This is a genomic window from Mycobacterium sp. B14F4 (assembly GCF_039871645.1).
Lineage (GTDB): Bacteria > Actinomycetota > Actinomycetes > Mycobacteriales > Mycobacteriaceae > Mycobacterium.
In genome coordinates, this window is sequence record NZ_JBDPMF010000011.1 from 113,378 (window position 1) to 162,322 (window position 48,945).

The 48,945-nt window shown below is 66.7% G+C and carries 45 protein-coding genes, 1 tRNA gene, 2 pseudogenes and 1 other annotated feature (1 of these 49 running past the window's edge); of the genes and pseudogenes, 34 read left to right on the forward strand and 14 right to left on the reverse strand.

Going from position 1 to position 48,945, the window contains the following annotated elements; genetic code table 11:
* The 3 genes from ABGB19_RS24035 to ABGB19_RS24045 all read right to left on the reverse strand — a co-directional run.
* Positions 1-1,048, reverse strand: partial view of a histidine kinase gene (locus tag ABGB19_RS24035; RefSeq protein WP_347688501.1) — the 5' portion only. The gene continues 263 nt to the left of window position 1, outside the view; only the first 1,048 of its 1,311 coding nucleotides appear in the window; its start codon is at positions 1,046-1,048; its stop codon lies off the left edge, out of view.
* Between the two features lie 77 nt (positions 1,049-1,125).
* The gene (locus ABGB19_RS24040; protein ID WP_347688502.1) at positions 1,126-1,539 is read right to left on the reverse strand and encodes a VOC family protein; all 414 of its coding nucleotides are present in this window, start codon (positions 1,537-1,539) and stop codon (positions 1,126-1,128) included.
* Between the two features lie 20 nt (positions 1,540-1,559).
* A complete protein-coding gene (locus tag ABGB19_RS24045) occupies positions 1,560-2,831 on the reverse strand; it encodes a DUF4032 domain-containing protein (RefSeq protein WP_347688503.1) in 1,272 nt (423 codons plus the stop codon).
* Between the two features lie 48 nt (positions 2,832-2,879).
* Between ABGB19_RS24045 and ABGB19_RS24050 the strand changes: the two genes are divergently transcribed.
* Together ABGB19_RS24050 and ABGB19_RS24055 are read left to right on the forward strand one after the other, a co-directional pair.
* Positions 2,880-3,764 carry an LLM class flavin-dependent oxidoreductase gene (locus tag ABGB19_RS24050; protein WP_347688548.1) on the forward strand — a complete coding sequence of 295 codons (885 nt, stop codon included), beginning with the start codon at positions 2,880-2,882 and terminating at the stop codon, positions 3,762-3,764.
* A gap of 69 nt (positions 3,765-3,833) precedes the next feature.
* Positions 3,834-4,055, forward strand: coding sequence for a hypothetical protein (locus ABGB19_RS24055; protein ID WP_347688504.1), 222 nt, complete (start codon positions 3,834-3,836; stop codon positions 4,053-4,055).
* 64 nt (positions 4,056-4,119) lie between these two features.
* Here the strand turns inward: ABGB19_RS24055 and ABGB19_RS24060 are convergent, their stop codons facing one another.
* From ABGB19_RS24060 to ABGB19_RS24075, 4 genes are read right to left on the reverse strand one after another with little or no spacing between them, the layout of a single operon-like run.
* The gene (locus ABGB19_RS24060; RefSeq protein ID WP_347688505.1) at positions 4,120-4,968 is read right to left on the reverse strand and encodes an oxidoreductase; all 849 of its coding nucleotides are present in this window, start codon (positions 4,966-4,968) and stop codon (positions 4,120-4,122) included.
* 1 nt (position 4,969) lies between these two features.
* Positions 4,970-6,223: a hypothetical protein gene (locus ABGB19_RS24065; protein ID WP_347688506.1), complete on the reverse strand. Its 1,254-nt coding sequence runs from the start codon at positions 6,221-6,223 to the stop codon at positions 4,970-4,972.
* Positions 6,220-7,410 (reverse strand): sulfotransferase, encoded by a 1,191-nt coding sequence (locus ABGB19_RS24070; protein WP_347688507.1) that lies wholly within the window; start codon positions 7,408-7,410, stop codon positions 6,220-6,222. Before ABGB19_RS24070 ends, ABGB19_RS24065 begins: the two co-directional genes overlap by 4 nt.
* A 4-nt stretch (positions 7,411-7,414) precedes the next feature.
* Positions 7,415-7,858 carry a nuclear transport factor 2 family protein gene (locus ABGB19_RS24075; protein ID WP_347688508.1) on the reverse strand — a complete coding sequence of 148 codons (444 nt, stop codon included), beginning with the start codon at positions 7,856-7,858 and terminating at the stop codon, positions 7,415-7,417.
* Positions 7,859-7,924: 66 nt separating this feature from the next.
* On the opposite strand from ABGB19_RS24075, the gene ABGB19_RS24080 reads away from it, so the two are divergent.
* Positions 7,925-8,815 carry an SDR family NAD(P)-dependent oxidoreductase gene (locus ABGB19_RS24080; protein ID WP_347688509.1) on the forward strand — a complete coding sequence of 297 codons (891 nt, stop codon included), beginning with the start codon at positions 7,925-7,927 and terminating at the stop codon, positions 8,813-8,815.
* 54 nt (positions 8,816-8,869) lie between these two features.
* Here ABGB19_RS24080 and ABGB19_RS24085 read toward each other — a convergent pair whose 3' ends face one another.
* A complete protein-coding gene (locus ABGB19_RS24085; protein WP_347688510.1) occupies positions 8,870-9,058 on the reverse strand; it encodes a hypothetical protein in 189 nt (62 codons plus the stop codon).
* A gap of 837 nt (positions 9,059-9,895) precedes the next feature.
* Between ABGB19_RS24085 and ABGB19_RS24090 the strand changes: the two genes are divergently transcribed.
* The 6 genes and pseudogenes from ABGB19_RS24090 (at position 9,896) to ABGB19_RS24115 (ending at position 20,243) form a co-directional block, all read left to right on the forward strand.
* On the forward strand, positions 9,896-12,616 hold the full coding sequence (locus ABGB19_RS24090) for a YncE family protein (protein ID WP_347688511.1): 2,721 nt from the start codon (positions 9,896-9,898) through the stop codon (positions 12,614-12,616).
* A gap of 286 nt (positions 12,617-12,902) precedes the next feature.
* Positions 12,903-14,006: a right-handed parallel beta-helix repeat-containing protein gene (locus tag ABGB19_RS24095; protein WP_347688512.1), complete on the forward strand. Its 1,104-nt coding sequence runs from the start codon at positions 12,903-12,905 to the stop codon at positions 14,004-14,006.
* A gap of 270 nt (positions 14,007-14,276) precedes the next feature.
* Positions 14,277-15,974 carry a CocE/NonD family hydrolase gene (locus ABGB19_RS24100; RefSeq protein ID WP_347688513.1) on the forward strand — a complete coding sequence of 566 codons (1,698 nt, stop codon included), beginning with the start codon at positions 14,277-14,279 and terminating at the stop codon, positions 15,972-15,974.
* 411 nt (positions 15,975-16,385) lie between these two features.
* Positions 16,386-17,645 (forward strand): annotated as a pseudogene (locus ABGB19_RS24105) (IS3 family transposase).
* Positions 16,684-16,815 (forward strand) — a sequence feature (AL1L pseudoknot). It overlaps the preceding pseudogene by 132 nt.
* 820 nt (positions 17,646-18,465) lie before the next feature.
* A pseudogene (locus tag ABGB19_RS24110) lies at positions 18,466-19,726 on the forward strand (IS3 family transposase).
* Positions 19,727-19,964: 238 nt separating this feature from the next.
* Complete coding sequence (locus ABGB19_RS24115; RefSeq protein ID WP_347688514.1) at positions 19,965-20,243, forward strand: WGxxGxxG family protein; 279 nt, start codon at positions 19,965-19,967, stop codon at positions 20,241-20,243.
* 285 nt (positions 20,244-20,528) lie between these two features.
* Here ABGB19_RS24115 and ABGB19_RS24120 read toward each other — a convergent pair whose 3' ends face one another.
* Together ABGB19_RS24120 and ABGB19_RS24125 are read right to left on the reverse strand one after the other, a co-directional pair.
* On the reverse strand, positions 20,529-20,870 hold the full coding sequence (locus ABGB19_RS24120) for a hypothetical protein (protein WP_347688515.1): 342 nt from the start codon (positions 20,868-20,870) through the stop codon (positions 20,529-20,531).
* A 57-nt stretch (positions 20,871-20,927) separates the two neighbouring features.
* Positions 20,928-21,003: transfer RNA gene (locus ABGB19_RS24125), tRNA-Arg, on the reverse strand.
* 103 nt (positions 21,004-21,106) lie between these two features.
* Between ABGB19_RS24125 and argS the strand changes: the two genes are divergently transcribed.
* The 6 genes from argS (at position 21,107) to rho (ending at position 29,812) form a co-directional block, all read left to right on the forward strand.
* Complete coding sequence (gene argS / locus ABGB19_RS24130; protein ID WP_347688516.1) at positions 21,107-22,759, forward strand: arginine--tRNA ligase; 1,653 nt, start codon at positions 21,107-21,109, stop codon at positions 22,757-22,759.
* 80 nt (positions 22,760-22,839) lie between these two features.
* On the forward strand, positions 22,840-24,174 hold the full coding sequence (gene lysA, locus ABGB19_RS24135; protein ID WP_347688549.1) for a diaminopimelate decarboxylase: 1,335 nt from the start codon (positions 22,840-22,842) through the stop codon (positions 24,172-24,174).
* A 2-nt stretch (positions 24,175-24,176) separates the two neighbouring features.
* Positions 24,177-25,502 carry a homoserine dehydrogenase gene (locus ABGB19_RS24140; RefSeq protein ID WP_347688517.1) on the forward strand — a complete coding sequence of 442 codons (1,326 nt, stop codon included), beginning with the start codon at positions 24,177-24,179 and terminating at the stop codon, positions 25,500-25,502.
* Positions 25,499-26,581, forward strand: coding sequence for a threonine synthase (gene thrC, locus ABGB19_RS24145; protein WP_347688518.1), 1,083 nt, complete (start codon positions 25,499-25,501; stop codon positions 26,579-26,581). The genes ABGB19_RS24140 and thrC overlap by 4 nt, the downstream gene beginning before the upstream one ends.
* Before the next feature lie 21 nt (positions 26,582-26,602).
* On the forward strand, positions 26,603-27,547 hold the full coding sequence (thrB, locus tag ABGB19_RS24150; RefSeq protein WP_347688519.1) for a homoserine kinase: 945 nt from the start codon (positions 26,603-26,605) through the stop codon (positions 27,545-27,547).
* A 297-nt stretch (positions 27,548-27,844) separates the two neighbouring features.
* The gene (gene rho, locus ABGB19_RS24155) at positions 27,845-29,812 is read left to right on the forward strand and encodes a transcription termination factor Rho (protein WP_347688520.1); all 1,968 of its coding nucleotides are present in this window, start codon (positions 27,845-27,847) and stop codon (positions 29,810-29,812) included.
* A 10-nt stretch (positions 29,813-29,822) separates the two neighbouring features.
* Here the strand turns inward: rho and ABGB19_RS24160 are convergent, their stop codons facing one another.
* On the reverse strand, positions 29,823-30,257 hold the full coding sequence (locus ABGB19_RS24160) for a MarR family transcriptional regulator (protein ID WP_347688521.1): 435 nt from the start codon (positions 30,255-30,257) through the stop codon (positions 29,823-29,825).
* A gap of 71 nt (positions 30,258-30,328) precedes the next feature.
* On the opposite strand from ABGB19_RS24160, the gene ABGB19_RS24165 reads away from it, so the two are divergent.
* Positions 30,329-30,937 carry a maleylpyruvate isomerase family mycothiol-dependent enzyme gene (locus ABGB19_RS24165; RefSeq protein ID WP_347688522.1) on the forward strand — a complete coding sequence of 203 codons (609 nt, stop codon included), beginning with the start codon at positions 30,329-30,331 and terminating at the stop codon, positions 30,935-30,937.
* Here ABGB19_RS24165 and ABGB19_RS24170 read toward each other — a convergent pair.
* Positions 30,934-31,539, reverse strand: coding sequence for a TetR/AcrR family transcriptional regulator (locus tag ABGB19_RS24170; RefSeq protein WP_347688550.1), 606 nt, complete (start codon positions 31,537-31,539; stop codon positions 30,934-30,936). The two genes, ABGB19_RS24165 and ABGB19_RS24170, sit on opposite strands and share 4 nt — an antisense overlap.
* A 110-nt stretch (positions 31,540-31,649) precedes the next feature.
* Between ABGB19_RS24170 and fadD1 the strand changes: the two genes are divergently transcribed.
* The 17 genes from fadD1 (at position 31,650) to ABGB19_RS24255 (ending at position 46,756) form a co-directional block, all read left to right on the forward strand.
* Positions 31,650-33,224, forward strand: a complete 1,575-nt coding sequence (fadD1, locus tag ABGB19_RS24175) for a fatty-acid--CoA ligase FadD1 (protein WP_347688523.1) — start codon at positions 31,650-31,652, stop codon at positions 33,222-33,224.
* A gap of 19 nt (positions 33,225-33,243) precedes the next feature.
* On the forward strand, positions 33,244-33,816 hold the full coding sequence (locus tag ABGB19_RS24180; protein ID WP_347688524.1) for a hypothetical protein: 573 nt from the start codon (positions 33,244-33,246) through the stop codon (positions 33,814-33,816).
* A gap of 161 nt (positions 33,817-33,977) precedes the next feature.
* Complete coding sequence (gene rpmE / locus ABGB19_RS24185; protein ID WP_347688525.1) at positions 33,978-34,229, forward strand: 50S ribosomal protein L31; 252 nt, start codon at positions 33,978-33,980, stop codon at positions 34,227-34,229.
* Positions 34,230-34,316: 87 nt separating this feature from the next.
* Positions 34,317-35,390 (forward strand): peptide chain release factor 1, encoded by a 1,074-nt coding sequence (gene prfA / locus ABGB19_RS24190; RefSeq protein WP_347688526.1) that lies wholly within the window; start codon positions 34,317-34,319, stop codon positions 35,388-35,390.
* Positions 35,387-36,223, forward strand: coding sequence for a peptide chain release factor N(5)-glutamine methyltransferase (prmC, locus tag ABGB19_RS24195; protein WP_347688527.1), 837 nt, complete (start codon positions 35,387-35,389; stop codon positions 36,221-36,223). The genes prfA and prmC overlap by 4 nt, the downstream gene beginning before the upstream one ends.
* Positions 36,220-36,873, forward strand: coding sequence for an L-threonylcarbamoyladenylate synthase (locus ABGB19_RS24200; RefSeq protein WP_347688528.1), 654 nt, complete (start codon positions 36,220-36,222; stop codon positions 36,871-36,873). The genes prmC and ABGB19_RS24200 overlap by 4 nt, the downstream gene beginning before the upstream one ends.
* Before the next feature lie 2 nt (positions 36,874-36,875).
* Positions 36,876-38,093 (forward strand): MraY family glycosyltransferase, encoded by a 1,218-nt coding sequence (locus tag ABGB19_RS24205; protein ID WP_347688529.1) that lies wholly within the window; start codon positions 36,876-36,878, stop codon positions 38,091-38,093.
* Positions 38,094-38,331: 238 nt separating this feature from the next.
* Positions 38,332-38,784, forward strand: coding sequence for an ATP synthase subunit I (locus ABGB19_RS24210; protein WP_347688530.1), 453 nt, complete (start codon positions 38,332-38,334; stop codon positions 38,782-38,784).
* Entirely contained in the window at positions 38,784-39,539 is a 756-nt protein-coding gene (atpB, locus tag ABGB19_RS24215) for a F0F1 ATP synthase subunit A (RefSeq protein WP_347688531.1), read from the forward strand. Before ABGB19_RS24210 ends, atpB begins: the two co-directional genes overlap by 1 nt.
* Positions 39,540-39,604: 65 nt before the next feature.
* Entirely contained in the window at positions 39,605-39,850 is a 246-nt protein-coding gene (locus ABGB19_RS24220; protein WP_069407341.1) for a F0F1 ATP synthase subunit C, read from the forward strand.
* Between the two features lie 8 nt (positions 39,851-39,858).
* Positions 39,859-40,377 carry a F0F1 ATP synthase subunit B gene (locus ABGB19_RS24225; RefSeq protein WP_347688532.1) on the forward strand — a complete coding sequence of 173 codons (519 nt, stop codon included), beginning with the start codon at positions 39,859-39,861 and terminating at the stop codon, positions 40,375-40,377.
* 5 nt (positions 40,378-40,382) lie between these two features.
* Positions 40,383-41,714: a F0F1 ATP synthase subunit B/delta gene (locus ABGB19_RS24230; protein ID WP_347688533.1), complete on the forward strand. Its 1,332-nt coding sequence runs from the start codon at positions 40,383-40,385 to the stop codon at positions 41,712-41,714.
* A gap of 48 nt (positions 41,715-41,762) precedes the next feature.
* Positions 41,763-43,409, forward strand: coding sequence for a F0F1 ATP synthase subunit alpha (gene atpA / locus ABGB19_RS24235; RefSeq protein WP_347688534.1), 1,647 nt, complete (start codon positions 41,763-41,765; stop codon positions 43,407-43,409).
* A 13-nt stretch (positions 43,410-43,422) separates the two neighbouring features.
* Positions 43,423-44,346, forward strand: coding sequence for a F0F1 ATP synthase subunit gamma (locus ABGB19_RS24240; RefSeq protein WP_347688535.1), 924 nt, complete (start codon positions 43,423-43,425; stop codon positions 44,344-44,346).
* A gap of 21 nt (positions 44,347-44,367) precedes the next feature.
* Entirely contained in the window at positions 44,368-45,930 is a 1,563-nt protein-coding gene (atpD, locus tag ABGB19_RS24245; RefSeq protein ID WP_347688536.1) for a F0F1 ATP synthase subunit beta, read from the forward strand.
* 2 nt (positions 45,931-45,932) lie between these two features.
* Positions 45,933-46,298, forward strand: coding sequence for a F0F1 ATP synthase subunit epsilon (locus ABGB19_RS24250; protein WP_347688537.1), 366 nt, complete (start codon positions 45,933-45,935; stop codon positions 46,296-46,298).
* Positions 46,299-46,309: 11 nt separating this feature from the next.
* The gene (locus ABGB19_RS24255) at positions 46,310-46,756 is read left to right on the forward strand and encodes a DUF2550 domain-containing protein (RefSeq protein WP_347688538.1); all 447 of its coding nucleotides are present in this window, start codon (positions 46,310-46,312) and stop codon (positions 46,754-46,756) included.
* On the opposite strand, the gene ABGB19_RS24260 is transcribed toward ABGB19_RS24255, so the two are convergent.
* Entirely contained in the window at positions 46,750-47,331 is a 582-nt protein-coding gene (locus ABGB19_RS24260; protein WP_347688539.1) for a cob(I)yrinic acid a,c-diamide adenosyltransferase, read from the reverse strand. The genes ABGB19_RS24255 and ABGB19_RS24260 overlap by 7 nt on opposite strands.
* A gap of 70 nt (positions 47,332-47,401) precedes the next feature.
* On the opposite strand from ABGB19_RS24260, the gene murA reads away from it, so the two are divergent.
* Positions 47,402-48,655, forward strand: a complete 1,254-nt coding sequence (gene murA / locus ABGB19_RS24265; protein ID WP_347688540.1) for a UDP-N-acetylglucosamine 1-carboxyvinyltransferase — start codon at positions 47,402-47,404, stop codon at positions 48,653-48,655.
* 66 nt (positions 48,656-48,721) lie between these two features.
* Here murA and ABGB19_RS24270 read toward each other — a convergent pair.
* Positions 48,722-48,945: hypothetical protein (locus tag ABGB19_RS24270; RefSeq protein WP_347688541.1), on the reverse strand; the 224-nt coding region annotated here is incomplete at its 5' end.

Consider the following 48,945-nt stretch of genomic DNA (forward strand, 5'->3'; position numbering starts at 1 on the left):
CCACGAAATACGCGCACGCCTCCACCTCGTCGGGCAGCCGGCGCGGCAGGTGGATGTTCAGCGTGGTCGGCACGGGAGAGCGCTGCACAACCGACGACAGCGCCGCATCCAGGCCGCGGTCGGACAGGATCGTCGGTGCGATGCCCCGCACCACGTTGCGCAGTTCGACCAGCGCGGCCTTGGCGTCGTCGTGCGCTTCGGCGATCAGCGTCTTGGCGGCGGGCAGGTCGCTGTCGAGCTTCGTCTGCGCCAGGCCGATGGTCATCGCCAGCGACACCAGTCGCGGCTGAACGCTGTCGTGCAGGTCGCGCTCGATGCGGTGACGCTCGGTCTGCGCCGATGACACCGCCCCTTGACGGGCGTCGGCGAGCGCGCTGACCTGGTGCTGCAGGGCCGCCGTCGACGACGGGGAGAGCAGCCAGCGGTCGATCGACGCGTCGAGCGCCGGGGCGAGCACCAGGATCGCGACCGCTGCGGCCAACGCTACGACGGCCAACAGCCAGGCCAGCGGCACGGGCAGGAACGACAGCCCCGCGTCATCGTCGCTCTGCTGGATCGCGACCGCGGCCGCCGGCCCGAGGAAGGTGAAGACCAGCAGTCCGAAGGCGATTCCGACCGCCAGCATGTCGTAGGCCATCCGCAGATAGTGGTGCGCCACGACCTTCCAGAACCGCGCCCCGCTGATGTCCAGCCAGAGTTGGTGCAGCCAGCGCAAAAAGCCGGTGTAGTGCGACAACCGCCGCGGCGGCACGGGGATTCCCATGCCGAAGACGGCTTCGCTGCGCACGCGCTCGACCCAGTCGACACCGCGCATCAGGTAGACGAACACCACCGCCGCCACCGCGAAGCCGATACCGCTGGGGATCGAGGAGACGCCGATGATCAGGATGGTCAGCGGGACCCAGAACCACGCCAGCGCGATCGCGGCGCCGACGATCATCGAGGCGGTGGGCACCACGCCGACGGCGCGGGTGCGCGGCGGCACGACGTTTGTCCCGTCGGCGGGCGCTGCCACGGTGTCGGGACCGGTGTCGGTGACTGCAACCATGTCATCAACCTATGGACATCGCGGGTTCGGCGACACACCGTTTCCCCGAGAATCGGGTGGGGGATAACCCCCACATGTCACTTGGGCGCGGTCAACTCCAGCGCGATGTTGTCCGGGTCGCGGAACTCGAGGATGTAGGCGGGTCCGATGTCCTTGACCGGCTCGTGCTCGATCCCGATACCGTCCAGATGGGTTGCCGCGGCGTCTAATTCGTCCTTGCTGCCGAGCCGGAAGGCCAAGTGGTCCAGGCCCGTGCGGTCTTCGTCGAAACGGTCGGAGGCGACCGGGCGAAGGCCCACCAGCGCACCGCCCAGGTCGTAGATGACGCCGCCGTAGAGGAAGCCGAGCGCCTCCCGGGTCGCTTCGTCGGCGCCCTCGGGCATCTCGATGAAGACGTCCCAGCCGAACACGGCCTCGTAGAACTGCCGCGACCGCTCGATGTCGGTGACGGTGAGGCGGACGTGCGCGACGGACGTGGTGTTGATCGCCATCTCCCCATGCTGCCAGCGGCTCACCGATCGTCGCGTCCGATCGCGGGCATCGGCGCCGTCGGGGTCTCGGCGATCGCCATCTTGGCCGCCGAGTCGGTGGGTATCACCCCGTCGGCCAGCGCGGCCAGCGCCGCCTCGGTGCCGACGTCGCGGCCGGCCCGTTCGCTCATCAGCCATCGGATCTCGAGCATGTCGCAGTAGGCCTGGATCGCGGTTCCGGTGCTGTCGATCGCCGAGTGCGCGCGGTGCATCCCCGGCGTCGCCACCTCCATCACCCACAGTCGGGCCGCGGTCTGCTCGTCGACATCGTGGCCGGTCTCGCGGCACAACTGGCCCTGATAGGTGTGCAGATCGCCGAGCAGGATCCGGGCCTGCCCCTCGCCGACGTCGAGTCCGGTTAGGTCGCGAAGGTGCTGCGCGTGGTAGCGGCGGTCGCCGACCGCGACGTGCAGCCGCAGCTCCTCGGAGTCGGCGCGCAGCGGGCGCAGCGCGATCTCGTCGACCGCGAAGCCGAGGTCGTTGAGCCGGCGGATGGTGCCCTCGACGTGGTAGCGGTCGGCGAGCCCGAACACCGGCTGCGCGTGCAGGATGTCCCAAAGCTGTTGGTAGCGAACGCGAATGTCGAGGGCTTCGTCGATGACGGTGTCCTCGAGTTCGGAGCGGCCCAGCTGCTCGATGAGGTCGACCATGCCGGCGGCGACGTTCTCGACCAGGATGTCGATGTCGTGTTCGCGCTGGCCGTCGGACAGCGACGGGTGCACCTCGCTGGTCTCGGCGTCCACCAGGGAGGCCTGAAGGATCTGGCCGTCGCGGCTGAACAACGTGTTCGCCAGCGAGCAGTCGCCCCAGAACACGCCGTGGCGGTGGAGCTCCACCATCAGGTTGGCCATCGCGTCGAACAGCCGGGCGCGGTGTTTGGGCTGATCCGGGGGTAGGCGCTTGAACAGCCGCCGGTACTGCCATGACCCGTCGAGGAAGCGGGTCACCAGGATCGCGGTGTCGAACTGCGGCTGGCGCACCAGGCCCGCGGGCCGCACGGCGGGCAGGCCCATGTCCTCGAGGGCACGCAGCACCGAGAACTCGCGGTCCGCGATGCGCGGAGGCATGTCCTTGAGCGCCCACAGCGCGCCGTCGGCCTCGGCGAACTTGACCAGATGCCGGCTCGGGCCGACCGCGACGTCGCGCAGCGGCACGTCGGGAACCGTCCAGTCCGAGAGCGGACGTTCCCACGGCAGCGCCACCAGATCCGGCGTCGGTGCCCGCAGCCGGATGTCGGGGACGCGCGTGGGCATGTCATCGATGCTGCCACTCGTGCCAGAATCGCCGTCGTGCAAATCGGGATGACCATGCCGGTGATGGAGCCGGATCTGGACGCGGCCACGCTCGAGGCGTGGGCCCGCGCCATCGACGACGGACCGTTCTCCTCGCTGTGCTGGGGTGAGCGGATCGCGTTCGACAACCCGGACTCGCTGACGCTGCTGGGCGCCCTGGCCGCGTGGACCGACCGGGTGCGGTTGGTGACGACGGTCGTGGTGCCGCAACTGCACGACCCCGTCATGCTCGCCAAGGGCCTCGCCACCGGCGACATGCTCAGCGGTGGCCGGTTGACCGTCGGCATCGGGGTCGGGGGCCGCGACGAGGACTACCGCGCCGTGTCCGCCGACACCTCGGCGCAGACCATGCGCGGCATGGCCGAACGGGTCGCGGTCATGAAACGGATCTGGGCGGGGGAGAAGGTCACCGAGTCGGTCGTACCGGTGGGGCCGCCGCCTGTCCAGGCCGGCGGGCCGCAGCTGCTGGTCGGCACGATAGGGGCTAAAACCGTTCGTAGCGCAGCGGATTGGGCCCACGGGCTGGCCGGTATCACGCTCGACCTGGATGTCGACAAGCAGCGTGAGCTCTTCGAAGTCGCACGCGCGGCGTGGGCGCAGGAGGGCAAGCCGGCGCCCCACCTGGCGACGTCGTTCTGGTTCGCCATCGGCGACGGCGACGATGCGCGTGCACAGGTGCACCGGCATCTGCGCCGTTACATGAACTGGATCCCCGGCGACGTGGTCGACGCGATGGCACCGACGACGGGATGGGCCGGCGGCGAGGAGGACCTTCTCGACGTGTTGCGTCGATTCGAGGCCATCGGTACCGACGAGGTTCATCTCATCCCCACCAGCGCCGATGTCGATCAACTGCGCAGAGTCGCCGACGTCGTCAAGGAATTCGCACCGTAACCGGGAAGCCGTGCGCGTCACGCTGCGTTGACCAGAAGCGGCAGGATAGTCAGCCGAGAGGAGATCACGATGAACGCGCTGCGAAGGATCGCCGCCGGGACCTTGGTCGCCGGCGCGCTCGGGTTCGGATCGGTCGGACTCGGTGCCGGGCAGGCCGTGGCCGATGACGACTGGTGGTGGTGGGAGCCACCCCCGCCGGGGCACCTCGTCCCGTCGCCGGGGCACATCGCGCAGCTGCCGTTCGTGCCACCGCCAGGCCATTGGGACAAGCCGTGGAAGTGGGGCCGTTAGCTCACCCGCACCGCTGAATCGCAGCGACGCGTACGGCTGCCCACCGGAACCCGGCCGCCTCGCATCAAGTACCTGACGCGGCGTCCTTCGGAAAGTTCACGTCCTTGGTGACCGCTTCCCATTCGTCGATGGATGCCGAGAACGCGGCCAGTTTGTCCCGGACCGCCTTGAGCACGTCGCGGCCGAGCAGCAGGCGCAGCGGGGGCTCGTCGAGGGTGCTGACCATCAGCACCGCCTCGGCGACCTTGCGAGGATCGCCGGGGAGATGGTTGGCGAACTCCTTGATCAGGGTCTTGCGCGCGCCGACGTTCTCGTCGTAGTCGGTGATCGGCGTCGTCGACTCCCACATCGAGCGCGCCGCCCAGTCGGTGCGGAATGCGCCGGGTTCTATCGCGGTGACCCGGATCCCGAACGGCTTGACCTCCTGGGCGAGCGCCTCGGTCAACGCTTCGAGCGCGAACTTCGTCGATGAGTAGTACGCGTTCGGTGGGTTGGCCACCAGCCCCGTCATCGACGAGACGTTGATGATGTGCCCGGACTGGCGGGCGCGCATCTGCGGCAACACGACCTTGATGGTGTCGACGACGCCGAAGTAGTTGGTGTCGAACAACGCGCGGACCTTGTCGTCCTCACCCTCCTCGACGGCGGAGAGGTAGCCGTGTCCGGCGTTGTTGACCAACACGTCGATGCCGCCGAACGCGTCGTCCGCCGCCAGCACCGCGGCGGAGATCTGGGTTTTGTCGGTCACGTCGAGCGCGACCACCTCCGCCCGGTCGCCGAAGTGCTCGGCGAAGTCGGCGACCGTCTCCGTGCGGCGGGCGGTCACCACCACGGAGTGCCCGGCTTGCAGTGCCGCCCAGGCGATTTCGCGCCCGATTCCCGTCGAGCAGCCGGTGATCAGCCAGCGGGCCATGTCAGACCGTCCCTTCCGGTAGCCGGCGCAGGTAGGCGGCACGTCGGTTCGCGAGTTCGGTGGCGCGCTCGCCCGCGGAGACCCGGCGCAGCGTGGGCACCTCCTTCTCGAGGTCGTCGAGCGCGACGACCCGGCCGCGCGCACCGAGGTCGGGCCGGGGCCCGTCGTCGCCGAACTCGGCCATCCGCAGGGTCAGGATGCCTTCGGTGAGGCCGTCGGAGTCGATCCAGTTCGCGACGCCCGGGTCGGTGGGGGAGATGACGTAGGTGTAGGTGCCGTCCTCGTTGGGCGCCGACTGGGCCTTGTTGAGGCTGCCGGTGCGGTCGACGATGTCGAGCGTGGTGCCCCAGATGTTGCTCAGCGGGACGGTGAAGTACTCGGCGCCGCCGTCACTGACATCGACGACGAACGCCTCGCCCGGACGCAGGTCGAACCGGCCCATCACGTAAACCTGGTTGCGCATCGCGCCGACGCGGTCCGCCGACCACGCGAGGTTGAAGTGGTTCGGCGGCATCTTGTAGATGCCGTGGCTGAGCTTTCCGGTGAAGTTCGCGAAGTGGGCCATCATGGCCGCGGTGGCGTCGGCCTGCTCGTCGAGGGCCCTGGCCTGCGTCGAGGGCGAATCGCCGAGCCGTTGCACCGCAAGGTGATTGGGGTCGTCACGGTCCCAGTGCAGCAGCACGTCGCGGATGTAGAACTCGTGTGCCTCGCCGGTGGTCTGCACGTGGTTGGGCCGACCGGCGGCGGGGTCGGAGTCGACGGTGATGGTGAACGACCGGTCGGAGTCGACCTCCATGGTGCGCCCGTTGAGCACGGCGACGGTGCCCATGTTGGCGTCCCACAGCGTGAAGTAGTTCTCCGTCATCCGGTTCTCGCCGACGCGGCCGCGGATCTCGTAGCGTTCGTCGCCGGAGATCGGGATGACGCGGTAGACACTGTCGGGATTGTCGATGCCCCATCGTGATCCGGGGATCGCGCGGCCGGCCACCGGATGGCCGAGCCGGGTGATGCACGTGACCTGGGGTCGCAGCTTGTCCTGGTTCGACGACCACATCGCGGCGGAGAACATCACCTCGGCGAAGGCGTCGTCGAACCGGTCGCGCATCACCTCCGACGCCTTGGCCCGCCCGAGCCATGTCTCGGCGACGCTGCGGTAGGCGGCCTTGACCGTGGGGTGGTTGGTCAGGTCGAGTGCGGCCAGTTCCTGCTCGTGCTGCGGCGCGGTAGCGACGGGATCGCCGGTGAAGCCTGTCATCGTGTCCTCTCCGAAGGGATTGGCCCGCAGCGGAACCGGGCGTTGTAGGCGGTGAACCGCTCGTCGATCGCCTCGTCGCTCAGGCCGTAGTCCGCCGCGGCGTACGGCGGCCGGGCGGGCTCGCGTGGCCGGTCGGCCAGCCAGCGGCACATCGCGGCTTCCGCGTCGGCGCTCAGCGGCACGCCGATCGCGTCGTACACGCGCGCCACCTGGCCGATCGGGTCGGCGACGGCGTCGGCGAACTCGATGTCGGTGCAGCGCACCGACTCGTCGGACCACCGGGTCCTGGCGGCCATCGCACGGTCGTTGGCCCACCCCATGCGCTCGAGCCATTCGGCGCCGACGCGGTGGCGGTCCACGTGGTCGGCGTGCATCGCGTGCAGGGTCGCGTTGAGGCTCGCCCCCGAAGGGATCGTGTCCTTCGGGTCACGGTGCATGTGCACGATGTGCAGGTCGCCGAACCGGTCCCGCAACGTGTCCAGATAGCCCAAGTGCGCAGGCGATTTGAGCACCCAACGGTGTGCGGTCCGACCGCGGTTGCGCTTCTGCCACTGCAGGAATTGCAGCATGCGGTGCAGGTACTCGTAGGCAGGCGCGAAATCCTGCCCGTCGAGCCACGACCGGTACGCCGGCACGTGCGCCCCCGACTCGGGCACATGCGACAGGAACGCGTCGGAGAGGAAGACGATCTCCTCTTCGGGTTCGCGCGCGTACATCGGGTGGATCGAGAACAACTCCGGCGCGAGCTCGCGCGACGTCGCCTCACGCTTTTCGCTGACGGCGATCCGCGGGTCCTCGCGGTCGGCGAAGTCGTACCCCAAGTGCGGCGCCACCTCGACCACTTCCCAGCCGTAGGCGCAGTGGAACCGCTCGTCGGCGGCCAGCAGGCGCTGCAGCAGCGTCGTGCCGCTGCGCATCATGCCGACCACCACGATCGGCGCGACGATGGTCTCCTCTGCGATCTCCGGATGGCGCCGGATCCACTCCTGGGCGCGCAACCGCATCCGCAGGCTGTGGACCAGGCCCGAGCGCAGGATGTGCACACCGATGTCGTTGAGCTCGGCGGCGGCGTAGCTGTCGGCGAGCACCGCCAGTGGTTCTTCGAACGGCAGCGGGCCCCAGTCGTGGAGGCCCTCCTTCTTCTGCGCGGCGGCGACGAGCCTGGCCGCGGCGAAGGGGTGGGTCACGCGCTCAGAACTTCAGGTGGTGGCTGGTATCGCCGACCTGGTCGACGAACATGATCCTGGTGTCGAACCACCAGACCCCGTCGATGCGGTGGAAGGTGTCGCGGTAGCGGCCGGTCACGATGACCTGCAGCGGCAGCTCGGGCGTCGCCTGCGTCACGCAGTAGTACGCGCTGCCGTGCGCGGTGCCTGCGGCCTCGTCGACGTGAACCAGCACGTTGGTGGTGAAGTGCTTGGTCTTCGGTGTGCCGTCGTCGTGCAATCGGGTGGCCATCTCGTACATCTGCCGGACCCGCCTCGTGCCTTCGAACACCGTCTCGGGGGGGCCGTCGGCCATGCCGCAGATGCGGCCGTGCGCGAACAGCGCGGCGACGCCGTCGAGGTCGCCGGCATCGATCCGCTCGGCGTACGTGTACACCAGATTCTCGATCTCGCGGGCGGCGTCGCTCACGGGCGGTAGACAACCAGTCGCGATGTGTCATGTCAACGGCTTCTCGGCGTCGTTACTCTTTCGACCGTGACTTCGACGTGGTCGCCGAGCCGGCTCGGCAACTTGAGCGGCAAGCGGATCATCGTCACCGGCGCCACCAACGGTGTGGGCCTGGCGACGGCGCGGGCGCTGGCCCGGGCGCAGGCCCACGTGATCCTGGCGGTGCGCAACCTCGAGCTGGGCGCGCAGCGGGCGGCCGAGATCGGCGGCGACACCTCGATCGTCAAGCTCGACCTGGCCGACCAGGCGTCGGTGCGGGCGTTCCCGGACCTCCTCGACGGCGACGTCGACATCCTGATCAACAACGCCGGCCTGGTGGCGCAGCGCCGCAGCGAGACCGTCGACGGTTTCGAGAGCACGCTCGGCACGAACTTCCTCGGTCCGTTCGCGTTGACCAATCTGCTGTTCGAGCGGGTGCGCTCGAAGATCATCAATGTCGGCTCCGACGCCCACAAGTCGGCGACGTTCGCGTTCGACGATCCGCATCTGCGGGTCCGCAAGTGGTCGGCGTTCCCGGCCTACGGCCGCTCGAAGCTCGCGGTGATGCTGTGGGGCCTGGAACTCGACCGGCGGCTGCGCGAGGCCGGTTCGCCGGTCACCACCTATCTCACCCACCCCGGGTGGGTGGCGTCCAATCTGTCGAACGTGTCCGACAAGGTGGTGATGACGGCGTTCCACTCGGTGGTCAAGGCGGCGGCGGGCGTGCTCGCCAATGATCTGGACGCGGGAGCGGCTCCGACGCTGTACTGCATCACCGAGCCGATCCCGCCGGGAAGCTACGTCGGCATCGACAGCCGCTTCGGTCTCAAGGGCGGTCCGACGCTGAGCGGGCGCGCCGCGGTGGCCTGCGACTACGAGGACGCCGGACGGCTCTGGGAGCTCGCCGAGCAGGAGACCGGCACCAGCCTGCCGGTGTGACCTCGAAGCGAATCGATCGGTGCCGATCTGGCCCGTGATGGCGTCCGGCGGCGATCACGTCCAGTTCTGGTACTCCGTACAGATGCAGTGGTGATTGCCGTAGGACATGTCGCGGCACGCGCCATGGCCTTGCTCGGCCTCTTCGCGAGCCTTCGCGTGATTTCTCGGATCGAGATGCACATCTAGGTCATGGTGCTCCTTCGGATGGCCGCAGGTTTTGCAGTACGTCATCGCTTCGGTCATCGTGTGTCCTTTTAACGTTGGTGTGACCGGACGTTACTGCGCGCCGTGGGCCGCCGTCAGATCCCTGAGCCCTTCCTTCTAGTGCCATCGGTCACCAATCGAGGACGATCCCTCGGGCGGCAGCCTTCACTCGACGCATACGGATTACACGCGCTTCGCGTGCACCGATGGGGTCTGTTCCCGCGGGCGGTGGCTCGATTCGAGCGCCCGTCCGGAATCGATCATGAAATGCGCGGATACGGTGCGATCGCGCCGTGCGATCAAACAACCAAGAATTTGCCGCAAGCGCGGTTCGTCGTGGAGACAAACGGGTACCGTTCGTTTTGACGGAGACGTAAGTGAGGAGGTGGGGATGCGCCATCTCCTCAGCAATCGCGGGACGCCACAGCATGTCGCCGCACGGCGTCGCTTTCCCCTCCGCCTCGTGCGGGCAAATGCCCCGCATAGGGACTCACAAATTCGTGTCACTGCTCTCTTTCTTGCGGCGTATTTGCGGGGTCGGGCGCAAAAACAGCCTCCAAGGAGGGCATCGGTCTCATAATCCTTCGGTAGGGGGTAAGCCGGATGTCGTACGCCGGATACATCGGACGGGTCGGGGTACTGGCTGTCGCGCTTGGAGTGGGCGCGACGGTTGGTATTGCCCCCGGCCTCGTTTTCGCGGAGCCGACGGATTCAGGTGTGTCGAACACCGACTCGCCGTCGACGTCATCGACCGACTCCGCTTCAACGGGCGGCGCGGAGTCGTCTACGCCTACCGGCGCCGTACCGATTCCAAGCGGATCGAGCGCCGTGTCGGGAACGCCGTCGACACCAGACCCGCCCCCCGACGAGCACCCGATGACCGTGGCGCCGTCGGACGACTCAGCGCCACCCGACGACACGGACGGCGACACCGGCGATAGCATCGATGTCGATCCGTCGATCCCGTCCGATGACGAGGTGACTCAGCCGGCCGTACCGACCGACTCCCTGCGGACCGATGCACAACCGCCCAGCGGGGATCCGGCCTCAGACTCGACATTGCAGTGGTCGTCAGGCGACGGACCTGAGATCCCGGCGAGCGACAACACGATCGGCATCGTGGTCGAACCCAAACCCGCCCCTCCGTCCCCGCCGGGTGAGCCCACCGTCGTGGACGCGGCGCTAACCGCGAGCACCACCGACTCGACCGTCACTCTTGGCCCGCCATCAGTGACGTCCGTAGCCGACGTCGACCCGAGCCCGAGTCAGCCTCAGACGGCGCCCGCGTATTTCTATGGTGTGCTGGCTCCGCTGAATCTCGTAATGACGGCAGTCACTCACCTGCTGGCGTGGGTGGGCGCGTTCGCCGGCGTTGTGCCTGCTGGCCCAGTGGAATCCCCGCTCCTTCTTCTGCTGATGGGCTGGATGCGTCGGGAAAGCCAGCAATCGCTGGTGCGCGAGATACCCCTGACAAACTACGCGGCTCTGACAACCAGCCTGACGCTCGACCCTCTCTCTACCATCGACGGAGGTCAACCGTCATCCGAGCTTGAGGGTGTCGGCACAACCGACCCGGTAACCGGTGAGGTGTCGGGGTCGCTGAACACGAGTGGATTGCCGTTGACCTACGAGCTGATTCAGGGCCCGTCGGAGGGCGGGTCCGTGTCAGTTGAAACCGACGGCAGGTTCCATTACACGCCTGGAGGCGCAGCTCGGCTGGCTGCTGCGCAGACGATGGGTGTGGATCTGGATTCCTTCACGGTGGCGGTCAGCGACGGTCTGGTAACGACAACGACGGTAGTGCGGGTCCCGGTGTCACCGGCGAACCTGGAGCTGTCAAGCGAGGCCGGGCAGACCGGTTACAACCCTGGCGGAGTCGCGATCGTGGGCGACCGCGCCTATGTCGCGAATCAAAGCTCGAACTCCGTGTCGGTGATCGACATCGCGACATCGACCCCAATCCTGCTCGCCACCATCCCCGTCGGTTCTCATCCCACCGGCGTAGCCGCCGCGAATGTGGATGGAACCAAGCTCTATGTGACGAACACTTGGTCTAACTCCGTGTCGGTGATTGACACGGCGGCCCCCACGCCGACGGTGATCGCGACGATCGCGGTCGGCGCGGGTCCGACGGGAGTCGTCGTCAGCCCGTTCGGATCACGCGTCTATGTAGTCAACACATTCGCCGGGACGGTGTCGGTGATCGACACCGCTGTTGACCAGGTGACCGCCACGGTGCGGGTGGGTTACCGGCCGGGGGCGGCCGGGCTGAGCGCGGACGGAACATGGCTCTACGTCACGAATAGCGGAGCGAGGTCCGTGTCGGTGATCGATACCACCACGCCCACCCCCACTGTTACGGCTACGGTCACCGTTGGTGCAGGGCCGTCTTCCATCGCGGTCGGTGGCAACCGGCTTTTCGTCACCAACAGGTATTCCAACACCGTGTCGGTAATCGACACTGCGTCATCAGAGCCGAGACTGGCAGCGACGATCTCGGTCGGCCCCAGTCCCACTTCCATAGTCCTCAGTGCTGACGGCACAATGGCCTTCGTTGCGAACAGCAACGACACAGTGTCGGTGATCGACGTTGAAAGCAACACAGTCCTCCGAAGTGTCGACATAGACACGCGGGCAGAATGGGGTACGCACTCTCTGGCTCTAAGCCCCGACGGTGCGCGGTTGTACGTCACTGACGGTCGCGATCGAGCCTTGCGTTCCATGTCGCTTGTCACCGGCACGTCGATCACAACCGGTCGGTCTGCCCTTGAGATCCCGGGAGCGAACGGCTATAGCGTCAATGCCACTTGGTACTTCCCCAACAAAGATGAACCCCCCACGGGTCTAATTTTCCTGCAGCACGGCTTCTTCCGCTCGAGCGCCAATGTGTCGGCGCTGGCTCGACAACTCGCCGACAGCACCAATAGCATCGTGGTCACACCCAACCTCAGTTCCAATTACTTCGACCGTTACAACATCTGGGGTAGCGCCATACAGCGGGCGGTCGCCTTGATGTTTGCCGGCGATCGCTCTGCATTGACGGCGAGCGCTTCAACCGCCGCGAACCGCGCGGTCACATTGCCCGACCAGTACGTGCTGGCCGGCCATTCCGCCGGCGGCACTGTCGTCTCGGGCGCCGCAGGATACATCGCGGACGCTGGCGGGACCGATCATTTGAAGGCCGTCATACTGTTCGACACCGTCGACACCGGTGAGGGTCGGGAAGGGCTTGCCAAGCTGAGCGGCGTTAACACGGTGCCGGTCTACATGATTGCGGCGCCGCCATGCTCCTGCAATTACGCTGGCAGACATGCGTATAGCATCCTGAGCTCACCGCCGAGTGAATTCGTCGCCGTCATGTTGGACGGCGGCGGCCACCTCGACGCCGAAGGCGTGACCACTAGCTGGTATGCCGAAATGTTCTGCGGCACAACATCGGCTAACAACGCTGGCGCAGTCCAACAGATCACGGCGAGCTGGATCAATGATGTGTTCACCGGGTCGTCGAACGGCATCACTGGTCCGCTCGGAACGGTCGTGTCTCTTGACAACGCAACCGCCCGAGTGATCGGTGTCAGCAATATGCAAGTCGCCTGACATAGCGGTGTCCGCAATTGTCATCCTCGTAAGAGGTTGTGTCGTTGATGATTTCGCTTGGTGCTTGAAGAACACAGCAAGGTTGTCAAAGCCTAACGAAATGATCAAGACAGGGTGATTCGTACTGCGGCGAATGATAGAAAGTCTTCCATCAAGATCACCGCGGAGCACGTACCGACCGGCATTTCACTCGACGATCGGCGAACGCAGGCTTGTCGCCCACCCGTTCACAGAGCGCAGGATATTTGAGCCGGGCATCGTGGATATCGCAGTCAAGAGGAGTCCGATGAGGAAGCCAGTGGCGGTAGTGGCCGCTGTTTGGAGCTTGGTCGGCGCGTTAATGTGGGACACGGCCCCACCCGCCAGTGCTGCGGACAGTACTCTTGCGCTGCAGTCGAAGTTAAACGCGCTCAAGCCTGGAGACACGCTCACGCTCGACCCCGGAGCGACCTACGACTACAGCAACGTGCTTTCCGTTAGGGTGTCGGGAGTTCGAATAAACGGCAACGGGGCAACGTTGAAGGCCAACAACCCAACCCTTGCTGCACTGCAGATACTCGCCAACAACGTGACGGTGAACAACCTGAACTTGACGGGTCAAGTGGGCGCCATGCGGCAGGACGGCCCGAATCAGTCGCGGCTGGTGTTCGGTGGCACCGGAGTCGTTATCAGCGACGTGAACATCACTGGCGGTGCTTCCGCGGGCGTGTATGTTGCAAACGGAAGCAACTTCCGCCTCGACCGCGTCACGGTTCGCGATACGGCAGCCGACGGCGTCCAGATAACCGCCGGCTCCAGCAACGGGCAAGTCAACAACGTCACAGTGGACAGGTCAGGTGATGACGCCATCGCTGTCGTCTCCTACCTCTGGGGATACCCGCCCGCGGCGCCCTGCAGCGACATCGTCATCAACTCGCCGGTTGTCAGCAGGCCCGGGCAACGCGGCGTCGTCGTCGTGGGGGCGCATAACGTCTCCATCAGTAATCCGACTGTGAGCAGCACGCCGCTGTCCGGAATCTTCATCGGTTCGCAAGGTTGGCCGTTCTTCACCGCGGCGACCAGCGGCGTTCGGGTCACTGGCGGCAAGATCATTCAAGGCAACAATGGCGGGGGTGTTCCCACCGGCGCGGTCACGATCCTGAGCCAGAATTACTTCGCGAACGTTTCTGACGTCACGGTGTCAGGCTTGACCATCACCGACACGCCGAAGTCTGCGGTGGCCAACATCGGCGTGGCTGCGTTCTGGGCTGGGCCTCCGACCAAGGTGGTACTCCGCGACATCGCCATCACCCAGCAGCCTGAGACGTCCGCGGTGTGGGCGAACGTCGCGCGGAGCAATTACACGACGTCGGGATTCACCATGAACGGTAGGCCTCTGACTGTGCCCTGAGTCGAATCGCAGGGCGATGGTCGACCTAGCCCGACCCGCGACGGCACGGATCGACTTGGCCTAGGGTCTGTACTTGCCATTTTCTCGCATGCTGATCTCGGCGCGCTTGTAAACTTTGCCGGGACCTGCTGACGGAGGGGGTGTCATGGCGGAGGCGTCGCGGGATCAACACGGCGGTTCGGTACCGAGAATCCAATTGCTGTGCAACGGTAATTCACTCGGGCGTGAGCATCGGCTGCCCGCTGCTCGGCGACGTGTTGCAGGGTGATCATGACTGAATTGCGGCAGCACACCGATGCCGGAAGAGTTTCGCGCCTACAGCGGCTCGGCGATGTCGCGCTGAGTCGGCTGCTGAGGTTGCCCCCGGTTAGAACCGAATACACCGTCCGTCGGGGTCTCAGGGTGCCGATGCGCGATGGCGTGGAACTGCTCGCCGACCACTACGCGCCAGACACCGACCGGCCAGCCGGGACAATCTTGATGCGGAGCCCCTACGGCCGGGGCATGCTCTCGTCGCTGCTTTTTGGGCAGTTGTATGCCTCACGCGGCTATCACATCGTGGTGCAAAGTGTGCGCGGCACCTTTGGTTCGGGCGGCACGCTCTCGCCGATGACCTACGAGAAGGACGACGGTCTAGACACTGCCGCCTGGTTGCGCGGACAGCCGTGGTACACGGGCGGTTTCGCGATGCTGGGAGTGTCGTACGGCGCCATGGCGGGTTGGGCACTAATGGATGACCCGCCGCCCGACGTGACGGCCGTGATTGCGATTGTCGGACCCCATGACGCGAGTCGAATTTCTTGGGACACCGGTGCATTCGCGCTCGCGGACACCCTGGGGTGGTCGCACCAGGTTGCTTACCAGGAAAAAGTCGGCCGCTGGCAGAAGCTATTGGCAGTGAGTCGCACCAACGACGCGCTGGACAGCGCACTGTCGGAATTCCCGCTGGGCGATGCCGCCCGAAAGCTGCTGGGCGACAGCGCTCCCTGGTACCGCGAATGGATCGAGCACCGCGATAAGGCTGATCCGTACTGGACGCCGACGCGATTCGACGGAGCCCTGGAAAAGATCACTGTCCCAGTGCTCCTGATCACGGGATGGCAAGACGCATTCCTGACCCAGACGCTCGACCAGTACACACGGCTACGCGAGCGGGGCGTAAACGTGGCCTTGACCGTGGGGTCATGGAGCCACCTCTCGATGCTGACGACCGCCATCGGGGATGTCTCGCTGGAGACCCTGAATTGGCTTGATCGACACGTCGCAGGGCGCGCAGGCACCTCTGTGCGCAGCCCGGTCCGCGCATCGATCACCAACGACACCTGGGTCGAACTGCCTCACTGGCCACCGCAGACGGAGGATCAGTATTGGTACCTGGGTTGTGGCGGAAGCCTCGTTAGTTTCGAGTCCGGATACTCGGGTGCGGCGTCGAAGTTTCGCTTTGACCCGGGCTCGCCGACGCCGGCGCCCGGCGGCCCGTTCCTGTCGTCCGCAGGCGGGTATCAGGACGACACCGATCTCGCTCGCCGTGACGACGTCTTGAGCTTCATCACTGAGCCGCTTCCCGCGGACGTCTATCTAATGGGTAGTCCGACCGTCGACCTCATACATTCCGCGGACAACCCGCACGCCGATGTCTTCGTACGCGTCAGCGAGGTGAACTCGCGCGGTAAGTCGCGAAACGTCACCGACGGTTTCCGGCGGCTGACGGCATCCGCCGCCGCGGCTCCCGTGCGCATCGAATTGGACTCGGTTGCGCACCGCTTCCGTATTGGATCAAGGATCCGTCTGGTCATCGCCGGCGGCGCACATCCTCGATTCAGCCGCAACACCGGCACGGCTGAATCACCCTGGGACGCCGAGCGCTTCACCGCCGTGACGCACACTGTGCATCACGGTGAGGGCCTTCACTCGCGGCTGACCATGCCGACAACCGACGGTCGGCCCTCGTCGACTGCCGTCTCGTGACCCGGGTTGAGATGTCCGCGATTTGCGGACAGTGGCTTCGGGGCATCCGACGCCATCGATGAGATGTTTGCTCGTATGATGCCGCCGAATTGAGCGGGTGGGCGCGGGCACGATTCAAATCAGCAACCAGTAGAAGGCTGGCCGAGTGGGTCCTTCCTGATGAGGTAGCCGGCCATCAGGATAGCCAGCGCGGCGATCCGGGCGCGGGAGCACCGGGAGCACATTGAAGGCGGGCGATGCGCGGCTGGCCCGCTTGCGCCGTGGGAACACTGTTCCCGCCCTCAGCTCTCACGCGATCACGCGTCTGGCACGAGTGAAGTCTCCAAGCGTCGGAAGGGCCAATGGGCCCTCACGGACTGAACCGCCGTGGAAATGTTGGAGGCTCCTGACCTTGGAAACGAGGATGCAGGTATGCCGAAGGAACAGTCTGCCGGGAAGCCCACGACACGTCGCTATAGCCCCGAGGAGAAGGCCGCTGCGGTGCGGATGGTGCGGGCCCTGCGCGCCGAGCTGGGCACCACGCAGGGCACCGTGCCGCGGGTGGCCCGCCAGCTCGGCTACGGCGTGGAGTCGGTACGCACTTGGGTACGCCAGGCCGACATCGACGAAGGCGTGACTCCCGGGTGACGACCGCCGAATCGCGGCGGCTTAAGGAGCTCGAGCAGGCGAACCGAGAACTCAAGCGCGCCAACGGAATACTGAAACGAGCGGCCAGTTTCTTCGGGGCGGAGCTCGACCGCCAACACAAGAAATAGTCGACGTCATCGACACTTAACGCGACGAGTTCGGGGTCGAGCCCATCTGCACCGTCCTGCGCAGCGCAGGGGTGTCGGTGGCCCCGAGCACCTACTACGACACTAAGACGCGTCCGCCCTCGGCGCGGGCCCGTCGCGACGCCGAGCTGGGGCCGCAGCTGCGGAAGATCTGGGAGGACAACTACCGCGTCTACCGGGTCCGCAAGCTGTGGAAAGCCGCACGTCGGGCCGGGCACGACGTCGGCCGTGACCAGGTCTCCCGCCTGATGCGCAGCCTCGGGATAAAGGGAGTTCGGCGCGGCAAACAGGTCAAGAACACCAAAGCTGATCCGGCGGCGGCGCGGCATCCCGATCTGGTCAATCGCCGGTTCAGCGCGTCGGCACCCAACCAGTTGTGGGTCACCGACCTGACTTATGTGCCGACCTGGGCCGGGGTGGCCTACGTCTGTTTCATCGTCGATGCGTTCTCCCGGATGATCGTCGGGTGGCGGGTGGCGTCGAACATGCGCACCACGATGCTCCTTGACGCACTGGAGATGGCCCGCTGGTCGCGCGGAAACACGTTGCCGGGACTGACATGTCATTCGGATGCGGGCGCACAGTTCACCTCGGTGCGCTACGGTGAACGCCTCGCCGAGATCGGCGCACTGCCCTCGATCGGATCCGTCGGCGACAGCTTCGACAACGCCTTGGCGGAGACGGTCAACGGCTACTACAAGTCCGAGCTGATCTACGGGCCGGCCGGCAACGGGCTGTGGAAGACCGTCGAGGACGTCGAGTTGGCCACCTTGAGCTGGGTGTACTGGCACAACACCGCGCGCCTGCACAACTACCTGCACGACGTTCCGCCGACCGATTCGAGGCCACCTTCTACGATGCTCAACGGATCGATCAGCCCATGGTCGGAATCCAATAGATCGAGCCTCCGGCAGAACCAGGGCGATTCATTGAGCCGTGTGCGGTCAAAGTCGCAAGCACGGTTCTGAGGGGGACCGCCGCCGCAATGCGGCGGTCCTACCCGACTCCTTCGATGGAGCAACTGGCGTCAGACACCAGCAGCTTCGAGAGAGTCCCGCCCTTCTCGGCGGAGCCACACGGGCGGAGAATTTCGATGAGCGTCAGTGGGGAATATCAGTGAGCGCGCTCGGCCCTGATGCTCGGGGGCGCCGGGGTGGACAACGCCACGGAACTGACCGCGCCCGTGCCGGCCACGACGACCACCGTCGGCCAGGAAGTCGAACAGGACGACAGCGGTGACAACGGCCTTTGGGCCTCGCCGGCCTGCTCGGGCTGCTGGGCTTGAAGGGGCGCAAAGCGTGCCGACTACCCGGCGAATCGCGGCGGTGGGACGATTACGAACTCACGCACCTAAACGACTACCCGTCCCAACGACCGAGCCCCCTGGGGGTCAGTGATCTCCCGGAGGTCTTCGCCGTGCGTCCCGTGCGCCACAGTCTTCAGAGCCGCCGCGACAGTCGTCGTCGGCGACGCGAACCCGAGACGCCACTCGTCTATACGGCCTCGCAAAGTCTTTCCTGAGTCGAAGTCAGGATGTCGACCCGATCACGGGTATTCGATTGATTCAGCCAACGACTTACGAGGTTCGGCCCGCCACCAGGAGAAACGGCGGCGGGCCGAAGGGGTTCTGCTCTGACACACCAACCCCGCTCGAAATCTTACGGGGTTGAACCGCCCCGGCATGTCCGGAGACTCCACTTCGTGGGAAGGATGGGGTCATGTCAGGTGGTTCGTCGAGGAGGTATCCGCCGGAGTTGCGGGAGCGGGCGGTGCGGATGGTCGCCGAGATCAGCGACCAGCATGAGTCGGAGTGGGCGGCGATGGGTGAGGTCGCCCGGCTGCTGGGGGTTGGCACGGCCGAGACCGTCCGCAAGTGGGTGCGCCAGGCCCAGGTCGATGCCGGTGCCCGGCTCGGAACCACGACCCAGGAATCGGCCGAGTTGAAGAAGCTGCGGCGCGAAGTCGCCGAATTGCGGAGGGCGAACGCCATTTTGAAGACGGCGTCGGCTTTCTTCGCGGCCGAGCTCGACCGGCCACACCACTAATCACCCGGTTCATCGCTGACCATCAAGACCACCGTGATGGACCGGATGGTCTGCGCTGGGGTGTCGAGTCGATCTGTGCCCAGCTCACCAAGCTGGGCGTGCCGATCGCCCCATCGACCTACTATGACCAGGTCAATCGTGAACCCAGCCGTCGCCAGCTACGCGACGATGCTCTCAAAGAGCACATCAACCGGGTCCACGGCGCTAACTACGGCGTCTACGGTGCCCGCAAGGTGTGGCTGGCGCTCAACCGTGAGGGCATCACGGTGGCCCGATGCACCATCGAGCGGCTGATGACCGAACTCGGGCTGAGCGGCGCCACTCGAGGCGGGGTTCGCAAGACGACTGTGGTCGATCCTGCAGCGTCGCGTCCGGCCGATCTGGTGCAGCGGCGGTTCGGGCCGCCGGCACCCAACCGGCTATGGGTGGCCGACCTGACCTACGTGTCGACGTGGTCGGGGTTCGCCTACGCGGCGTTTGTCACCGATGCCTACGCTCGACGGATTCTGGGCTGGCGAGTGGCCTCGACCATGGCGACCTCGATGGTCCTCGATGCGATCGACCAAGCGATCTGGACCCGTCAGCAGGAAGGTGTGCTGAGCCTCCGAGAGGTTGTCCACCATACGGATAGAGGATCTCAGTACACGTCCATCCGGTTCAGCGAGCGGCTCGCCGAAGCCGGTCTTCAGCCTTCGGTCGGCGCGGTGGGTAGTTCGTATGACAACGCGTTGGCCGAGACGATCAACGGCCTGTACAAGACCGAGCTGATCAAGCCTGGCAAGCCCTGGCGCACCACGAGGACGTCGAGATCGCTACCGCCCGCTGGGTCGACTGGTTCAACCACCGCCGCCTCTACCAGTACTGCGGAGACGTGCCACCGGCCCAGCTCGAGACCGCCTACTACGCTCAATCGACGAGGCCAGCCGCCGGTTGAGCTCTCAAATCAGAAAGTCTCCGGACTCACCGGGGCGGTTCACAACCACGAAGTCGACGAGGGAACTGTGTGCGAACTGTCACATGTTCCGCTGAGCTGCGCCTTTCCGCGCTACCGGAGTCGCAAAGGCAAGGATTTGGTTTAGCTGAGTACAGGTTGGCAACTAGGTGGTCGCGAGCTAGGGGTGAGCGCAAGGCTCAGAGTCACTAGCTCCGAAACAACGACAAAGGAGCACAACATGCAGAAAACCGTTGCGATCGGCGCGACGACGCTAGCCCTTCTCTTCGGCGGCGCTGGCATTGCGAATGCCACCGAACTGACTGCCCCGGCACCGGCCACGACGACCACTGTTGTCGCCCAGCAAGCCGAGCAAGAAGACGACGGCGACAAGACCGGCCTGTGGGGTCTGGCAGGGCTGCTGGGTCTGCTTGGCTTGGTCGGCCTGAAGCGGCGCAAGGATGCCGACTACCCGGCCAATCGTGGAGGCGGCACCATCACGAACAACCCGCGCGCCTAACCGCGCGCAGAACGACTAGCCCCCCGCCAGGTGATGTCCCTTGGCGGGGGGCTCTCGTTGGGTTTGAACCTAAAGCGGTCGGATGGCGGCCCGGAGGCAACCAGAATCAGCGGGAGCCTGTGACCGCTTCCGCTTGCGTGAGCGCGCCAATCTGAGAACGACCGGCGCTCGCTCGATGGCTTCCTTGCGCTCAGGCGCCCAACGGTCAACTGATCGAATAGGTCATCGACCTCGACGGTGGACGGGAGTGCGCCAGGCCAACCAACTCTTCGACCGTGGGCCGTCTCATCGCGGCCCGTCCAGCCGGTCGAGGTCGTCCGCTGCCTCGGCGAGCGCGGTAGCCAGCTTGCGCGTCACGTCGCTGTTGAGCATGTCTTCCCACCCGATCCCGGTTCTTCGGATACTGCGGTGCTCGACGGCGCCGTCGAAGAGTTGCGTGCCGTCGACTGAGACGGTGGCCGGGCGGTCATAGGAATCGCGGACCTCGGGGATTGCGCGGATGGGACCGGCGAAGCATCGGAACCGCTCCGGGAAGTGGTCCGTCCATTCGGTGACCTCGGTTGCGCGCGGCCAGGGAACGGGTGCCGTGGTTGCGGCCGTGGTGACTCCATTTCGGTTTAGAGCCACACCAAAATGTCCCCTATTGCGCGTATCTTGCGCGGAAACATATCTGCGCTGGTCAGATGGTGCCCCCGGCAGGATTCGAACCTGCGGCCTTCTGCTCCGGAGGCAGACGCTCTATCCCCTGAGCTACGGGGGCGCAAAAGAAGATTCTGCGCCGTTGGGCCTGCACAGCCTAACGCATGTCAGGCAGCGGTTATGGATTCGGGGGCCGGGGTGCGAAGACCATAGGATGGACCCTCGTGACCCCCGCCGATCTGGCCGACCTGCTCAAGACCACCGCAGCCGCGGTGCTGGCCGAGCATGGTCTCGACGCGTCTGCACTGCCGGCGACCGTCACGGTCGAGCGTCCACGCAACCCCGATCACGGTGACTACGCCACCAACCTGGCGCTTCAGGTCGGTAAGAAGGTCGGCGCCAACCCGCGCGAGCTGGCCGGGTGGCTGGCCGCCGCCCTGGTCGACAAGGTCGGCATCGCCGCCGCCGACGTGGCCGGACCGGGTTTCGTCAACCTGCGGATCGAGGCGTCGGCGCAGAACGTCATCGTCACCGACGTCCTGACCGCCGGACCGGACTACGGGCATTCCGACGTGCTCGCCGGTCAGCACATCAACCTCGAGTTCGTCTCCGCGAATCCGACCGGGCCCATCCACATCGGGGGCACCCGCTGGGCCGCGGTCGGCGATGCGCTCGGCCGCTTGTTGAGCACGCAGGGCGCGCGGGTGGTACGCGAGTACTACTTCAACGACCACGGCGCGCAGATCGACCGATTCACCAACTCCCTGATCGCCGCAGCCAAGGGCGACCCCACCCCCGAGGACGGCTACGCGGGCGACTACATCGCCGACATCGCAGTGCAGGTGCTCGCCAAGGATCCCGACGCGCTGGGACTGCCCGACGGCGAGATGCGCGAGACGTTCCGCGCGATCGGCGTCGACCTCATGTTCGCCCACATCAAGTCCTCGCTGCACGACTTCGGCACCGACTTCGACGTCTACACCCACGAAGACTCGATGCACAGCTCCGGGCGGGTCGAGCATGCCATCGCCAAGCTGCGCGAGGCCGGCAGCATCTACGAGTCCGACGGCGCAGTCTGGTTGCGCACCACCGATTTCGGCGACGACAAGGACCGCGTCGTCATCAAGAGCGACGGTGCGCCCGCCTACGTCGCCGCGGACATCGCCTACTACCTGGACAAGCGTGAGCGCGGTTTCGACCTGTGCATCTACATGCTCGGCGCCGACCACCACGGCTACATCGCGCGGCTCAAGGCCGTCGCCTCGGCGCTGGGCGAGGACCCGGCCACCGTCGAGGTGCTCATCGGCCAGATGGTGAACCTCGTGCGCGACGGGCAGCCGGTCCGGATGAGCAAGCGTGCCGGCACCGTCATCACCCTCGACGACCTCGTCGAGGCGATCGGCGTCGACGCCGCCCGGTACTCGCTGATCCGCTCGTCGGTCGACAGCCCGATCGACATCGACCTGGAGTTGTGGTCGTCGGCGTCGAACGAGAACCCGGTGTACTACGTGCAATACGCGCACGCGCGCCTCTCGGCGCTGGCCCGCAACGCCGCCGACCTCGGCGTCGTCCCCGACACCGCGAACCTGCAGCTGCTCACCCACGACAAAGAGGGCACGCTGATCCGTAACATCGGCGAGTTCCCGCGCGTGCTGAAAACCGCTGCGGCCCTGCGGGAGCCGCACCGGGTGTCACGCTACCTGGAGGAGCTGGCGGGCGACTACCACCGCTTCTACGACTCCTGCCGGGTGCTGCCGCAGGGGGACGAGGCGCCCGGCGAACTGCACGGTGCGCGGCTGGCGTTGTGCCAGGCCACCCGCCAGGTGATCGCCAACGGTCTGGGCATCCTCGGTGTCACCGCCCCGGAGCGCATGTGATCGCCCATCCCGCCGGTCCCCGGCATGCCGAAGAAGTCCACCACGGCGGCGCCCCGCCGCGGCCACAGTCACCCGCCGAGGTGCTGCTGCTCGCGCCGAATGTCTGGCCGCGCAGCACGGTTCGCGACGCCGACGGCGTCGTGTCGGTCGGGGGAGTGCCGGTCACCGACATCGCGGCCGATTTCGGCACGCCGACCTTCGTCGTCGACGAGGACGACTTCCGCGCGCGCTGCCGCGAAATCGCCGCGGCGTTCGGCGGCGGCGAGAACGTGCGCTACGCCGCCAAGGCGTTCATGTGCACCGAGGTGGCGCGCTGGATCCACGAGGAGGGCCTGTCTCTCGACGTCGCCAGCGGCGGCGAGATGGCCGTCGCCCTGCACGGCGGTTTTTCGGCCGAACGAATCGCCCTGCACGGCAACAACAAATCGATCGACGAGTTGACCGCCGCGGTCAAGGCCGGCATCGAGCACGTCGTGGTCGACTCGATGACCGAGATCGACCGGCTCGACGCGATCGCCGGTGCGGCCGGAGTGGTGCAGGATGTGCTGATCCGCGTGACCGTCGGGGTCGAGGCCCACACCCACGAGTTCATCTCCACCGCGCACGAGGATCAGAAGTTCGGCCTGTCGCTGGCCGGCGGCGCCGCGATGGATGCGGTGCGGAGGGTGTTCGAGACCGACCACCTGCGCCTGGTGGGCCTGCACAGCCACATCGGCTCGCAGATCTTCGACGTGGCCGGCTTCGAGATCGGCGCGCATCGTGTCATCGGACTGCTGCGCGACGTGGTCGCCGAGTTCGGTGTCGAGAAGACGGCCCAGATGTCGATCGTCGACCTGGGCGGCGGACTGGGTATTTCGTATCTGCCTGCCGACGATCCACCACCCGTCGCCGAACTCGCCGCGAAGCTGACTGCGATCGTGCGCGACGAATCCGCGGCCGTCGGGCTGCCCGCGCCCCGACTGGTCGTCGAGCCGGGCCGCGCCATCGCCGGACCGGGCACGATCACGCTGTATCGGGTCGGCACGGTCAAGGATGTGGCCGTCGCGGCCGACCGGTACCGCCGCTACGTCAGCGTGGACGGCGGCATGAGTGACAACATCCGGACTGCGCTCTACGGTGCGGAGTACGACGTCCGGCTGCTCTCGCGGGTCACCGACGCCGAGCCGACGCTGGGTCGTATCGTCGGAAAGCACTGTGAGAGCGGTGATATCGTCGTTCGCGATGCCTGGGTGCCCGATGACATCGAGCCCGGTGACCTGTTGGGCGTCGCGGCGACCGGCGCCTACTGCTATTCGATGTCGAGCCGCTACAACCTGATCGGCCGTCCCGCCGTGGTGGCCGTGCGCGACGGGCAGGCCCGCCTGATCCTGCGCCGGGAGACGGTCGACGATCTACTGAGTCTGGAAGTGAGGTAGCGATGACTGACCCGGAGAAGCCCGTCGGCGTAGCCGTTCTCGGACTGGGCAACGTCGGCAGCCAAGTGGTGCGCATCATCAACGAGAGCGCCGAGGACCTGGCCGCCCGGATCGGCGCGCCGTTGGTGCTGCGTGGCGTGGGCGTGCGGCGGGTGGCCGACGACCGCGGCGTCCCGGTCGAGATGCTCACCGACAACATCGAGGAACTCGTCTCGCGCGACGACGTGGACGTCGTCGTCGAGTTGATGGGTCCGGTCGAACCCGCGCGCAAGGCCATCCTGTCGGCTCTCGAACAGCGCAAGTCCGTCATCACCGCCAATAAGGCGCTGATGGCGGTGTCCACCGGCGAGTTGGCCCAGGCGGCCGAAAGCGCCCATGTGGACCTGTATTTCGAAGCCGCAGTGGCCGGCGCCATCCCTGTCATCCGACCGCTGACCCAGTCGCTGGCCGGTGACACCGTGCTGCGCGTCGCGGGCATCGTCAACGGCACCACCAACTACATCCTCTCCGAGATGGACAGCACCGGCGCCGACTACGCCAGCGCGCTGGCCGATGCGAGTGCCCTGGGATACGCCGAGGCGGATCCGACCGCCGACGTCGAGGGGTACGACGCCGCGGCGAAGGCCGCAATCCTGGCGTCCATCGCGTTCCACACCCGGGTGACCGCCGACGACGTCTACCGCGAGGGCATCACGAAGGTCACCGCGGCCGACTTCGTGTCGGCGCGTGCGCTCGGATGCACCATCAAGCTGCTGGCCATCTGCGAACGGATCACCAACGGCGATGGCCAGGAGCGTGTTTCGGCGCGGGTCTACCCGGCCTTGGTGCCGTTGAGCCATCCGCTGGCGGCGGTCAACGGGGCGTTCAACGCCGTGGTGGTCGAGGCCGAGGCCGCGGGCCGGTTGATGTTCTACGGCCAGGGCGCCGGCGGTGCGCCGACGGCGTCGGCGGTGATGGGTGACTTGGTGATGGCCGCGCGCAACCGCGTCCAGGGTGGTCGCGGGCCGCGCGAGTCCAAGTACGCCAAGCTGCCGATCGCCCCGATCGGCAACATCGCCACCCGCTACTACGTCAACATGAACGTCGCCGACCGCCCCGGTGTGTTGTCCGCTGTCGCAGCCGAGTTCGGCAAGCGCGAGGTCAGCATCGCCGAGGTGCGCCAGGAGGGCATGGTCGACGAGGGTGGTCAGCGGTGCGGTGCGCGCATCGTGGTGGTCACCCACCAGGCCACCGACGCGGCGCTGTCGGAGACGGTGGCGGCGCTGGCCGACCTCGAGGTCGTGCAGAGCATCAACAGCGTGCTCCGCATGGAAGGAACGGACGAATGAGCCCGACGTCGCAGGCCGTGCACCAGCCGTGGCCCGGGCTGATCGCCGCCTACCGAGACCGCCTGCCGATCGAGGACGGCTGGACGCCGATCACGTTGCGGGAGGGCGGCACTCCGCTGCTGCCCGCGCCCCGGTTGAGTGAATACACCGGCTGCGCAGTGCATCTGAAGGTCGAGGGGCTCAACCCGACGGGGTCGTTCAAGGACCGCGGCATGACGATGGCCGTCACCGAGGCGGTGGCGCACGGCCAGCAGGCGGTGCTCTGCGCCTCCACCGGCAACACCTCGGCGTCGGCGGCGGCCTACGCTGCGCGCGCGGGCATCACCTGCGCGGTGCTGGTGCCACAGGGCAAGATCGCCATGGGCAAGCTGGCGCAGGCGGTCATGCACGGCGCCAAGATCATTCAGGTCGACGGCAACTTCGACGACTGCCTGGAACTCGCGCGCAAGCTCACCGCCGACTTCCCGACCATCTCCCTGGTCAACTCCGTCAACCCGTTCCGCATCGAAGGACAGAAGACGGCGGCGTTCGAGATCGTCGACGCGCTGGGCGCCGCGCCCGACGTGCACTCCCTTCCGGTGGGCAACGCGGGCAACATCACCGCCTACTGGAAGGGCTACACCGAATACCACCGCGACGGGCTGGCGGACCGCCTGCCCCGCATGCTGGGCACCCAGGCGGCCGGGGCCGCGCCGCTGGTGCTGGGCGAACCCGTCCGCGAACCCGAGACCATCGCGACCGCGATCCGGATCGGCTCGCCCGCGTCGTGGACGACGGCCGTCGAGGCGCAGCAGCAGTCAAACGGCCGATTCCTCGCCGCGACCGACGAGGAGATCCTGGCGGCTTACCACCTCGTCGCACGCACCGAGGGCGTGTTCGTCGAACCGGCCTCGGCGGCCAGCATCGCGGGCCTGCTCAAGTCGATCGAGGACGGTTGGGTGACCAAGGGGTCGACCGTGGTGTGCACCGTCACCGGCAACGGACTCAAAGACCCGGACACGGCGCTGAAGGGAATGCCTGCGGTCATCCCGGTGCCCGTCGACCCCGTCGCAGTGGTCGACAAGCTGGGCCTGGTCTAGCGGGCGCGGGGAGAAGCACACGTGGCGCAGACACTGCCCGCCGGGCTGACGGCGACATCCGTCGTCGCGGCGTCCAGTGCCAACCTCGGTCCTGGATTCGACAGCCTCGGTCTGGCTTTGAGCCTGTACGACGAGATCGTCATCGAGACAACGGAATCCGGACTAACCGTCGAGGTCGAGGGCGAAGGCGCGGGTCAGGTGCCGCTCGACGCCTCGCACCTCGTGGTGCGCGCCATCGAGCGTGGCCTACAGGCGGCCGGTATCACGGCGCCGGGCATGATCGTGCGGTGCCGCAACGATATTCCGCACTCGCGCGGGCTGGGGTCCTCGGCTGCGGCGGTCGTCGGCGGTTTGGCGGCAGTCAACGGTCTTGTCGCGCAGGCTGGTTCGACTGCGCTGTCCGAGCAGGACCTCATCCAGTTGTCGTCGGAGTTCGAGGGGCATCCCGACAACGCCTCGGCGGCGGTGCTCGGCGGCGGCGTGGTGTCGTGGACGGAGTCCGACGGCCCCTCTGCGCGCTACTGCGCCGCGCCGCTGCGCATCCACCCCGACATCCATCTGTTCTCGGCGATCCCCGAGGCCCGCTCGTCGACGGCGGAGACCAGGGTGCTGCTGCCGGAGAAGGTCAGCCACAGCGACGCCCGGTTCAACGTGAGCAGGGCGGCGCTGCTGGTGGTGGCGCTCACCGAGCGGCCCGATCTGCTGATGTCGGCCACCGAGGACGTGCTACATCAGCCGCAGCGGGCGGCCGCGATGCCGGCCTCGGCGGAATTACTGCGGGTACTGCGGCGTTGTGACATTGCGGCGGTGCTGTCCGGGGCGGGTCCGGCCGTATTGGCCCTGACCACGCGGCCACAACTGCCGGCAGAAGCCCTCGAGTACGCCGCCGCCGCCGGGTACGCCGTCAACAAGATGGCTGTCGGTGACGGGGTCCGCTGGACATCGGGCGTGGTCGCACGGAGTTGACAGTGACGCGAGGCGACGTTCACACGAGCCACACGACACACACGTCTTTCTTGCTTCCCGGAAAAAAGCGGGCTATTCTCGCTCTCGTCCAGCAATCGCAGCGTCTCTGCCTGCGCCGACACTAGGACACCACTCATTTTCCCCGAGGTCTACCCGTGGACTGACGGTTCGCCGCATACCGGCGAATCCCGGCGATCACCGTTGCAGAGGCAATGGTGGGACCCACGCGTTCAGCGAGTCAGCTGAGCGCACCGAACCCCCGCATGACTCGATCAGCGAGGGAAAGAAAGGAAATCCGTGACTGATACGGACCTCTTCACGGCTGGTGGCAGCAGCGACAACGGCGCGCTGCCGGAAACCGTGAGTTCAGACATCTCACCCGCAGCGGACGCCACCGCTGCGGCGAGCACACCCACCGCGGAGACCGCGCCGACCGCCGACGTCGCGTCGGGCGACCGCACCGCCTCGTTGTCCGCCATGGTGCTGCCGGAACTGCGCGCCCTGGCCAAGGAGATCGGCGTCGAGGGCGCGTCCGGCATGCGCAAGAGCGAACTGGTCGCCGCGATCCGCGAGCGTCGCAACGAGTCCGACGGCCGTGGCCGCGAGCAGGCGCCGGCCGCCGCGACCGAGACGCCCGCGACCGAAAGCCCGGCCACTGAGACGGCCACCGACGCCCCGGCCGAAGCCGGCAACGAGAACGCTTCGAGCGCAGAGGCGGAGAAGCAGCCGCGGCAGCGGCGTGAGCGTCGCACCTCATCCCGCGGCACGGGTGCCCCTGGCGGCCCCGACACCGCCGGCGAGGACGCCGCCCAGACCACCAAGTCCGAGGCCGACGGCCAGCAGGACACCAAGTCGGACGCCAAGTCCGGCGGCGATCGGCAGCAGGCCGAGCGTCAGCAGGGCGACCAGCGCGGCGACCGCCAGCGTGGCGACCAGCAGAACCGCGGCGACCAGCGCGGCGAACAGCAGAATCGCGGTGGCAACGCCGATAACGCCGGCGATGACGACGGCGAGGGCCGCGGCGGCCGCCGCGGCCGCCGGTTCCGTGACCGCAGGCGCCGCGAGCGCGGCGGCGGCGAGGGCGGCGGCGACACCGAGCTGCGTGAGGACGACGTCGTCCAGCCCGTTGCGGGCATCCTCGACGTGCTCGACAACTACGCGTTCGTGCGCACCTCCGGCTACCTGGCCGGGCCCAACGACGTGTACGTGTCGATGAACATGGTGCGCAAGAACGGCCTGCGCCGCGGCGACGCGGTGACCGGCGCCGTGCGGGTGCCCCGAGATGGAGACGGCGGCGACAAAAATCCGCGGCAGAAGTTCAACCCGCTGGTGCGGCTGGACTCCGTCAACGGTGGTTCGGTCGAGGACGCCAAGAAGCGCCCGGAGTTCGGCAAGCTCACCCCGCTGTACCCGAACGAGCGCCTGCGCCTGGAAACCTCCAGCGAGAAGCTCACCACCCGCGTGATCGACCTGATCATGCCGATCGGCAAGGGCCAGCGCGCCCTGATCGTGTCGCCGCCCAAGGCTGGTAAGACCACGATCATGCAGGACATCGCCAACGCGATCACCCGCAACAATCCCGAATGCCACCTCATGGTCGTGCTCGTCGACGAGCGGCCGGAAGAGGTCACCGACATGCAGCGCTCGGTCAAGGGTGAGGTCATCGCCTCGACCTTCGACCGTCCGCCGTCAGACCACACACAGGCCGCGGAGCTTGCGATCGAGCGCGCCAAGCGCCTCGTCGAGCAGGGCAAGGACGTCGTCGTCCTGCTCGACTCGATCACCCGACTGGGCCGTGCTTACAACAACGCGTCGCCCGCTTCGGGCCGCATTCTGTCCGGTGGTGTGGACTCGACCGCGCTGTACCCGCCGAAGCGCTTCCTCGGCGCGGCCCGCAACATCGAAGAGGGCGGGTCGCTGACCATCATCGCCACCGCGATGGTGGAGACCGGCTCGACCGGTGACACGGTGATCTTCGAGGAGTTCAAGGGCACCGGTAACGCCGAACTCAAGCTCGACCGCAAGATTGCCGAGCGGCGGGTGTTCCCGGCCGTCGACGTCAACCCGTCCGGCACCCGCAAGGACGAGCTGCTGCTCTCGACGGACGAGTTCGCGGTCGTGCACAAGCTGCGTCGGGTGCTGTCCGGGCTGGACCCGCATCAGGCGATCGACCTGCTCATGAGCCAGCTGCGCAAGACCAAGACCAACTACGAGTTCCTGGTCCAGGTTTCCAAGACCGCCCCGGGCTCGGCGGACGGCGACTGAGTCCACCGCGTCAGCGGTAGGGGTCGGTGATCTCGCGCAGCGCCGCCAAGGCGTCGCGCATCTCGGCGAACCTGCGCTCGCCGAGGAAGTCGCGCCACTCGCGCTCGACGTTGGCGACCTCCTCGCCCGCGGTGCGGCACAGCGCCAACCCTTTGTCGCTCAACGTGACAAGGCGCGCGCGGGCATCGGACGGATCGGGCGTGCGCACGACGTACCCGGCCCGTTCCAGTTGGTCGATCAGCGCACCCGCGGTCTGCTTGGCGACCCGCGCCTGCTCGGCGAGGTCGGTCAATCGCATGCCCCGCGGATCAAGGCGCTGCAGGAGTCGTGACTGCGCCAGCGTGACGTCGCCGGCCCCGGCGGTCGCCAGTGCCTCCATCACGCGGGTCTCCACCGCACGGTGTCCGATGAACATCAGCGTCGCGGTGTTGGGCGTCTCGGTCACCCCTTGACTTTAGTACGTCTCCCTGACTATTTTTAGTCAGGAAAGCTGACTAAAAGGCCGAAGGGGGAGCGATGGACTCCGACACCGTCTGGCGGCACATCGACGAGCAGCGCGGGATTCTCGCCGACATGTTCGACGGCATCGACGCGGCACGCTGGTCGACGCCGTCGCTGTGCGACGGGTGGACCGTGCGCGACGTGGCGGCACACCTCACGCATTCGCACATGAACAGGCCGCGCATGATCTTCGAGGCGGTGCGCTCGGGGTTTCGGTTCAACGCGATGATCCATCGGGTCGCCGTCGAGGACTCCCGCTCACCGGCGCAGATCGCCGACGCACTGCGCGCCATGCGTGGCTCGCGCAAGCGCCCGCCCGGCACGACGGAGTGCGATCCACTGATGGACGTCCTGGTGCACGGCCAGGACATCGCCGTGCCTCTCGGCATCGACCTGCCCATGCCCGTCGATGCCGCCGCCGCGGCAGCGCACCGACTGTGGACCATGCGGTTTCCGTTCCGCCCGCAGCGCCGACTGTCCGGTATCGAACTTGTCGCGACGGACGCCGACTTCCGCGTCGGCGCCGGACGTGTCGTCACGGCACCGATCCGCGACATCCTGTTGCTGCTCGCCGGCCGTCCCACCGCGATTTCGGCGCGCGTGGAGTCGCTCAGCGGTCGTTAGGGCACCGCGTGCGCCGGGTCGGCGCGCAACCCGGGCATGACGTAGCGGCGCAGGTGCCTCAGTAACGCGTCGGCGTCGCCGGGGTCGAGGGTGTCGCCGGGTACCGTTGCGAGCGAAAGTAGAACGCGGGCAAGCCATTCCGATGCCTCGGCGATGTCGGTGCCGGGGTGGATCTCACCGCTCTCGCGCGCCGCGACCAGATACCGCGACCAGAACTCGGCGAGATCGGGCACCAGACCCTGGACACCCGCGCCCGCGCAGGCGGCGAACTCATCGGGTTCTTCGAGTCGCAGTTTCATCAGCAGTGCACCGGGATCGTCGTAGGCGGTGCGGCCGTGCAGGATGCCCGCGGCCAGTTGGCGGTCCAGGCCGTCGACGGCCTCGAGCATCGCGTGTGCCTCCGACCAGTACGCGTCGTTGAGGCGCACGATCGCCGCACCCAGTAGCGACACCTTGTCGGGGAAGTGGCGGTAGAGCCAGCCGCGGGAGACCCCGGCGGCCTCGGCCACCTCCGACACCGTTGTCGACCGGATCCCCTTGGCGCGCAGACAGACTTCCGCCGCATCGATCAGTCGATCGCGGACGTTCTTGGTAGCCGTAATGCTCGTCACCCGGCGGGCTCCTCGTCTACTCTCGGCCCCAAGCGGGCCGATCGGAGCATTGTGTCATGGTAGACACATTTCCGAATCTGTTCACTCTCGAGAGGTGAGCCATGGCGGACACACTCCAGCAGCTGCTTCGCGACCGCGCCGGGCACGACGCCGTCGCGCTGAAGTACGGCGACCGCATCTGGACGTACCGCGAGTACATCGCCCAGGCGCAGGCCCAGGCCGCCGCCCTGGTCGCCGCTGCCGATCCGGACCGTCCGCTGCACGTCGGCGTCCTGCTCGGTAACACCCCCGACATGCTCACCGCGCTCGCCGCGGCCGGCCTCGGCGGCTACGTGGTGTGCGGCATCAACACCACCCGCCGCGGCGACGCCCTGGCGCGAGATATCCTCAAGGTCGACTGCCACTTCCTGATCACCGATGCCGAACACCGGCCACTGCTCGACGGGCTCGACCTGCCCGGCGTCACCGTGCTCGACACCTCGGGCGCCGAGTGGGCCGAACTGCTCGCCGGCGCACCGGAACTGGTGCCGCACCGCGAGGTCGGCCTCGACGACACGTTCATGATGATCTTCACCTCGGGGACCAGCGGCGACCCCAAGGCGGTTCAGGTCGCCAATATGATGGTGCTGTTCGCGGGTAGCAGGTTGGTCGAGAAGTTCGGGTTGACCCAGCACGACACCTGTTATCTGTCGATGCCGTTGTTCCACTCCAACGCCGTGGTGGGCGGCTGGGCTCCGGCGCTGGTGGCCGGCGCGGCGATGGTGCCCGCGAGGTTCTCGGCGTCGGGCTTTTTGGCCGACATCCGCCGCTACGGCGCCACCTACATGAACTACGTCGGCAAGCCCCTGGCATACGTGCTGGCGACTCCCGAGCAGCCCGACGACCGCGACAACCCCCTGCGGGTCGCCTTCGGCAACGAGGCGACCGACCGTGACATCGAGGAGTTCGGCCGCCGCTTCGACGTGACCGTTGACGACGGCTTCGGCTCGACGGAGAACGCGGTGATCATCACCCGCACTCCCGATACCCCGAAAGGCTCTATCGGACAAGGCTTTCCGGGTGTGGCTATCTACAACAGCGAAACGGTCACCGAGTGCCCGGTCGCCGAGTTCGACGAGAACGGCGCGCTGAGGAATGCCGACGTCGCCGTGGGTGAGCTGGTCAACACCGACGGCAGCGGCCTGTTCCGCGGCTACTACAACGACAGCGGCGCCACCGACGAACGCATGCGGCACGGGATGTACTGGTCGGGCGATCTGGCCTACCGCGACGCCGACGGCTTCATCTATCTGGCTGGACGCACCGCCGACTGGATGCGGGTGGACGGCGAGAACCTCGCGACCGCGCCGATCGAACGGATCCTGCTGCGGCTGCCCGCGATCAACCGCGTCGCGGTCTATCCGGTACCCGACGAACTGGTCGGTGACCAGGTGATGGCCGCCGTCGTACTGCAGGACGGCGCCGAGCTCACCCCCGAGGCGTTCGAGGAGTTCCTGGCCGCCCAGCGCGACCTGTCGCCGAAGGCATGGCCGCGCTATCTGTGGGTCGCCGACGACCTGCCCAGCACCGCGACCAACAAGATTCTCAAGCGTGAGCTGATCGCCCGCGGTGTCGGGCCCGACGGACGACGGCTCTGGCGGCGGGACGGCAGCAAATTCCATCCGCACGCCGGATAGCGCTGGGTAGGATCGGCGGATGCGGGCAAAGGGAGGCACTCGCCAGTTCGAGGTGCTTACGGAACCGCAGGAGAGCGCCGAGAAACCCCCCGCCGTCAACGGCGGTCGCTCATCGCGGTCCCGCGGGGCGCATCGCAAACCGGCTGCGAGCAGGCAAACAAAGGTGTGGGCCGGGCTCCTGGTCGCGGTGGCGGTGGCCGTCACGGTCGGCCTCCTGCTGTTGTTGCGTTCCGACCCCGCCCCGCGCCGGGACGCGCCCGTGCGACCCATCCCGGCGACCGCCACATCCCCGGCGGCGACGGCTACCACCTCACCACCGGCGCCCGCGACGACGTCCGAGCCTCTCCCGCCGCCCGCCACCACACCGGCCGGCGACGCCACGCCACCGGTCGTGCGGTCCGCGCCACCGGCCGCGCCGACGACCGTCCCGACCACCGTCGCCGACGAACCCGAAGCGGAGGTGCCCCCGCCGCCGGCCACGCGGGCACCGATCAGCGTCGCCCCCGAGACCCGTCCGCCGTTCCCCAACCAGACGCCCCCGACGGGCGGCGACGCCCGTGGCGGCCTGCTCGGTGGCGGCGGACTGCTCTGACCCGTCGACGAGGCGCGAAGCGGAATAGCCACCGCTGTCCACGCGTTTAGGCGACTGGCGGCCCGAGCTGGCATAATGGACCGCCGACCCTCGGTTCCGGTTCACGCCGATTCGTCCACGCACGTGGAGGGCGACCCGGGGCCACGATCGAAGAGGAAGCCATGAAAACGGGCATTCACCCTGACTACGTCGAGACCACAGTGCACTGCGGCTGCGGCAACACGTTCACCACGCGCAGCACAAAGACGAGCGGACAGATCCACGTCGAGGTCTGCTCGCAGTGCCACCCGTTCTACACCGGTAAGCAGAAGATCCTCGACAGCGGCGGCCGCGTGGCCCGCTTCGAGAAGCGCTACGGCAAGCGCAAGGCCGGTGCGGACAAGGCACCCGAAACGAACGCAGCCGACAAGTAGCTCACTTTCCGGCGCCCGATCTGCCGCTTCGGTGGCCAGGCCGGGCGTCGGTTTGCGTTCACGGGGCGGGCAGGAAAGGAGGTCGACGTGACGGACACCGCGCCGAGAATCGACGCGCTGCTGGCCGAGCATGCCGACCTCGAACGCCAACTGGCCGACCCCGCCCTGCACGCGGACGCCGCGCGCGCCCGCAAGGTCGGCCGGCGTTTCGCGCAGGTCTCGCCGATCGTCGCGACATACCGCAAACTCGAGACGGCCCGTGGTGACCTCGAAGCCGCGCGGGAACTGGCCGCCGACGACTCGTCGTTCGCGGCGGAGGTCGAGGAGCTGACGGCCACGGTCGCGCAGCTCGACACCCAACTGACCGACCTGCTCGCACCGCGGGACCCGCACGACGCCGACGACATCGTCCTCGAGGTCAAGTCCGGGGAGGGCGGCGAGGAGTCGGCCCTGTTCGCCGCCGACCTGGCCAGGATGTACATCCGCTACGCCGAGCGGCACGGCTGGACGGTCACGACGCTCGACGAGACGTTCTCCGACCTCGGGGGCTATAAGGACGCGACGCTGTCCATCCGGAGCAAGGGCGATTCCGCCGACGGCGTGTGGTCGCGGCTGAAGTTCGAGGGTGGCGTGCACCGCGTGCAGCGCGTGCCGGTCACCGAGTCGCAGGGCCGGGTGCACACCTCGGCGGCGGGCGTGTTGGTCTATCCGGAGCCCGAGGAGGTCGAAGAGGTCCAGATCGACGAGTCCGATCTGCGCATCGACGTCTACCGGTCGTCGGGCAAGGGCGGACAGGGCGTCAATACCACCGACTCCGCGGTGCGCATCACCCACCTGCCCACCGGCATCGTCGTCACATGTCAGAACGAGCGCTCGCAGCTGCAGAACAAGGCGCGCGCCATGCAGGTGCTCGCCGCGCGGTTGCAGGCGCTGGCCGAGGAACAGGCGCAGGCCGACGCCTCGGCCGACCGGGCCAGCCAGATCCGCACCGTCGACCGCAGCGAGCGGATCCGCACCTACAACTTCCCGGAGAACCGGATCGCCGATCACCGGATCAACTTCAAGGCGCACAACCTCGACCAGGTTCTCGACGGCGACATCGACGCTCTGTTCGACGCGCTGGCCGCCGCCGACAAGCAAGCCCGACTTCAGATCACATGACCCGGCTCAGCCAGATGATCGACGCCGCGGCGACGGCGCTGGCGCAAGCGGGTGTCGCATCGCCGCGCGTGGACGCCGAACTGCTGGCCGCCCATGTGACGGGAGCCGACCGCGGCCGCCTCGCGTTCGCTGAGACCGGGCCGGACTTCGAAGCGCGCTTCGGAGAGCTCATCAGCCAACGCGCGCGACGGGTTCCGCTGCAGCACCTGGTCGGCACCGCGCCGTTCGGCCCGGTCGACGTGCACGTCGGGCCCGGTGTGTTCATCCCGCGCCCGGAGACCGAGGCGTTGCTGGAATGGGCGCTCGCGCAACAACTGCCGCCGTCTGCCGTGATCGTCGATCTCTGTACGGGTTCCGGCGCGCTCGCGGTCGCGCTGTCGAAGGCGTGGCCGCACGCCCGCGTCATCGCGATCGACGACTCCGACCGCGCGCTGGAGTACGCACGGCGCAACACCGCCGGCACCACCGTGGAGTTGGTCCGCGCCGACGTGACGGACCGCGGCCTGCTGCCCGCCCTCGACGGCTCGGTCGATCTCGTCGTCGCCAACCCGCCGTACATCCCCGACGGCGCGCAGCTGGACCCCGAGGTCGCCGATCACGATCCTGCGCACGCGCTGTTCGGGGGACCGGACGGCATGCGCGTCATCGACGCGATCGCGTCGCTGTCGGGCAGGTGGCTGCGCGCCGGTGGGCTCTGCGCCGTCGAGCATGACGACACCACCTCGCAGCGGACCGTCGAAACATTCTGCCGGACACAGCGTTTCGACGCCATCACCGCCCACCGCGATCTCGTCGGGCGACCCCGATTCGTGACGGCACGGAGGGCGGCATGAGCCAGCTTTTCGACTGCTCGGATCCCGAGCATCGCGACTTCGGCATCGCCTCGGCGGTCAGCGCCCTCAAGGGTGGCCGGCTGGTGGTGCTGCCCACCGACACCGTCTACGGCGTCGGAGCCGACGCCTTCGACGGCGACGCCGTCGCCACCCTGCTCGCGGCCAAGGGCCGCGGTCGCGACATGCCCGTTCCCGTGCTGGTCGGTTCGTGGCACACCATCGAAGGACTGGTGTACAGCGTCCCGCACACCGCCCGTGAACTGATCCGCGCCTTCTGGCCGGGCGCGCTGAGCCTGGTCGTTCGCCAGGCGCCGTCGCTGCAATGGGACCTCGGCGACGCCAACGGCACCGTGATGCTGCGCATGCCGCTGCACCCCGTGGCGATCGAATTGCTGCGCCAGGTCGGGCCGATGGCCGTGTCGAGCGCGAACATCTCCGGGAGCCCGGCCGCCGTCACCGCCCAGGATGCGCGCGAGCAGCTCGGCGACCGCGTCGAGGTGTACCTCGACGCCGGGCCGTCCGAGCAGCAGGCCGCATCGACGATCGTCGACCTCACCGGTGCACATCCGCGGGTGCTGCGGCAGGGGCCGGTCGGCGCCGAGGCCATCGCGACGGTGCTGGGCGTCGAAGCTGCGAGTTTGACGGACTGACCTTGAGTTCCGTGCAGTACGGTTCACCGGTGGTCTACGCGGCGGACACTCTGCTGGCGCTCGGCGATCGCGGCGCGGGTGTCCCGCTGCGCGAGCTCGCGCTGATCGGCCTGACCGCGGCGATCATCACCTACTTCGCGACCGGATGGGTCGGCGTGCTGGCCCGTCGGCTCGGGGCGGTGGCATATCCGCGCGAACGTGACGTCCATGTGCAGCCGACGCCGCGGATGGGCGGGCTGGCCATGTACATCGGCGTCGCGGTCGCGGTGCTGCTGGCCTCGCAATTGCCCGCGCTGACCCGTGGGTTCCTCTATTCGACGGGCATGCCCGCCGTCGTCGTCGCGGGCGGGCTCATCATGATCGTCGGCCTGATCGACGACCGGTGGGGGCTCGACGCGCTGACGAAGTTCGCCGGCCAGATCACCGCGGCCAGCGTGCTGGTCACGATGGGCGTGGCCTGGAGCGTGCTCTACATCCCGATCGGCGGCGTGGGCACCATCGTCCTCGACCAGGTGGGTTCGATCCTGCTGACGCTGGCGCTGACGGTCGCGATCGTCAACGCGATGAACTTCGTCGACGGGCTCGACGGCCTCGCCGCCGGACTCGGGCTGATCACCGCGTCGGCCATCTGCATCTTCTCGGTCGGACTGCTGCGCGACCACGGCGGCGACGTCCTGTTCTATCCTCCCGCGGTGATCTCGGTCGTGCTGGCCGGCGCGTGCCTGGGCTTCCTCCCGCACAACTTCCATCCCGCCAAGATCTTCATGGGCGACTCCGGTTCGATGCTGATCGGCCTGATGCTCGCGGCGGCGTCGACGACGGCTGCGGGGCCGATCTCGCAGACGGCCTACGGCGCTCGCGACGTCTTCGCGCTGCTGTCGCCGTTCCTTCTCGTGGTGGCCGTGATGCTGGTGCCCGCCCTGGACATGCTGCTGGCGATCATCCGGCGCACCCGCGCGGGGCTGAGCCCCTTCAGCCCCGACAAGATGCATCTGCATCACCGGTTGCTGGAGATCGGCCATTCGCACCGCCGCGTCGTGCTGCTCATCTACCTCTGGGTGGGCATCATCGCGCTCGGCGCGGCAAGCACGATCTTCTTCGATCTCCGCTACACCGGCGGGGTCATGGTGGCGGCCATTCTGGTGGCCGTCGTCGTCACGTTGATCCCCCTTCTGCGGCGGCGAAACGGCGAGTTCGCGGGTATGTACGACGAAAAGTAGTAGACCCCCGTTTTAGGGCTCTAACCATGTGTTAGGGTGCAGGCAGAACCCGAAAAAACCTCGCGGGTTGCCGGCCTCCGGGCCTTCGGCACACCACCGATCGGCACGGAACAACGACCGACAAAGGGAGCTGCCCCTTGGGTGATTCCAGCGAGCAAATCGCCCTCCGATACGCTCGGGGCGCCACGCACAGAATCATTGAGGCAACTTCTCAGGACCGCGGGATTGAGGTGACGCAGTGACGACGCCAGCGCACGACGCGCCGTTGGTGTTACCGTCCGTTGCTTTTAGGCCGTTGCGGCTCTCGGTGATCTGCTTTGTGCTGGCCGCGCTGGCAACGGTCGGAACCGCGCTGCTCGGCCACCCGATGGTCGGAATCTTCTTCGGCATCGGGCTCGGCATGGGCCTGCTCAACGCCCTCCTGGTGCGACGGTCGGTGCACTCGATCACCGCCCAGGCCCATCCGCTCAAGAGCAAGATGGCGCTGAACTCCGCAACCCGCTTGATGTTCCTGACGGTCGTCGGCCTGGTGATCGCGTTCGTGTTCCGGCCCGCGGGCCTCGGCGTGGTTTTCGGAATGGCACTTTTTCAAATGCTGCTCGTGTTCTCGACCGCGCTGCCCGTCGCGCGAAAGCTCCGGGCCGGCAGCCCGACTGACACCGCCGGATCCCAAGGGGAGGCCACCCAGTAATGACCGAGACCATCCTCGCCGCCGAATCCGGCATCCATGTCGGGCAACACACGGAAGCCACCTGGTTCGGGCTGACCGTGAACACCGACACGTTGCTGTCCACCGCGATCGCGGCGGTGATCGTGCTGGCGCTGGCGTTCTACCTGAAAGCGAAGGTCACGTCGAGCGGCGTCCCCAGTGGAGTTCAGCTTTTTTGGGAAGCGATCACCGTCCAGGTTCGCAACCAGGTCGAGTCGGCGATCGGTCTGCGCATCGCGCCGTTCGTGCTCCCGCTCGCGGTGACGTTGTTCGTGTTCATCCTGACCGCCAACTGGCTGGCGGTACTGCCCGTCCAGTACTCCGATGAGACCGGAATCCACGAGGTGCTCAAGCCGGCCGCCGCGGACATCAACTTCGTGCTGGCGCTGGGCCTGTTCGTGTTCATCTGCTACCACTTGGCCGGGTTCTGGCGTCGTGGCGTTCTGGGGCATCCGGTCAAGGTGCTCAAGGGCCACGTGGCGTTCCTGGCGCCGATCAACCTCGTCGAAGAGATCGCCAAGCCGATTTCGTTGTCGCTCCGACTTTTCGGCAACATCTTCGCCGGCGGCATCATGGTCGCGATCATCGCGCTGTTCCCGGCCTACATCCTGTGGGCGCCGAACGCGCTCTGGAAGGCTTTCGACCTGTTCATCGGCGCCATCCAGGCCTTCATCTTCGCGCTGCTGACGATCCTGTACTTCGCCCAGTCGATGGAGCTGGACGAAGAACACCACTGACCAACGCGGTAATGCTCGACAAACCACCTGGTAGGACTGCTACCAGATATCAAGGAGGATAAGGAATGGATCCCACAATCGCTGCCGGAGCGCTCATCGGCGGTGGACTTCTTCTCGGTGGCGGTGCTATCGGCGCCGCGATCGGCGACGGCGTCGTCGGTAGCGCGCTGGTCAACGGCGTAGCCCGGCAGCCTGAGGCACAGGGCAGGCTCTTCGTCCCGTTCTTCATCACCGTGGGTCTGGTGGAGGCCATGTACTTCATCAACCTGGCGTTCATGGCCTTGTTCGTCTTCGCCACCCCGGTTGCTTAATGCCCGTCATGGCTGACCCGAACATCGTTCTGTTGGCGGCTGAGGAAGGTGGCCAGAGCAACTTCCTCATCCCCAACGGCACCTTCTTCTTCGTGCTGGCCATCTTCCTGATCGTGCTCGGCGTGATCGGCAAGTGGGTGGTCCCACCCATTTCCCAGGTGCTGAACGAGCGCGAGGCCAGGGCCAAGCAGACGACCGAGGACACCCGCAAGGCGGCCGAACTGCGGGCTGCCGCCGAGGCGGATTACCTGAAGGTGATGGCGACCGCACGTCGCGAGGCCACCAACGTTCGCGAGGAGGCCCGTGCCGAGGGACGCAAGATCGTCGAGGAGGCGAGGACGCGTGCCAATGCGGAGGTATCGGGTCTCCTGCAACAGGCGAACGAGCAGCTCACCGCTCAGTCTCGGGCCCTGACGTCCGATCTGCAGTCCTCAGTGGACAACCTGGCGGCGAATCTCGCGAGCCGCGTTCTCGGGGTCGACGTGACGACTCGCACGGTGCCGGTGTCGACAGGTCAAGGACGGTAACTTCAATGTCGACATTCATCGGACAGCTCATCGGTTTCGCTGTCATCGTCTTCCTGGTCGTCAAATTCGTTGTGCCCCCCGTGCGCCGCATGATGAAGAACCAGCAGGAGACCGTCCGCGCTCAGCTCGAGGAGCATGCTCAGGCGGAGAAGAAGGTGGCCGACGCCGACACCCAGCACGCCAAGGCGCTCGAAGAAGCCAGAGCCGAGGCGAAGAAGGTGATCGAGGAGGCGCGGCACGACGCCGAAAAGATCGCCGAACAACTCCGGGCGCAGGCCGATGTGGAGTTGGAACGCATCAAGACACAGGGGGGGCAGCAGGTTCAGTTGCTGCGCCAGCAGCTTATTCGCGAACTGCGGCAGAGCCTTGGTGCCGAGTCGGTGCAACGGGCCGGCGATCTGGTGCGCGATTTCGTGTCGGACCCGTCCGAGCAGTCCGCGACGGTGGACCGCTTCCTCGCCGAGCTCGATGAGATGGCTCCGTCGACCACGACGCTGGATGATGTGGTCACCGCGAAACTCCGTGCGGCCAGCCGTGACTCACTGCTCAAGGTCGTCGAACGTTTCGACGGCGTCGTGTCCGGTCTGGACGCCAATGAGCTCACCCGCTTGGCTGACGACCTGGCATCGGCAGCCAGGCTGTTCCGCAGCGAGGCTCTCCTGGCCAGGCATCTGGCAGATCCCTCGACCGGCACCGGCCCCAAGGTTCAGCTGGTCGAGCGACTGCTCTCGGGCAAGGTGTCTGACTCCGCTCTCGACATCCTCAAAACCGCTGCGTCGCAACGGTGGTCGAGCACGTCGGACCTGGTTCACGGCATCCAGCACATCGCCAGGCTGGCGCTCTTGGTTCGCGCCGAGACCGAGGGTCAGATCGACGATGTGGAAGACCAGCTGTTCCGCTTCAGTCGCATCCTCGATGCGCAGCCGCGGCTGATCACGCTGCTCAGTGAGTACACCGCGCCGTTGGAGGGCCGGATCAATTTGCTCAACGGCCTCCTTGCGCGCCGAGCGAGCAAGAACACCGCAGATCTACTGCGCCAGACGATCGACCTGCTCCACGGCGAGCGGGCCGACGAGGAAATTCGCGGTCTGGCGAATCTGGCGGTGTCGCGCAGAGGCGAGATCGTTGCCCACGTCAGTGCCGCGGCTGAGCTCACCGAGGCTCAGAGCAACCGGCTCACCGAACTGCTGACCCGCATTTACGGCCGCCCGGTGTCGCTTCAGCTGGAGGTCGAACCCGAGCTGCTCGGCGGAGTGACGATCGCCGTCGGCGACGAGGTGATCGACGGTTCGCTGGCATCCAAGCTCGCGGCGGCCGAGACCCACTTGCCCGACTGACCCGATAACACCTAAAGACCGACACACGAAGTAGGAAGACGAAAAGCCATGGCAGAGTTGACGATCTCCGCGGACGAGATCCAGGGCGCTATCGAGGAGTATGTCGCCGGCTTCGAGGCCGAGACCGAGCGCGAAGAGATCGGGACCGTCATCGACGCGGGCGACGGTATCGCTCACGTCGAGGGACTCCCGTCGGTCATGACCCAGGAGCTACTGGAGTTCCCCGGCGGTGTGTTGGGCGTCGCGCTCAACCTCGACGAGCACAGCATCGGCGCGGTGATCCTCGGCGACTTCGAGAAGATCGAAGAGGGCCAACAGGTCAAGCGCACCGGCGAAGTGCTTTCCGTGCCGGTGGGTGACGCCTTCCTCGGGCGCGTGGTCAATCCGCTGGGGCAGCCGATCGACGGCCGCGGCGAGGTCGAGACCACTGAGCGCCGTGCTCTGGAACTGCAGGCGCCGTCGGTGGTGCAGCGCCAGGGTGTGAGCGAGCCGCTGCAGACGGGCATCAAAGCGATCGACTCGCAGACCCCCATCGGTCGCGGCCAGCGTCAGCTGATCATCGGCGACCGCAAGACCGGTAAGACCGCGGTGTGCGTGGACACCATCCTCAACCAGCGTCAGAACTGGGAGACCGGCGATCCCGACCAGCAGGTCCGCTGCGTGTACGTGGCGATCGGGCAGAAGGGGACCACCATCGCCAGCGTGCGTCAAACCCTCGAAGAGGGTGGCGCGATGGAATACACGACGATCGTCGCCGCACCGGCATCCGACTCGGCCGGCTTCAAATGGCTTGCACCGTATACCGGTTCGTCCATCGCCCAGCACTGGATGTACGACGGCAAGCATGTGCTGATCGTGTTCGACGACCTGACCAAGCAGGCGGAGGCATACCGCGCCATCTCGCTGCTGCTGCGCCGCCCACCCGGCCGTGAGGCGTACCCGGGCGATGTGTTCTACCTACACTCCCGGCTGCTGGAACGCTGCGCGAAGTTGTCCGACGAGCTCGGCGGCGGCTCGCTGACCGGCCTGCCGATCATCGAGACCAAGGCCAACGACATCTCGGCCTACATCCCCACCAACGTCATCTCGATCACCGACGGTCAGTGCTTCCTGGAGACCGACCTGTTCAACCAGGGTGTGCGGCCCGCGATCAACGTCGGTGTGTCGGTGTCGCGTGTCGGTGGCGCCGCACAGATCAAGGCCATGAAAGAGGTTGCCGGTTCGCTGCGGCTGGATCTCTCGCAGTACCGCGAGCTCGAGTCGTTCGCGGCCTTTGCCTCCGACCTCGACGAAACGTCGAAGGCACAGCTGGACCGTGGCGCCCGCCTGGTCGAGTTGCTCAAGCAGCCACAGAGCAGCCCCATGCCGGTTGAGGAGCAGGTCGTGGCGATCTTCCTCGGCACCAGGGGCCACCTCGACTCCGTGCCCGTGGAGGATGTGCAGAAGTTCGAGCGCGAGTTCCTCGAGCACGTCAAGGCTTCCCAGGAGGGAATCCTCAAGGAAATCCGGGAGAGCAAGAAGCTCTCCGAGGAATTGGAAGAGAAGCTCGCGAACGTGGTCAACGACTTCAAGAAGGGCTTCGACACCACCGACGGCAGCTCGGTCGTCGCCGACGAGCATGTCGAGGCCATGAGCGAGGAAGACGTCGAGAAGGAATCAGTGAAGGTTCGCAAGCCCGCACCGAAGAAGAAGTAAGGCCGGAGAACAGATGGCTGCCACACTGCGCGAACTGCGCGGCCGCATCCGCTCTGCCGGGTCGATCAAGAAGATCACGAAGGCCCAGGAGTTGATCGCGACCTCGCGCATCGCCAAGGCGCAGGCCCGAGTCGAGGCGGCTCGGCCGTACGACCGCGAGATCACCAACATGCTTACCGAACTCGCGAATGCAAGCGCGCTGGACCACCCGCTGTTGGTCGAACACGAAAACCCGAAGCGGGCCGCTGTGCTGGTGGTGTCGTCGGATCGTGGGCTCTGCGGTGCGTACAACGCGAACGTGTTCCGACGGTCCGAGGAGCTGTTCTCTCTTCTGCGCGAGGAGGGCAAGCAGCCCGTTCTGTACGTCGTAGGCCGGAAAGCCCTCGCCTACTACAGCTTCCGCAACTGGGATGTGCAAGAGTCCTGGACCGGCTTCTCCGAGCGCCCCGACTATGAGAATGCGCAGGAGATCGCCTCGACCTTGGTCGATGCCTTCAGCGCCGGTCTTGACGACGAGGGCGACGATCCCGGAGCGGACAACATCCTCGGGGTCGACGAAATACACATCGTGTTCACCGAGTTCAGATCGATGCTGTCGCAGTCAGCGATCGCCCGACGTATCGCACCGATGGTGGTGGAGTACACCGAAGAGGAAACCGGACTGCGCACACTGTTCTCCTTCGAGCCGGACGCCGAGACGCTGTTCGGTGCGCTGCTGCCGCGCTACGTCTCGACCCGTATCTTCGCGTCACTGCTCGAGGCGGCGGCGTCGGAGTCGGCTTCGCGCCGACGTGCGATGAAGTCGGCGACGGACAACGCCGACGACCTCATCAGGGATCTGACTCTGATGGCCAACCGCGAACGGCAATCTCAAATCACCCAAGAAATCAGCGAAATCGTCGGTGGCGCGAACGCGCTCGCGGACGCCGCCAAGTAGCCCTAGGAAGCGAAGAAGATAATGACTGCTGCTACCGAGCAAAAAGAAAAGACAACCCGCTCCGACACCGCCGGACGCGTTGTGCGCGTCACCGGCCCGGTCGTCGACGTCGAGTTCCCGCGCGGATCCGTGCCGGCGTTGTTCAATGCGCTGCATGCCGAGATCGACTACAAGGATCTCGCCAAGACGCTGACGCTTGAGGTCGCCCAACACCTCGGCGACAATCTCGTGCGCTGCATCTCGCTGCAGCCCACCGACGGCCTCGTCCGCGGCGTGGAGGTGACCGACACCGGCAAGTCGATCTCGGTGCCGGTCGGTGACGGCGTCAAGGGCCACGTGTTCAACGCGCTCGGTGACTGCCTCGACGATCCCGGTTACGGCAAGGACTTCGAGCGGTGGTCGATCCACCGCAAGCCGCCGGCCTTCGACGAGCTGGAGCCGCGGACCGAGATGCTGGAGACCGGCCTCAAGGTCGTCGATCTGCTGACCCCCTACGTCCGCGGCGGCAAGATCGCGCTGTTCGGCGGCGCCGGCGTGGGTAAAACGGTGCTGATCCAGGAAATGATCAACCGCATCGCGCGAAACTTCGGTGGCACTTCGGTGTTCGCCGGAGTGGGGGAGCGCACCCGTGAGGGCAACGACCTCTGGGTCGAACTCGCCGACGCGGACGTGCTGAAGGACACCGCGCTGGTGTTCGGCCAGATGGACGAGCCGCCCGGCACCCGTATGCGCGTGGCGTTGTCGGCGCTGACCATGGCGGAGTTCTTCCGCGACGAACAGGAACAGGACGTGTTGTTGTTCATCGACAACATCTTCCGGTTCACGCAGGCCGGCTCCGAGGTGTCTACCTTGCTGGGCCGTATGCCATCGGCGGTGGGATACCAGCCGACGCTGGCCGACGAGATGGGTGAACTGCAGGAACGCATCACCTCGACCCGTGGCCACTCCATCACCTCGATGCAGGCCGTGTACGTGCCCGCCGACGACTACACCGACCCCGCGCCTGCTACCACGTTCGCCCACTTGGACGCGACCACCGAACTCAGCCGATCGGTGTTCTCCAAGGGCATCTTCCCGGCGGTGGATCCGCTGGCCTCCAGCTCGACCATCCTGGACCCGAGCGTGGTCGGCGAGGAGCACTACCGCGTCGCCCAGGAAGTGATCCGGATCCTGCAGCGTTACAAGGATCTTCAGGACATCATCGCCATCCTCGGCATCGATGAGCTGGCCGAAGAGGACAAGCAGTTGGTGCAGCGGGCGCGCCGCATCGAGCGCTTCCTGTCGCAGAACATGATGGCGGCCGAGCAGTTCACCGGCCAGCCGGGCTCGACGGTTCCGTTGAAGGAGACCATCGAGGCGTTCGACAAGCTGACCAAGGGCGATTTCGACCACCTGCCCGAGCAGGCGTTCTTCCTGATCGGTGGTCTCGAGGATCTGCAGAGGAAGGCGGAGAGCCTCGGCGCCAAGATGGACGACGGCGGCAGCGACGGTGCCCCGGCGCAGTCTGACGAAGGCAGCAAGGACAGTGGCGACGGCGAGGATAACGGCGACGGCAAGGACGACGACACCGCTAAGGGCGAATAGCGATGGCTGACATGGACGTCGACATTGTCGCTGTCGAGCGTGAGATCTGGTCGGGCAAGGCGACATTCGTCTTCACCCGGACGACAGCGGGTGAGATCGGCATCCTGCCTCATCACATTCCGCTGGTAGCCCAGCTGGTCGACGACGCGATGGTGCGTGTCGAGAGGGAGGGCGAGGATGATCTGCGCATCGCGGTCGGCGGTGGGTTCATGTCCGTCACCGATGAGAGCGTGATCATCCTCGCTGAGTCCGCCGAATTCGAGTCCGAGATCGACGTTGACAGCGCGCGTCAGGACGCTGAGTCCGACGATCCCGCAACTGCAGCCAGGGGGCGGGCGAGACTCCGCGCCGTGGGCCAGATCGACTAGCGGACCCGCCGATGAGCGCGTCCATGATCCTCATGGTCGCGCTGGTCGGTGTGCTGCTTCTGGTTGTCGTCGCGCTGAGTTACCGGCTGTGGAAGCTGCGTCAGGTGGGCGGCACCGCGGCGATCCTGCGTGATGTCCCGGCGATCGGTGGTCATGGATGGCGTCACGGCGTCATGCGTTACCGCGGCGGCGAGGCCGGCTTCTACCGGTTGTCGAGCCTGCGATGGTGGCCGGACCGCAGGCTGAGCCGTCGCGGTCTGGAGATCGTGTCGCGCCGCGGACCGCGCGGCGACGAGTTCGACATCATGACCGAGGAGATCGTGGTGCTCGAATTGCGGGACACCAGCCCGGAACGCCGCCGCGGGTACGAGGTCGCGCTGGATCGTGGTGCGCTGACGGCGTTTCTGTCCTGGCTGGAGTCCAGGCCGTCACCGCGGGCGCGGCGCCGCTCCTATTGAACGGTTGCTCCTCCGCCCGGTCGCCACACCACGTCACCGTCGGGGTTGGCCACCCGCGACAGGATGAACAGCAGATCCGACAGCCGGTTCAGGTACTTGGCGGGCAGCACGCTGATGGCGTCGCCGTGCGCTTCCATTGCCAGCCACGCCGATCGCTCTGCCCGGCGTGCGACGGTGCGGGCCACGTGCAGGAGCGCCGACAGCGGGGTACCACCGGGCAGCACAAACGAATTCAGGGCCGGCAGCGGCTCGTTGAACTCGTCGCACCACGCCTCGAGCCGGTCGATGTAGCTCTGGGTGATCCGCAGCGGTGGATATTCGGGGTTGTCCACCACCGGCGTGGACAGGTCGGCGCCGGCGTCGAAGAGATCGTTCTGAATCTGCTTGAGCACCTTCAAGATTTGCTGGCTCGGATTTCCCAGCGCGACGGCAACGCCGATGGCGGCGTTGGTTTCGTCGCAGTCGGCGTACGCCACCAGGCGGACGTCGTTCTTTGACACCCGACTGAAATCGCTGAGGCCGGTGGTTCCGTCGTCGCCCGTGCGCGTATAGATGCGGGTCAGATGGACAGCCATGGTCAAACCGTACCGGAACGCGTCGTCGAGGAAACTGACACGGCTCGAAGCGCTGTTTACACTAACCCGCGTGAGCGAGCGATTCGTGGTGACCGGCGGAAACCGGTTATCGGGCGAAGTTGCCGTCGGGGGAGCCAAGAACAGTGTCCTGAAGCTGATGGCCGCCGCGCTGCTGGCCGAGGGCACCAGCACGATCACCAACTGCCCGGACATTCTCGACGTCCCGCTGATGGCAGAGGTGCTGCGGGGGCTCGGGGCCACCGTGGAGCTCGACGGCGACGTCGTTCGGGTCACGTCTCCAGACGAACCCAAGTACGACGCCGACTTTGCTGCGGTACGTCAGTTCCGTGCGTCGGTGTGTGTGCTCGGGCCGCTCGTCGGCCGGTGTAAGCGCGCCAAGGTGGCGTTGCCGGGCGGCGACGCGATCGGGTCTCGTCCCCTGGACATGCACCAGGCCGGCCTTCGCCAGCTGGGTGCGCGCTGCAACATCGAGCACGGTTGCGTGGTCGCCGAGGCCGATCATCTCCGGGGCGCCGAGATCCAGCTCGAGTTCCCGTCGGTCGGTGCGACGGAGAACATCCTGATGGCGGCAGTTGTCGCCGAAGGCGTGACGACGATTCACAACGCGGCGCGCGAGCCTGACGTGGTCGACCTGTGCACGATGCTCAACCAGATGGGCGCGCAGATCGAGGGGGCGGGCACGTCGACGATGACGATCACCGGCGTCGACCGGTTGCATCCGACCGAGCACCGGGTGATCGGCGACCGCATCGTCGCCGCCACGTGGGGGATCGCCGCGGCGATGACGCGCGGCGACATCTCGGTGACCGGGGTCGACCCCGCGCATCTACAGCTGGTCCTGCACAAGCTGCACGACGCCGGCGCCACGGTGACCCAATCCGACGACGGCTTCCGGATAGCCCAGTACGAGCGGCCCAAGGCGGTCAACGTCGCGACGCTGCCGTTCCCCGGCTTCCCGACAGATCTTCAGCCGATGGCCATTGCCTTGGCGTCGATCGCCGACGGCACGTCGATGATCACCGAGAACGTGTTCGAGGCCCGGTTCCGGTTCGTCGAGGAGATGGTCCGGCTCGGCGCCGACGCGCGTACTGATGGCCACCACGCGGTGATCCGGGGCATCCCGCAGTTGTCGAGTGCGCCGGTGTGGTCGTCGGACATCCGCGCCGGCGCGGGACTGGTGCTGGCCGGACTGGTCGCCGACGGCGACACCGAGGTGCACGACGTGTTCCATATCGACCGGGGTTATCCGTTGTTCGTCGAGAACCTCAAGAGCCTCGGCGCCGAGATCGAGCGGGTCGACTGAGGGCATGTCTGCCGTGGGCAGCGTCTCTTGCAGCCGCTTTGGGCCTGGGGCGAAGAAGGCGTAGTCTTACACCAGAAGCCCACGGCCCCAGGCCAATAGGACTGGAGGACGGGGTTTGACGTCTCTCTGCAGTCTGTTATAGACTGGCAGGGTTGCCCCAAAAGCGGGTGTGTTGTTTGAGAACTCAATAGTGTGTTTGGTGGTTTTTGTTTGTTGTTTTTTGTCGCATCCTTTTTTCCCGTTTAGGGGTGTGATGTTTTTTTGACCAGTTTTGGACTGGTTGCTTGGTT

Excerpts from the sequence above, each read along its gene's own strand:
- ABGB19_RS24225 (WP_347688532.1), top strand. The coding sequence starts at position 39,859 with ATGGCTGACCCGAACATCGTTCTGTTGGCGGCTGAGGAAGGTGGCCAG.
- ABGB19_RS24040 (WP_347688502.1), bottom strand. The coding sequence starts at position 1,539 with ATGGCGATCAACACCACGTCCGTCGCGCACGTCCGCCTCACCGTCACC.
- ABGB19_RS24055 (WP_347688504.1), top strand. The coding sequence starts at position 3,834 with ATGAACGCGCTGCGAAGGATCGCCGCCGGGACCTTGGTCGCCGGCGCG.
- fadD1 (WP_347688523.1), top strand. The coding sequence starts at position 31,650 with ATGGCGGACACACTCCAGCAGCTGCTTCGCGACCGCGCCGGGCACGAC.
- thrC (WP_347688518.1), top strand. The coding sequence starts at position 25,499 with ATGAGCCCGACGTCGCAGGCCGTGCACCAGCCGTGGCCCGGGCTGATC.
- ABGB19_RS24085 (WP_347688510.1), bottom strand. The coding sequence starts at position 9,058 with ATGACCGAAGCGATGACGTACTGCAAAACCTGCGGCCATCCGAAGGAG.
- ABGB19_RS24065 (WP_347688506.1), bottom strand. The coding sequence starts at position 6,223 with ATGACAGGCTTCACCGGCGATCCCGTCGCTACCGCGCCGCAGCACGAG.
- atpB (WP_347688531.1), top strand. The coding sequence starts at position 38,784 with ATGACCGAGACCATCCTCGCCGCCGAATCCGGCATCCATGTCGGGCAA.
- ABGB19_RS24220 (WP_069407341.1), top strand. The coding sequence starts at position 39,605 with ATGGATCCCACAATCGCTGCCGGAGCGCTCATCGGCGGTGGACTTCTT.
- atpD (WP_347688536.1), top strand. The coding sequence starts at position 44,368 with ATGACTGCTGCTACCGAGCAAAAAGAAAAGACAACCCGCTCCGACACC.
- ABGB19_RS24260 (WP_347688539.1), bottom strand. The coding sequence starts at position 47,331 with ATGGCTGTCCATCTGACCCGCATCTATACGCGCACGGGCGACGACGGA.
- ABGB19_RS24250 (WP_347688537.1), top strand. The coding sequence starts at position 45,933 with ATGGCTGACATGGACGTCGACATTGTCGCTGTCGAGCGTGAGATCTGG.
- ABGB19_RS24100 (WP_347688513.1), top strand. The coding sequence starts at position 14,277 with ATGACTGAATTGCGGCAGCACACCGATGCCGGAAGAGTTTCGCGCCTA.
- ABGB19_RS24090 (WP_347688511.1), top strand. The coding sequence starts at position 9,896 with ATGACCGTGGCGCCGTCGGACGACTCAGCGCCACCCGACGACACGGAC.
- ABGB19_RS24140 (WP_347688517.1), top strand. The coding sequence starts at position 24,177 with ATGACTGACCCGGAGAAGCCCGTCGGCGTAGCCGTTCTCGGACTGGGC.
- ABGB19_RS24115 (WP_347688514.1), top strand. The coding sequence starts at position 19,965 with ATGCAGAAAACCGTTGCGATCGGCGCGACGACGCTAGCCCTTCTCTTC.
- ABGB19_RS24180 (WP_347688524.1), top strand. The coding sequence starts at position 33,244 with ATGCGGGCAAAGGGAGGCACTCGCCAGTTCGAGGTGCTTACGGAACCG.
- ABGB19_RS24230 (WP_347688533.1), top strand. The coding sequence starts at position 40,383 with ATGTCGACATTCATCGGACAGCTCATCGGTTTCGCTGTCATCGTCTTC.
- atpA (WP_347688534.1), top strand. The coding sequence starts at position 41,763 with ATGGCAGAGTTGACGATCTCCGCGGACGAGATCCAGGGCGCTATCGAG.
- ABGB19_RS24045 (WP_347688503.1), bottom strand. The coding sequence starts at position 2,831 with ATGCCCACGCGCGTCCCCGACATCCGGCTGCGGGCACCGACGCCGGAT.
- ABGB19_RS24060 (WP_347688505.1), bottom strand. The coding sequence starts at position 4,968 with ATGGCCCGCTGGCTGATCACCGGCTGCTCGACGGGAATCGGGCGCGAA.
- ABGB19_RS24165 (WP_347688522.1), top strand. The coding sequence starts at position 30,329 with ATGGACTCCGACACCGTCTGGCGGCACATCGACGAGCAGCGCGGGATT.
- ABGB19_RS24200 (WP_347688528.1), top strand. The coding sequence starts at position 36,220 with ATGAGCCAGCTTTTCGACTGCTCGGATCCCGAGCATCGCGACTTCGGC.
- prmC (WP_347688527.1), top strand. The coding sequence starts at position 35,387 with ATGACCCGGCTCAGCCAGATGATCGACGCCGCGGCGACGGCGCTGGCG.
- ABGB19_RS24255 (WP_347688538.1), top strand. The coding sequence starts at position 46,310 with ATGAGCGCGTCCATGATCCTCATGGTCGCGCTGGTCGGTGTGCTGCTT.
- rpmE (WP_347688525.1), top strand. The coding sequence starts at position 33,978 with ATGAAAACGGGCATTCACCCTGACTACGTCGAGACCACAGTGCACTGC.
- ABGB19_RS24240 (WP_347688535.1), top strand. The coding sequence starts at position 43,423 with ATGGCTGCCACACTGCGCGAACTGCGCGGCCGCATCCGCTCTGCCGGG.
- ABGB19_RS24050 (WP_347688548.1), top strand. The coding sequence starts at position 2,880 with ATGACCATGCCGGTGATGGAGCCGGATCTGGACGCGGCCACGCTCGAG.
- ABGB19_RS24095 (WP_347688512.1), top strand. The coding sequence starts at position 12,903 with ATGAGGAAGCCAGTGGCGGTAGTGGCCGCTGTTTGGAGCTTGGTCGGC.